This is a genomic window from Klebsiella sp. MISC125 (assembly GCF_051131775.1).
In the GTDB taxonomy this organism is placed as follows: domain Bacteria; phylum Pseudomonadota; class Gammaproteobacteria; order Enterobacterales; family Enterobacteriaceae; genus Klebsiella.
Genome location: NZ_CP180448.1, coordinates 1772595 through 1830265, shown reverse-complemented (window position 1 = coordinate 1830265; position 57671 = coordinate 1772595). Strand labels below are relative to the sequence as shown.

The 57671-nt window shown below is 52.0% G+C and carries 52 protein-coding genes and 3 tRNA genes (2 of these 55 cut by a window edge); 18 read left to right on the top strand and 37 right to left on the bottom strand.

From position 1 onward, the window contains the following. From hisM to ACMYSL_RS08720, 6 genes are all read right to left on the bottom strand, one after another. On the bottom strand, positions 1–330 hold the beginning of the coding sequence (gene hisM, locus ACMYSL_RS08745) for a histidine ABC transporter permease HisM (protein ID WP_112212967.1). It extends 387 nt beyond the left edge of the window; the window shows 330 of its 717 coding nt (coding positions 1–330); the start codon lies at positions 328–330; its stop codon lies beyond the left edge, outside the window. Beyond that, positions 327–1013, bottom strand: a complete 687-nt coding sequence (locus ACMYSL_RS08740; RefSeq protein WP_112212966.1) for a histidine ABC transporter permease HisQ — start codon at positions 1011–1013, stop codon at positions 327–329. The genes hisM and ACMYSL_RS08740 overlap by 4 nt, the downstream gene beginning before the upstream one ends. A gap of 66 nt (positions 1014–1079) precedes the next feature. After that, positions 1080–1862 (bottom strand): histidine ABC transporter substrate-binding protein HisJ, encoded by a 783-nt coding sequence (gene hisJ, locus ACMYSL_RS08735; RefSeq protein ID WP_110272254.1) that lies wholly within the window; start codon positions 1860–1862, stop codon positions 1080–1082. A gap of 258 nt (positions 1863–2120) precedes the next feature. Further along, complete coding sequence (gene argT, locus ACMYSL_RS08730) at positions 2121–2903, bottom strand: lysine/arginine/ornithine ABC transporter substrate-binding protein ArgT (RefSeq protein ID WP_110272253.1); 783 nt, start codon at positions 2901–2903, stop codon at positions 2121–2123. Between the two features lie 304 nt (positions 2904–3207). Then, positions 3208–3777, bottom strand: coding sequence for a UbiX family flavin prenyltransferase (locus ACMYSL_RS08725; RefSeq protein WP_182240135.1), 570 nt, complete (start codon positions 3775–3777; stop codon positions 3208–3210). A gap of 41 nt (positions 3778–3818) precedes the next feature. Continuing rightward, complete coding sequence (locus tag ACMYSL_RS08720) at positions 3819–4814, bottom strand: LacI family DNA-binding transcriptional regulator (protein WP_112212963.1); 996 nt, start codon at positions 4812–4814, stop codon at positions 3819–3821. 686 nt (positions 4815–5500) lie between these two features. Between ACMYSL_RS08720 and ACMYSL_RS08715 the strand changes: the two genes are divergently transcribed. Next, on the top strand, positions 5501–6904 hold the full coding sequence (locus ACMYSL_RS08715; protein WP_142514642.1) for an MFS transporter: 1404 nt from the start codon (positions 5501–5503) through the stop codon (positions 6902–6904). Between the two features lie 59 nt (positions 6905–6963). Here ACMYSL_RS08715 and ACMYSL_RS08710 read toward each other — a convergent pair whose 3' ends face one another. Continuing rightward, complete coding sequence (locus ACMYSL_RS08710) at positions 6964–8094, bottom strand: RNA-guided endonuclease InsQ/TnpB family protein (protein ID WP_434662222.1); 1131 nt, start codon at positions 8092–8094, stop codon at positions 6964–6966. Between the two features lie 119 nt (positions 8095–8213). Between ACMYSL_RS08710 and ACMYSL_RS08705 the strand changes: the two genes are divergently transcribed. Then, the gene (locus tag ACMYSL_RS08705) at positions 8214–10181 is read left to right on the top strand and encodes a glycoside hydrolase family 127 protein (protein ID WP_434662221.1); all 1968 of its coding nucleotides are present in this window, start codon (positions 8214–8216) and stop codon (positions 10179–10181) included. A gap of 50 nt (positions 10182–10231) precedes the next feature. Here the strand turns inward: ACMYSL_RS08705 and purF are convergent, their stop codons facing one another. The 9 genes from purF to pdxB form a co-directional block, all read right to left on the bottom strand. After that, positions 10232–11749, bottom strand: coding sequence for an amidophosphoribosyltransferase (purF, locus tag ACMYSL_RS08700; RefSeq protein WP_110272251.1), 1518 nt, complete (start codon positions 11747–11749; stop codon positions 10232–10234). Positions 11750–11782: 33 nt separating this feature from the next. Continuing rightward, positions 11783–12271, bottom strand: coding sequence for a colicin V production protein (gene cvpA, locus ACMYSL_RS08695; RefSeq protein WP_110272250.1), 489 nt, complete (start codon positions 12269–12271; stop codon positions 11783–11785). Between the two features lie 210 nt (positions 12272–12481). Further along, complete coding sequence (gene dedD, locus ACMYSL_RS08690) at positions 12482–13174, bottom strand: cell division protein DedD (protein ID WP_110272249.1); 693 nt, start codon at positions 13172–13174, stop codon at positions 12482–12484. Next, positions 13164–14432 (bottom strand): bifunctional tetrahydrofolate synthase/dihydrofolate synthase, encoded by a 1269-nt coding sequence (folC, locus tag ACMYSL_RS08685; RefSeq protein ID WP_434662219.1) that lies wholly within the window; start codon positions 14430–14432, stop codon positions 13164–13166. Before folC ends, dedD begins: the two co-directional genes overlap by 11 nt. A gap of 72 nt (positions 14433–14504) precedes the next feature. Continuing rightward, on the bottom strand, positions 14505–15419 hold the full coding sequence (gene accD, locus ACMYSL_RS08680; RefSeq protein ID WP_110272247.1) for an acetyl-CoA carboxylase, carboxyltransferase subunit beta: 915 nt from the start codon (positions 15417–15419) through the stop codon (positions 14505–14507). 194 nt (positions 15420–15613) lie between these two features. Further along, entirely contained in the window at positions 15614–16273 is a 660-nt protein-coding gene (locus tag ACMYSL_RS08675) for a DedA family protein (RefSeq protein ID WP_110272246.1), read from the bottom strand. A 27-nt stretch (positions 16274–16300) separates the two neighbouring features. After that, the gene (gene truA / locus ACMYSL_RS08670) at positions 16301–17113 is read right to left on the bottom strand and encodes a tRNA pseudouridine(38-40) synthase TruA (RefSeq protein WP_110272245.1); all 813 of its coding nucleotides are present in this window, start codon (positions 17111–17113) and stop codon (positions 16301–16303) included. Continuing rightward, a complete protein-coding gene (locus ACMYSL_RS08665) occupies positions 17113–18126 on the bottom strand; it encodes an aspartate-semialdehyde dehydrogenase (protein WP_434662217.1) in 1014 nt (337 codons plus the stop codon). The genes truA and ACMYSL_RS08665 overlap by 1 nt, the downstream gene beginning before the upstream one ends. Before the next feature lie 62 nt (positions 18127–18188). Beyond that, positions 18189–19325, bottom strand: a complete 1137-nt coding sequence (gene pdxB, locus ACMYSL_RS08660; protein ID WP_434662216.1) for a 4-phosphoerythronate dehydrogenase PdxB — start codon at positions 19323–19325, stop codon at positions 18189–18191. Between the two features lie 99 nt (positions 19326–19424). On the opposite strand from pdxB, the gene flk reads away from it, so the two are divergent. Further along, positions 19425–20384 (top strand): flagella biosynthesis regulator Flk, encoded by a 960-nt coding sequence (gene flk / locus ACMYSL_RS08655; RefSeq protein ID WP_434662215.1) that lies wholly within the window; start codon positions 19425–19427, stop codon positions 20382–20384. A 46-nt stretch (positions 20385–20430) separates the two neighbouring features. Here flk and ACMYSL_RS08650 read toward each other — a convergent pair whose 3' ends face one another. Further along, positions 20431–21606 (bottom strand): MFS transporter, encoded by a 1176-nt coding sequence (locus tag ACMYSL_RS08650; RefSeq protein ID WP_434662214.1) that lies wholly within the window; start codon positions 21604–21606, stop codon positions 20431–20433. 206 nt (positions 21607–21812) lie between these two features. Further along, entirely contained in the window at positions 21813–23030 is a 1218-nt protein-coding gene (gene fabB / locus ACMYSL_RS08645) for a beta-ketoacyl-ACP synthase I (RefSeq protein ID WP_434662212.1), read from the bottom strand. Positions 23031–23188: 158 nt separating this feature from the next. Between fabB and mnmC the strand changes: the two genes are divergently transcribed. Further along, on the top strand, positions 23189–25177 hold the full coding sequence (mnmC, locus tag ACMYSL_RS08640; protein ID WP_434662210.1) for a bifunctional tRNA (5-methylaminomethyl-2-thiouridine)(34)-methyltransferase MnmD/FAD-dependent 5-carboxymethylaminomethyl-2-thiouridine(34) oxidoreductase MnmC: 1989 nt from the start codon (positions 23189–23191) through the stop codon (positions 25175–25177). Positions 25178–25231: 54 nt separating this feature from the next. Here mnmC and ACMYSL_RS08635 read toward each other — a convergent pair whose 3' ends face one another. From ACMYSL_RS08635 to prmB, 6 genes are read right to left on the bottom strand one after another with little or no spacing between them, the layout of a single operon-like run. Beyond that, on the bottom strand, positions 25232–25510 hold the full coding sequence (locus tag ACMYSL_RS08635) for a YfcL family protein (protein WP_110272239.1): 279 nt from the start codon (positions 25508–25510) through the stop codon (positions 25232–25234). Positions 25511–25541: 31 nt separating this feature from the next. After that, on the bottom strand, positions 25542–26090 hold the full coding sequence (locus ACMYSL_RS08630; RefSeq protein WP_434662208.1) for an elongation factor P hydroxylase: 549 nt from the start codon (positions 26088–26090) through the stop codon (positions 25542–25544). Further along, positions 26090–26899 carry a sulfite exporter TauE/SafE family protein gene (locus ACMYSL_RS08625; protein WP_182240169.1) on the bottom strand — a complete coding sequence of 270 codons (810 nt, stop codon included), beginning with the start codon at positions 26897–26899 and terminating at the stop codon, positions 26090–26092. The genes ACMYSL_RS08630 and ACMYSL_RS08625 overlap by 1 nt, the downstream gene beginning before the upstream one ends. Beyond that, entirely contained in the window at positions 26899–27723 is an 825-nt protein-coding gene (gene mepA / locus ACMYSL_RS08620) for a penicillin-insensitive murein endopeptidase (RefSeq protein ID WP_434662206.1), read from the bottom strand. Before mepA ends, ACMYSL_RS08625 begins: the two co-directional genes overlap by 1 nt. A 3-nt stretch (positions 27724–27726) precedes the next feature. Beyond that, entirely contained in the window at positions 27727–28812 is a 1086-nt protein-coding gene (gene aroC, locus ACMYSL_RS08615; protein ID WP_112212943.1) for a chorismate synthase, read from the bottom strand. 41 nt (positions 28813–28853) lie between these two features. Beyond that, positions 28854–29786 (bottom strand): 50S ribosomal protein L3 N(5)-glutamine methyltransferase, encoded by a 933-nt coding sequence (prmB, locus tag ACMYSL_RS08610; protein WP_110272429.1) that lies wholly within the window; start codon positions 29784–29786, stop codon positions 28854–28856. 167 nt (positions 29787–29953) lie between these two features. Here prmB and smrB point away from each other — a divergent pair, with 167 nt between their 5' ends. Next, positions 29954–30505 (top strand): endonuclease SmrB, encoded by a 552-nt coding sequence (smrB, locus tag ACMYSL_RS08605; protein WP_112212942.1) that lies wholly within the window; start codon positions 29954–29956, stop codon positions 30503–30505. Between the two features lie 20 nt (positions 30506–30525). On the opposite strand, the gene sixA is transcribed toward smrB, so the two are convergent. The 4 genes from sixA to ACMYSL_RS08585 form a co-directional block, all read right to left on the bottom strand. After that, entirely contained in the window at positions 30526–31011 is a 486-nt protein-coding gene (gene sixA, locus ACMYSL_RS08600; protein WP_110272233.1) for a phosphohistidine phosphatase SixA, read from the bottom strand. A 209-nt stretch (positions 31012–31220) separates the two neighbouring features. Further along, positions 31221–33365, bottom strand: coding sequence for a fatty acid oxidation complex subunit alpha FadJ (gene fadJ, locus ACMYSL_RS08595; protein WP_434662203.1), 2145 nt, complete (start codon positions 33363–33365; stop codon positions 31221–31223). Next, complete coding sequence (gene fadI, locus ACMYSL_RS08590) at positions 33365–34675, bottom strand: acetyl-CoA C-acyltransferase FadI (protein ID WP_434662201.1); 1311 nt, start codon at positions 34673–34675, stop codon at positions 33365–33367. The genes fadJ and fadI overlap by 1 nt, the downstream gene beginning before the upstream one ends. 159 nt (positions 34676–34834) lie before the next feature. Beyond that, positions 34835–35119: a YfcZ/YiiS family protein gene (locus ACMYSL_RS08585; RefSeq protein WP_304252529.1), complete on the bottom strand. Its 285-nt coding sequence runs from the start codon at positions 35117–35119 to the stop codon at positions 34835–34837. A gap of 371 nt (positions 35120–35490) precedes the next feature. On the opposite strand from ACMYSL_RS08585, the gene fadL reads away from it, so the two are divergent. Continuing rightward, positions 35491–36855: a long-chain fatty acid transporter FadL gene (gene fadL, locus ACMYSL_RS08580; protein WP_304252530.1), complete on the top strand. Its 1365-nt coding sequence runs from the start codon at positions 35491–35493 to the stop codon at positions 36853–36855. Positions 36856–36916: 61 nt separating this feature from the next. Here the strand turns inward: fadL and mlaA are convergent, their stop codons facing one another. Beyond that, the gene (mlaA, locus tag ACMYSL_RS08575; RefSeq protein ID WP_110272228.1) at positions 36917–37678 is read right to left on the bottom strand and encodes a phospholipid-binding lipoprotein MlaA; all 762 of its coding nucleotides are present in this window, start codon (positions 37676–37678) and stop codon (positions 36917–36919) included. Positions 37679–37935: 257 nt separating this feature from the next. On the opposite strand from mlaA, the gene ACMYSL_RS08570 reads away from it, so the two are divergent. From ACMYSL_RS08570 to ypdK, 4 genes are all read left to right on the top strand, one after another. After that, positions 37936–38829, top strand: coding sequence for a formate/nitrite transporter family protein (locus tag ACMYSL_RS08570; RefSeq protein WP_434662199.1), 894 nt, complete (start codon positions 37936–37938; stop codon positions 38827–38829). Positions 38830–38903: 74 nt separating this feature from the next. Next, positions 38904–38975, top strand: a tRNA-Arg gene (locus ACMYSL_RS08565). A gap of 462 nt (positions 38976–39437) precedes the next feature. After that, complete coding sequence (locus ACMYSL_RS08560; RefSeq protein ID WP_434662198.1) at positions 39438–40301, top strand: hypothetical protein; 864 nt, start codon at positions 39438–39440, stop codon at positions 40299–40301. A gap of 800 nt (positions 40302–41101) precedes the next feature. Further along, complete coding sequence (ypdK, locus tag ACMYSL_RS08555; protein ID WP_077777854.1) at positions 41102–41173, top strand: membrane protein YpdK; 72 nt, start codon at positions 41102–41104, stop codon at positions 41171–41173. A 45-nt stretch (positions 41174–41218) separates the two neighbouring features. Here ypdK and alaC read toward each other — a convergent pair whose 3' ends face one another. Next, on the bottom strand, positions 41219–42457 hold the full coding sequence (gene alaC / locus ACMYSL_RS08550) for an alanine transaminase (RefSeq protein WP_181485415.1): 1239 nt from the start codon (positions 42455–42457) through the stop codon (positions 41219–41221). Positions 42458–42837: 380 nt separating this feature from the next. Here alaC and ACMYSL_RS08545 point away from each other — a divergent pair, with 380 nt between their 5' ends. Beyond that, the gene (locus ACMYSL_RS08545; RefSeq protein WP_182240191.1) at positions 42838–44535 is read left to right on the top strand and encodes a sensor histidine kinase; all 1698 of its coding nucleotides are present in this window, start codon (positions 42838–42840) and stop codon (positions 44533–44535) included. Positions 44536–44546: 11 nt separating this feature from the next. Next, the gene (locus ACMYSL_RS08540; protein ID WP_110272222.1) at positions 44547–45287 is read left to right on the top strand and encodes a LytR/AlgR family response regulator transcription factor; all 741 of its coding nucleotides are present in this window, start codon (positions 44547–44549) and stop codon (positions 45285–45287) included. Between the two features lie 41 nt (positions 45288–45328). Here the strand turns inward: ACMYSL_RS08540 and glk are convergent, their stop codons facing one another. Further along, entirely contained in the window at positions 45329–46294 is a 966-nt protein-coding gene (gene glk / locus ACMYSL_RS08535; protein WP_112212930.1) for a glucokinase, read from the bottom strand. A 263-nt stretch (positions 46295–46557) separates the two neighbouring features. Between glk and ACMYSL_RS08530 the strand changes: the two genes are divergently transcribed. After that, entirely contained in the window at positions 46558–47793 is a 1236-nt protein-coding gene (locus ACMYSL_RS08530) for an ion channel protein (RefSeq protein ID WP_434662196.1), read from the top strand. Here ACMYSL_RS08530 and ACMYSL_RS08525 read toward each other — a convergent pair. Beyond that, entirely contained in the window at positions 47790–49451 is a 1662-nt protein-coding gene (locus tag ACMYSL_RS08525; RefSeq protein WP_434663982.1) for an alpha-keto acid decarboxylase family protein, read from the bottom strand. The genes ACMYSL_RS08530 and ACMYSL_RS08525 overlap by 4 nt on opposite strands. Positions 49452–49626: 175 nt before the next feature. On the opposite strand from ACMYSL_RS08525, the gene mgrA reads away from it, so the two are divergent. Beyond that, positions 49627–50619: an L-glyceraldehyde 3-phosphate reductase gene (gene mgrA / locus ACMYSL_RS08520; protein ID WP_434662195.1), complete on the top strand. Its 993-nt coding sequence runs from the start codon at positions 49627–49629 to the stop codon at positions 50617–50619. Positions 50620–50749: 130 nt separating this feature from the next. Next, positions 50750–51100 (top strand): DUF2502 domain-containing protein, encoded by a 351-nt coding sequence (locus ACMYSL_RS08515; RefSeq protein ID WP_181485411.1) that lies wholly within the window; start codon positions 50750–50752, stop codon positions 51098–51100. A gap of 40 nt (positions 51101–51140) precedes the next feature. On the opposite strand, the gene ACMYSL_RS08510 is transcribed toward ACMYSL_RS08515, so the two are convergent. Further along, on the bottom strand, positions 51141–52376 hold the full coding sequence (locus ACMYSL_RS08510; protein ID WP_182240201.1) for an Nramp family divalent metal transporter: 1236 nt from the start codon (positions 52374–52376) through the stop codon (positions 51141–51143). A gap of 345 nt (positions 52377–52721) precedes the next feature. On the opposite strand from ACMYSL_RS08510, the gene ACMYSL_RS08505 reads away from it, so the two are divergent. Further along, positions 52722–53924, top strand: coding sequence for a NupC/NupG family nucleoside CNT transporter (locus ACMYSL_RS08505; protein WP_110272215.1), 1203 nt, complete (start codon positions 52722–52724; stop codon positions 53922–53924). 42 nt (positions 53925–53966) lie between these two features. On the opposite strand, the gene ACMYSL_RS08500 is transcribed toward ACMYSL_RS08505, so the two are convergent. The 3 genes from ACMYSL_RS08500 to ACMYSL_RS08490 form a co-directional block, all read right to left on the bottom strand. After that, complete coding sequence (locus ACMYSL_RS08500) at positions 53967–56147, bottom strand: EAL domain-containing protein (RefSeq protein WP_434662193.1); 2181 nt, start codon at positions 56145–56147, stop codon at positions 53967–53969. Between the two features lie 208 nt (positions 56148–56355). After that, positions 56356–56431, bottom strand: a tRNA-Ala gene (locus ACMYSL_RS08495). A gap of 39 nt (positions 56432–56470) precedes the next feature. Next, a tRNA-Ala gene (locus ACMYSL_RS08490) sits at positions 56471–56546 on the bottom strand. Positions 56547–56762: 216 nt separating this feature from the next. Here ACMYSL_RS08490 and ACMYSL_RS08485 point away from each other — a divergent pair. Together ACMYSL_RS08485 and ACMYSL_RS08480 are read left to right on the top strand one after the other, a co-directional pair. After that, positions 56763–57116, top strand: coding sequence for a YfeC-like transcriptional regulator (locus ACMYSL_RS08485; RefSeq protein WP_110272213.1), 354 nt, complete (start codon positions 56763–56765; stop codon positions 57114–57116). A 4-nt stretch (positions 57117–57120) separates the two neighbouring features. Beyond that, positions 57121–57516 carry a YfeC-like transcriptional regulator gene (locus ACMYSL_RS08480; protein ID WP_182207492.1) on the top strand — a complete coding sequence of 132 codons (396 nt, stop codon included), beginning with the start codon at positions 57121–57123 and terminating at the stop codon, positions 57514–57516. 55 nt (positions 57517–57571) lie between these two features. On the opposite strand, the gene gltX is transcribed toward ACMYSL_RS08480, so the two are convergent. After that, on the bottom strand, positions 57572–57671 hold the end of the coding sequence (gltX, locus tag ACMYSL_RS08475) for a glutamate--tRNA ligase (protein WP_112212923.1). Its footprint extends 1319 nt past the window's final position; the window shows 100 of its 1419 coding nt (coding positions 1320–1419); its start codon lies beyond the right edge, outside the window; its stop codon occupies positions 57572–57574.

Sequence of the window (57671 nt, the reverse complement as noted above, 5' to 3'; positions counted from 1 at the left end):
CGTCAGCGCCAGCACCGTACAGTTCAGGCCGCTACGGAAGAAAGCATTTAGCAGTTCGGTACCTTTGACAACTTCCAGCGTATACATCCCGGAATAGAACACCAGCAGTTGGACGTACAGCGGCGTACCGCGAAAAATGTAGGTAAACAGCCAGATGGGGAACTGGATATATTTATTGCTTGAGACGCGACCAATGGCGAGAAAAACCGCCAGAATGCCCCCCATCACCACTGACGAGATCAGCAGCCAGAGCGTAATCGCTACCCCGGTAAAGCGGTAGCCGTCAGTCCACAGCAGGGATTTCCAGTACTCCTGAATAATTTCAATCACAGGTCAGCCCTCTTCACGCCTACAGAATAACGGCGTTCAAGCATCAGCAGTACACCATTGGAAACCGTTGTAAATACGAGATAAATCAGGCCGCAGACGATGGCAAAGTAAAAGGGTTCCCAGGTGCTTTTGCCTGCCAACTGGGTTGCCTTGACCACATCTTCCAGTCCCAGTAGCGAGACCAGCGCGGTCGCTTTGAGGATAACCTGCCAGTTGTTGCCTATTCCAGGCAGCGCATAGCGCATCATCGCCGGGAACAGGATCCGGCGAAAAGTCTGCCCGCTGCTGAATCCGAAAGCGGTGGCCGCTTCGATATGCCCTTTCGGTACGGCCAGAAAAGCGCCGCGAAAGGTTTCGGTGAAATAGGCACCATAGATAAATCCCAGCGTGATAATCCCCGCCACCATTGGGTCGATATCAAACTGCGCCAGACCAAGTGCATCAGTCACGCTATTGAGCGCTATCTGCAATCCATAGAAAATCAGCAGCATAAGCACCAGATCGGGCACACCGCGGATTAAAGTGGTATAGCCTTCAAAAATCAGCGCCAGCGGACGATTGCTGGAAAGCTTGGCTCCGGCTCCGGCCAGACCGATAAGCACCGCCAGAACAACGGAGCTTAATGCCAGCTCGAGGGTGACCAGCGCGCCCTGAAAAATAACCTGTGAAAACCCGTACAGCATGCTGTCTGCCCTGTCTGTCATCAACCATCGCGCGCCAAATTACGCGCGATGGGGTACGCGAAATGGTTAATCGCCGTACACGTTAAAATCAAAATATTTCTTCGCCAGCTTGTCGTAGGTGCCGTCTTTGCGCATCTCGGCAAAGGCTTTATTCAGCGCTTCACGCAGTTCGTTATCATCTTTACGCAGCCCCATGCCGGTGCCGACGCCAAACAGCTTCTCGTCTTTAATCGACGGACCGCCAAACTGATAATCTTTGCCAATAGGCTGTTTGAGGAAACCTTCGCTAGCGGCAACTTCATCCTGGAACGCGGCATCAATACGTCCAGCAGTCAGGTCAGAATAGATATTGTCCTGGCCCTGATAGGAGACAATTTCAATTCCTTTCGGCGCCCAGTGTTCATTACCGTAGGTTTCTTGCGTAGTTCCTTGCAGAACACCGACGCGTTTGCCTTTCAGCTTCGCGAGGTCAGGCGTAACATCGCTGCCTTTTTTCACCACCAGGCGAGAATCGGCGGCATAAAGTTTGTCGGTGAAAGCGATTTCCTGCTGACGTTTTTCGGTGATCGAAAGCGAGGACATAATGGCATCAATCTTCTTCGCTTTTAAAGATGGGATCAGCGCGTCCAGCGGGTTCTCAATGAAGGTACATTGCGTATTGATGCGCTTACACAGCTCTTTTGCCAGATCAATGTCAAAACCAATCAATTCACCCTGTGCATTCTTCGATTCGAACGGGGCATAAGTAGGGTCGGTACCGATACGGACTTTTTGCGGAATTGCTGCGAATACCGTGGAAACGCTGGAAAGGGCCAGCGCTAAAGAAAGAGACAACGCCAGTTTTTTCATAACTATCCTCAACAGACTGTCATTCTAACGGGTTTATTAGAAATACTTACGGCAGTTATCGTGCCATTATTCGCCCCGGTAAGGCAAAACATTCTGCGCCGGAAAGCAAATTTTTTCGCATCAGAAACGCTTAACTATGCACTTCCTATCGCAATGCGGGCGCTTTACTGCACCAGATTGATCCACCAAAAGTGTGATTGCACCAATAAGGGGCAGCAATAGATGTGCATGGCCCGGAGCCCCGGGCCAACAGTGGTCTTAGTCGCCGTATACGTTAAAGTCGAAGTATTTTTTCGCCATCTTATCGTAGGTACCATCTTTACGAACTTCAGCCAGCGCTTTATCAAACGCGGCTTTCAGCTCGCTATCGTCCTTACGCAGGCCGATACCGGTACCATCACCAAAGAATTTTTTGTCTTTAACGGAAGGGCCAGCAAAAGCAAAATCTTTACCGGCAGGTTGTTTGAGGAAGCCTTCGCTGGCGGCCACTTCATCCTGTAATGCGGCGTCCAGACGGCCTGCTGCAAGGTCGGAGTAAATCAAATCCTGGTTCTGATAAGCAACAACATCTACGCCATGGCTGCGCCAGCGCTCATTACCATAGCCTTCCTGAGTGGAGCCCTGTAATACGCCGACATGCTTGCCTTTGAGAGATTCCAGCGTTGGTTGAATCGGTGAACCCTTAGCGGCGATCAAACGGGAATCCGCCGCGTAGAGCTTGTCAGAGAAGGCTATCTCCTGCTGACGTTTTTCGGTAATCGACAAAGAAGAGATAATGGCGTCGATCTTCTTCGCCTTCAGCGAAGGGATCAGAGCGTCGAAATCGCTGCCTACCCAGGTACATTTCACGTTGATACGTGAACAAAGCTCATTGCCCAAATCGATGTCAAAGCCGACGAAATCCCCTTTCGCATCCTTCGATGAGAAAGGCGCGTAGGTGGCATCGGTGCCAATACGAATACTTTGCGGCAGCGCGGCGAATGCGCTGGAAGCGCTGCAAATTCCCATCATTAAAGAGAGAGCCAGGACCGTCTTCTTCATAGGTTACCCTTAAGTGTCGTGATGTTGTTATGCGATGCGTTATCTTGTTATGAATACTGCCAACAGCTCTTGCACGTTTTATAGTGCACGTTTTATGCCATTTTCTCAGTGCGTGCTGGAAATGGCGTTAAATTTGTTAAATAAACGTTGCAAGTTTGTCTTAAAAGCGAAGATACCAGCAATAACGGATAAACCGCAGTGCCGGAGCGCAAAAAAACAAATTAAATGTTGAGGATTTGATCGAGGCGACAAAATTGCACTGCAGGAGCGCAATTGTGAATAAAGCGCACTATGTTAGTGCGAGCTATGCGCCCTGCCAGCGGGTAAAGAGGTCTTCAGGAAGGGTAATATCGAACTGATCAATAACGCGATTGACCGTTTGGTTAATCACATCATCGAGGGTTTGCGGACGATGATAGAACGCCGGCACCGGCGGCATAATCACCGCGCCCATTTCCGCCGCCTGAACCAGTAAACGCAAATGGCCCAGATGGAATGGCGTTTCCCGCACGCACAGCACCAGCGGGCGCCGTTCTTTAAGCACCACGTCCGCGGCTCTGGTCAACAGACCATCGGTATAGCTATGAACAATGCCGGAAAGGGTTTTCATTGAGCACGGCAGAATCACCATCCCGGCGGTTTTAAAAGAGCCGGAAGAGATGCTGGCGGCGATATCACGGGCATCGTGAACCACGTCAGCTAACGCCTGCACCTCGCGCAAAGAGAAGTCCGTCTCCAGCGCCAGCGTCTGGCGCGCGGCCTGACTCAAAATCAGGTGCGTTTCTACATCTGGAACATCACGTAAAATCTGGAGCAGCCGCACGCCGTAAATTGCGCCGCTGGCGCCAGAAATACCAATAATCAGTCGCTTCACGATATTTGCCCCTTCCGCTCAATGGCGCAGACTTTGCCGGATTATAGCTCCGGACGCAACCGCAACGAACTTTCGCGAACCACCAGCCGCACCGGTAACAACAGGTTTCTCTCACCTTCATCGCTCAGCAAAAGACGGAACGCATCGCGGCCAAGCTCGCGCTTATCAATGGCTACCGTGGTTAATGGCGGATATGCCCAGGCCGCGGCGTCGATATCATCAAAACCGACAATCGCCACCTCTTGCGGTACGTTGATGCCTTTGCGCGCGCAGACCCGCATGGCCACCAGCGCCGCCATATCGTTATAAGCAAAGATAGCATCCGGCGGCTGCGGCAACGCCAGCAGGCTCTCCATCCCCTCCACCAACGCCTGCTCAATCTCCTTAACTGGCGGTACCTCGACCTTATAATCAGCAGGCAGTGAAATTCCGGCGTCAAACAGCGCTTGCTGATAGCCTTCAACACGCTGGCGAATACTGTAATGGCGCTGCGAATGACCGAGAAAAGCAATACGTTTTCTTCCCTGCTCAAGCAGGTGGCGGGTGGCGACAAAACCACCATGATAGTTATCCGGATTCACACAAGGAAAATCTGCCGCCCACAGATCGACAAGGGCAACGGGTAACGCGGTTTTACGCAGTTCAGCTAACACCTCAGCTTCCAGATAACCCGCACAAATCAGTGCATCAGGCTGGTGCAGATTAATCAGCTCGCTTACCGAGTCTCCGGGGCCAATGGGCTGGAAACTCATGGCAATTTCATTTTCTCGACAGGCATCAGCGACGCCGAGCATCACGGTCGAATAGAACGGCAGCGCGCTGGCGATATTGTGTTCCCGGTGCAGCAGAAAAAGCAGGCGCTTGATACGCCCGCTGCGCAAGCGGCTAAAATCATAGCCTTCTGCTTCCGCTATCGACAAAATCCGCTGGCGTGTCTCTTCACTGAGCCCCGGCTGCCCTTTCAACGCCCTGGAGACCGCGGCAATAGACACACCGCAGGCGGTCGCAATATCTTTAATTCTGGTTTTTTTTGCCATTCCGTTCGTTTTCACCTGTCATGCGGGATTTATGCTGATTGTCCTTTTATACCCTAAATAATTCGAGTTGCAGGAAGGCGGCGACGCAGTGAATCCCCGGGAACTTACTGAAGTAAGTGACTGGGGTGAGCGAGGAAAGCCAACGCACATGCAACTTGAAGTATGACGGGTATAGCGCCTGCTCTCCAGCTCAGCCTCGTCGTGTACGTACTTTGCCATCTCCATCAACGCCCTTGTATCTCGTCGGGCGAATGTATGAAGCAGTCACTAAGGATATCACGCAGCGGATGACGATTAACAACCTGAATGTTTTTATTTTTTACTAAACAAAAATTCAGGTTTGTCATCCCACCGCACAAGTCATCAGGCGGACATCGCTCTGCCTGCTTATGCGTATCACAGTACTACAAATAAGGTTGGAGCTTCTTACCGGGCGGCATCCTTTCAAGATGTTTCACAGATAAACCACATACTTTGCACTCTTTAAAACGTGATAAAGATCTACATTAAAAATTTATTTCTAGTAAAAATAAAGATCAAAATCACAGGACGAAACGTCAGGAATGTACGCATAACCATGATCAGATCTATGCTCTCCATCGTTTTAAATTTACTAAAAATAACCAGAGATACGTCGTAATGACTTGTTGAATCATCACCATTGCTAAGGCAAATAAGGATTGGTTATGGCTACTGCCGATAATCTGGATACCGATGTGCAGATAGTTGATGCGGGAGAAACGCTCTCAACCCGCGAAAAAATAGGCTATGGACTGGGAGATGCCGGTGGACACTGCATCTCGGATTTGATCAGCGGCTTCCTGCTTTTTTTCTACACCGACGTGTTTGGCCTGAGCCCAGCCATCGTCGGCGCAATGTTTTTTACCTTGAGAATTGTCGATGCGGTATCCGACCCGGTTATGGGCGTTATCGCCGACAGAACCCGCAGCCGCTGGGGTCGTTTTCGTCCGTGGCAGCTATGGACTGCCGTTCCGCTTGCGGTTATCGGGATCCTGACATTCACCGTGCCGGACATGAGCCCGAACATGAAAGTCGCCTGGGCCTTCGGTACCTACTTCCTGCTCTCAGTGGGCTATACCGCCAACAACGTCCCCTACTGCGCGCTGATTAACGCCATGACCAACCGTCACGATCAGGTGATGTCCTGCCAGTCATGGCGCTTTGTCTTAAGCGGTATCGCCGGATTCCTGGTCTCTGTCGGACTACCGTGGATGGTCGAATTCTTTGGTCAGGGCAATCTGGCTAAAGGCTACCAGTATGGCGTGACCGTGCTGTGTGGGATTGGTGCAGTCATGTTTTTACTGTGCTTTTTCTGGGTCAAAGAGCGAGTTCCTCTATCGCTGGCCGGGAAATTCACTTTGCGCCAGCATCTGCAAGGACTGCGCAAGAACGACCAATTACTCATGATGCTGGTGATGTCTTTCTTGTTGGTGAATATTCTGTGTATTCGCGGCGGCGGCTACATGTACTTCATCTCCTATGCGCTACAGGGCAGCACTGGCTTTATGTCGCTGTTTTTTGCCATCGTCACTCTGGCCGCGATCATCGGTGCAGTGATCGTCAATCCGCTTTCCCGCCGTGTCGATATGGTCAAGCTGTACTTCTATACCAACCTGGTGCTGGTTGTTTTCGGCCTGGCGATGTGGTTCCTGCCGACCGGACCGCAGCACCAGACGCTATGGCTGGTCTGTATCCTGATTAACAACATCGTGCTCGGCTTCACCCTACCGTTGCACTTCTCGATCATGGCGTTTGCCGATGATTACGGCGAATGGAAAAACGGCGTGCGCTCTTCAGGGATGAACTTCGCCTTCAACCTCTTTTTTATCAAACTCTCATGGGCCTCATCCGGCGGAATAATCAGCATTCTGCTGATTATGGTGGCCTACCAGCCGGGACTGGAAAACCAGACCGCCGCTTCTATTCAGGGCATCACCCTGCTGCAAAGCGTTGTACCGGCAATCTTCCATCTGGTGCTGGCCTTATGCCTGCTTAAGTGTCGTCTGAACGGCCCAATGATGAACCGTATTTCCACCGATCTTCACCAAAGACATTCCCAAATTTCCTGAGGTAAACTTGACTGCTCCCCACCGTGAACAGCGAGAATTCCCACTTCACAGAGCCGAACCTAAGCCGCGTGACACGATTCAGGATTTACCCGCTCTCCATAGGCTAACACTGCCAGCCCGGCAGCTTTGATATTACGCGCCGCGTTAATGTCGCGATCATGGTCCGCGCCGCATTCCAGGCAGGACCATTTACGAACATCCAGAGGCATCTTTTTCATGGTGAAACCGCAACAGCTACAGCGTTTTGAAGACGGGAAAAACGGGTCGATTGCGACCACCGAACGCCCGGCCCATTCGCCTTTGTACCGGAGCTGGCGCGTAAATTCACCCCAGCCTGCGTCTGCTATCGCTCTGGACAGAGACGGGTTACGGAGCATGTTCTTCACTTTGAGGGATTCGACGCAAACAACCTGGTTCTCGTTTATCAGTTTGCGGGATGCCTTGTGCAGGGCATCCAGACGGCAATCAGCTATTTTCGCGTGGAGTCGGGCCACCTTTAAGCGGGCTTTGGCGCGGTTCTTTGAGCCTTTAGCCTTTTTGCTTAAACGACGCTGGAGCAACGCCAGGCGGGACGCGTATTTGGCGGTATGGCGGGGATTGCCGGATTTAAATCCGGTATCGGTGACGAACAAATCTTTTAAACCCACATCAATGCCGACCATTTTTGCGGTGACCGGCAGTGATACAGGTTCAAACTCGCAGAGACAGGAGACGAAGTATCGTCCGGCTGCGTCTCTGGAAAGGGTGACGGTAGACGGAGTCGACGGCAACGGGCGGTTCCAGCGTACATCTAACGGCGCTTTACTCTTTGCCATATACAGCTTGCCGTCGCGGTATTTGAATGCGCTGGCGGTTAATTCCGCGGCTTGTTTATGGCGCTTACTTTTAAATACCGGGTATGCAGCACGCCCGGCGAAGAAGTTCGCAAAGGCGGCCTGTTGGTGGCGCAGCGACTGCTGGAGCGGCACACAGGAAACGTCATTGAGCCAGGCAAATTCAGGCTCTTTTTTCAGGGCCGTTAATTGGGTACTGGCCTGAACGTAGCCAATTTTCTCCTGGCGTTCGTAATACGCATCAGTGCGCCAGCGAAGGATTGAATTGTAGACGAAACGCACACAACCGAACGTCCGGGCCAGAAGCTCAGCCTGTTCGGCTGTTGGATAGAATCTGTATTTGTAGGCGCGTTTCATATTTCACATCATATACATAAATTAGTGAGGCTGTAAATGTATACAGGTAAACCCAAAATGTGGTTAGTTTCCTCTGTCCTCCCCGCCCGAATTGGGCAAGGTCTCCGGAGGGCTATTTGATGAAGCAGTCCGATGTAATTGAAGCCGACCTGAACCGAATTACCGTTACCGACCCTTTCCTGGGGGAGTACCAGCGTCTGATTCGCGATGTCGTCATTCCTTATCAGTGGGAAGCGCTCAATGACAACATTCCCGATGCGGAACCAAGCCACGCGTTGGCTAACTACCGCATCGCCGCAGGATTAGAGGATGGTCAGTTTTACGGTATGGTTTTTCAGGATAGCGATGTCACCAAATGGCTGGAAGCTGTCGCCTGGTCATTGAGCCAGAAGCCTGACGCAACCCTTGAACAAACCGCTGATGAAGTGATCGAGCTTCTGGCGAAAGCCCAGTGTGCAGACGGCTATCTGAATACCTGGTACACCGTTAAAGAACCGGGGCAGCGCTGGACGAACCTCGCGGAATGCCACGAACTTTACTGTGCGGGACACCTGTTTGAAGCGGCTGTCGCTTTTTACAATGCTACGGGGAAGCGCCGCCTGTTGGAAATCTCCTGCAGATTTGCCGATTACATTGATACCGTTTTCGGCCCAAAACCCGGCCAGCTTCGCGGCTATCCGGGGCATCCTGAAATTGAGCTGGCGCTGATGCGCCTTTACGAAGTCACCCGGGAACCCCGCTATCAGGCGTTGGCCTGTTTCTTTGTCGAAGAACGCGGTAAGCAGCCTTACTATTACGACATTGAGTTCGAAAAACGCGGCGGCACCCGGCACTGGATCGGCTGGGGCGACGCCTGGCCGGGAATGATAAAAGACAAAACTTACACTCATGCGCACAAACCACTCTCCGAACAGAGCGAAGCGGTCGGCCACGCCGTTCGTTCCGTCTACCTGATGACCGGCCTGGCGCATATCGCCCGCATGACTCATGACGAAGAGAAACGCCAGACCTGCCTGCGAATCTGGAACAATACGGTCCAGCGACGGATGTATATTACCGGCGGCATTGGCTCGCAGGGGATCGGCGAAGCCTTTACCAGTGACTACGATCTGCCTAACGATACCGCTTACGGCGAAAGCTGCGCCTCTATCGGCCTGATGATGTTCGCCCGTCGAATGCTGGAAATGGAAGGCGACGCGCATTACGCCGATGTCATGGAGCGTGCGTTCTACAACACGGTGCTCGGCGGAATGGCGCTGGACGGTAAGCACTTCTTTTACGTTAACCCGCTGGAAACGCATCCGAAGAGCATCCCGCATAACCATATTTACGACCATATTAAGCCGGTTCGCCAGCGCTGGTTCGGTTGCGCCTGCTGCCCGCCGAACATCGCGCGCACGCTGGTGGCTATTGGTCACTACCTTTTCACGCCGCGCCAGGATGCGCTGTTTATCAATTTCTATGCCGGAAACGAAGCACAGTTCACCATTAACGGTCGGCCACTGGCGCTAAAAATCAGCGGTAACTATCCGTGGGATGAAGAGGTCAACATCACCTTCACCCATTCACAGCCCGTCGCCCACACTCTGGCGCTGCGCTTGCCGGAATGGTGCGAAGCTCCGCAGGTACTGGTTAATGGCGAAACCGCGCAAGGAGAACGACTCAAAGGCTATCTGCATATCACTCGCCAGTGGCAACAGGGCGACGTCATTACCCTGCATCTGCCGATGACTATCCGTCGCGTCTATGCAAATCCGCTGGTGCGCCATAATGCGGGCAAAGTGGCGATTCAGCGCGGGCCGCTCGTGTATTGTCTGGAAGAGGCGGATAACGGCACAGAGCTGCATAATCTCTCGCTCCCGCGCGATAGTCAGTTTCATGAGATGGCAGGAACTGGCGTTTTGAAAGGAAAAGTCTTGATTACGGCGGAGGGTTTGCGCATGCAGACAGCGCCAGAGGACACTCCGCTGTACAGCTTCGACAGCCCACAGGCGAACGTTGAAAAGCAAACTTTGACGTTTATTCCGTGGTTTAGCTGGGCCAACCGCGGCGAAGGCGAAATGCGGATTTGGGTCGACGAGGCTTAAAAGCAAAAAGCCCGCGATCTCACGATCGCGGGCTTTTCCAGGCGAAGAGATTACCCTTCGTTATGCATCTCTAAATTTTCCACTTCGTTTTGCAGCTGAACCGCTTTCGCATCGTCGTTACGCAGGGAATCGAGATAATCCAGATACTGCTGATCGACGTCTTTGGTAACGTAGATACCGTTGAAAACCGAGCATTCGAACTGCTGAATATCCGGGTTCTCCGCACGGACTGCGTCAATCAGATCGTCCAGATCCTGGAAAATCAAACCGTCTGCACCGATGATCTGACGAATCTCGTCAACTTCACGCCCGTGAGCAATCAGCTCAGTCGCGGTTGGCATATCAATGCCATACACGTTCGGGAAGCGAATTTCCGGCGCTGCTGACGCCAGATACACTTTCTTCGCCCCAGCTTCGCGCGCCATCTCGATAATCTGTTCCGAAGTAGTGCCACGAACGATGGAGTCGTCGACCAGTAGCACGTTCTTATCGCGGAACTCGGCGCGGTTGGCGTTGAGTTTACGACGCACGGACTTACGACGCAGCTGCTGGCCCGGCATGATAAAGGTGCGACCAACATAGCGGTTTTTCACGAAGCCCTGGCGATACGGCTTGTCGAGGATACGGGCAATTTCCAGCGCGATATCGCAGGAGGTTTCCGGAATCGGAATCACTACGTCAATATCAAGATCTTCCCACTCGCGGGCAATTTTCGCCCCCAGCTTAGTCCCCATATTCACACGGGCGCTGTAGACGGAAATTTTGTCGATGAATGAATCCGGACGCGCGAAGTAAACGTATTCGAACAGGCACGGATTGCTGACCGGGTTCTCGGCGCACTGGCGAGTGAACAGCTGGCCTTTTTCGGTGATATACACCGCTTCGCCAGGTGCAACGTCACGTAAGAACTCAAAGCCCAGGGTATCCAGAGCAACGCTTTCCGAGGCCACCATATACTCAGTGCGGCCATCGCCAATATCACGCTTGCCCAGCACCAGCGGACGGATGCCGTTCGGGTCGCGGAAGGCGACCATACCGTGGCCGATAATCATCGCCACGCAGGCATAAGCCCCGCGAATCTGGCGGTTAGTGGCAGCAATCGCCGCAAAAACGTTATCTGCTTCCAGCGGATAATGGCGGAAATTATCCAGCTCGCTGGCAAAAATGTTGAGCAGGATTTCGGAGTCGGAGGTGGTGTTGATGTGGCGGCGTTTTTCTTCAAACAGCTTTTGACGCAGCTCGTGAGCATTAGTCAGATTGCCGTTGTGCGCCAACGTAATGCCATATGGAGAGTTGACGTAGAAAGGCTGAGCCTCGGAGGCGCTGGAGCTGCCAGCCGTCGGGTAACGAACGTGACCGATCCCCATATTGCCTTGCATACGCTGCATATGGCGAGCTTCAAACACATCGCTCACCAGCCCGTTCGCTTTACGCAAACGGAAACAGTTGTTCGCATCGATGGTGATGATGCCTGCGGCATCCTGGCCACGATGCTGAAGCACCGTTAACGCGTCATAAATCGACTGGTTTACCGGCATAACACCGGCGATACCGACAATACCGCACATACGTCTTTTCCTCGTTAAGCTACATCCCAACGCTTATGCTTTGGGCAAGAAACTTGACGAGCTCTGCAGATAGTCAAAGAACCATCTGATAACGAAACTGAACTGTGGGATAAGCTCAGACTTTTGCCAGTCATCGCTTTTCGCCATACTGGTAAAACTATCGAGAAAAAACAGAATCGCAGAGACGATTAGCACACCGCGCAGGGCGCCAAAACAGATCCCCAACACCCTGTCGGTACCCGACAGGCCGGTTTTCTCCACCAGCTGACCTATCACAAAGTTAACGATAGCGCCGACGATAAGCGTCGCGATAAACAGTATCGCGATAGCAATCCCATTTCGGACCAGTTCGTCTTCAAAGCCCGTGAACCAGACAGCCAGGTAAGTGTAGTAATGACTGGCAACAAAGAAAGCGCATCCCCAGGTTACCAGCGATAAAGCTTCACGAACAAAGCCGCGGATCAGGCTGACCAAAGAGGAAAAACCAATCACCGCAATTATGGCGTAATCAATCCAGACCATATACGTCCCACGATTTTACGCCCTGTCGTCCGGTTCGGGGCGCATTCTAACAGAAAAAGAAAACGTTTGCGTAGGGATTTCCGTGCCCTACAGAAATAAAAATGGCGCTGAAAAAACATTCAACGCCATACTGCCTTTCGCCTCTTCAGGGCGCGTCCGACAGGGGTTTCCGTGCTCTGGCCCTGGCTTTCTTTATTAAAAAAGAGAAGGTTAGTTCGGGCTAAAGCCCATGACTACACCGCTAAGTCCGGACAGCTTGTTCAGCTCGCCAAGTTGCCCCTTCAGCTTATCTTTCGAAGCATCCGGGCCGACCAGAATACGGGTGATTTTACCCTGCACCGGCGTCGAAGGCGACGTATAAACTTTGAAGCCAGCGGCGCGCAGCTTACCGACGATCTCGTTGACCTTATCGGCGTTCTTCAGCGCGCCTAACTGCACAACATAGGCTTTACCGGTCGGAGCCGGAATTTCAGCCTGCTGTTGCGGTTTAGGCGCGGGTGTCTGCACCGCGACCTGCTGCGGTGGCTGAGGTTGCGGCTTCTCTACCGGCTTCGGTTGAGGTTTAGGCTGCGGCTGTGGTTTTGGCGCGACAACCGGCTCCTGCACCACATCAAAACTGTTATTGTTCACCGGGATCCGCGAAGGATCGAGCGACGGTGCCGCGGCATCCCCAGCTCTCACCTCTTCGGCGGCCCCTTCCGGAGGCTGCGAAGGCAGCGTCTGAGTCGCTGCTGGCAGCATATCTGGCTCATCACGATCGCCTGGTTTTGGTACCAGTGGGATTGCGGCAAACTCATCCTGATAATGTTTTTTCTGACCATCAAGCAGCCCTGGCAGGATAATAACCCCCAGTGCCACCAGTACGATCGTCCCGACTAAACGGTTCTGAAACTTACTCGCCACCGATTCTCCCCGCGTCTATCTCTTCCATTACATGCGCCACCGTGTGGAATGAACCACACACCAGCACCGTATCCTGTGGTCTGGCATCTGCCGTCGCAGCGTACCAGGCCTGCGCAACGCTGGTATAGACTTTGCCTGCGCGTAAATGTTCCAGCAGTTGCTCTGCCGTCGCGCCGCGCGGCCCTTCCAGCGGCGCACAGTACCAATCGTCAACTTCCGCCTTCAGGTTTTCCAGCGTACCGGCGATGTCCTTATCATGCAGCATACCAATAACCGCCAGCACGCGCCCCGTTTTCGGTAAGGTTTTGAGACGCCCGGCGAGATACGCCGCCGCATGCGGATTATGAGCAACATCAAGGATGACTCGCGGGGTGTCGCTAATTATCTGAAAACGCCCCGGCAGCATCGCCTTTTGAATACCGTCGCGAATCGCCTGCTCGTCAACCTTGAGCTTGCTGGCACGCAGGGCAGCGAGCGCAGTTGCGGCATTCGGCATGGGTACCTGTGGCAGCGGCAGGTCGGTGAGTGCGCCGTTTTCATCACTGAAAGACCAGCTCTGCTCACCGGCCTCATAGCCCCAGTCAACGTCGCGGCGCAGGAGTTGTGCGCCCTTTTCGCTCGCAACCTCGGCGATAGTCTGTGGCATATCGGGTTCACCGACGATAGCCGGTTTACCACCGCGAAAAATACCGGCCTTCTCGCGGCCAATGCTTTCGCGATCCGATCCCAGCCAGTCCGTATGGTCAAGCGCAATACTGGTGACTACCGCCACGTCGGCATCAACAATATTAGTCGCATCCAGGCGACCGCCGAGCCCCACTTCAAGGATAACGACATCCAGTTGCGCCTGCTGAAATAGCCACAGCGCGGACAGCGTACCGAATTCAAAATAGCTCAGAGAAATCTCGCCGCGCGCCGCTTCGATTTCAGCAAAGGAAGTGGTATGCGCAAGTTCCGACAGCTCTTCGCCCTGCACGCGCACCCGCTCGGTATAGCGCACCAGATGCGGCGAACTATAAACACCCACTTTGAAGCCCGCCGCCATCAGTACCGATTCCAGGGTACGGCAGGTCGTTCCTTTGCCGTTGGTTCCCGCCACCGTGAACACAAACGACGCAGGTTTTAATACCGCCATCCGCGCAGCCACCTCGCTGACGCGCGCCAGCCCCAGGTCGATTGTTTTGCTGTGCAGATGTTCCAGATAAGAAAGCCACGTAGCCAGGGGCGACGCGGCCTGAGGAATTGGTTGTTTTTCCATGATGTCCGGCAAGAGTTAAGATAACTACGCGTATAAAAAAGGGCAGCACCGTCAGGCCTGCCCTCTGTATTATCAGGCCTCTGGTTCCTGATCCGGCTCCGGTGGCACCACCTCGCCTTCGTGAACGGGTTCCGGATTTGGCGCCGGAAGATTCATCAGCTTCGCCAGAATACTGGCCAGCTTCAGACGCATTTCCGGGCGACGTACGATCATATCGATCGCCCCTTTTTCAATCAGGAACTCACTGCGCTGGAATCCCGGCGGCAGCTTCTCACGAACAGTCTGTTCAATAACGCGGGGACCGGCAAAACCGATCAACGCTTTGGGCTCAGCGATGTTTAAATCGCCCAACATAGCAAAGCTCGCCGAGACGCCGCCCATGGTTGGGTCGGTCAGCACGGAGATATACGGCAAGCCGCGCTCCTGCATTTTCGCCAGCGCAGCGGAGGTTTTCGCCATCTGCATCAGCGACATCAGCGCTTCTTGCATACGCGCGCCGCCGGATGCGGAGAAACAAATCAGCGGGCAGTTATCTTCCAGTGCCTGTTCAACCGCACGGACAAAGCGCGCGCCGACGACGGAGCCCATCGAACCGCCCATAAAGGAGAATTCGAAAGCGGCGGCAACAACCGGCATTTCATGCAGGGTGCCTTTCATGACCACCAGCGCGTCTTTTTCGCCAGTCTCTTTCTGGGCTGATGCCAGACGGTCTTTATACTTTTTCGAATCGCGGAACTTCAGCACATCTTTTGGCTCGAGCTCGCTTCCCAGCTCCACGAGGGAACCTTCGTCCAGCAGGCTATGCAGGCGGTTACGCGCCGACATACGCATGTGGTGATCGCACTTAGGGCAAACCTCCAGGTTGCGCTCCAGCTCTGCGCGGTACAGTACCTGCCCGCAGCTGTCGCACTTGGTCCATACACCTTCAGGAATACTCGCCTTACGGGTGGGGGTTATATTGCTTTTAATTCGTTCAATCCAGCTCATTGATAACCTTTCTACCTGAACCTGGTCGATGCCAGTTTTGTCGCAAGGGGCGCATAATGCCATTTTTGCCCCTTACAGACCATGAATGTTGCACATTAAATCATAACATCCCGTAACATGGGATAAAAAAGTGGTCGAACCGCTCACACTTCACTCTTCGGACGGCGGCATACCGCCCGAAGATAACTGCAACGTTATTTCGCCTGTTTCGCCGCAGCACGCTTGTGGCGAATGATTTCAATCACCCCAGGCAGTACGGAAAGCACGATAATCGCCACGATCAGCAGCTTAAGATTTTCCTGCACGATCGGCAAATCGCCAAACAGATAACCCGCGTAGGTGAACAGCAGTACCCACAGCAGCGCGCCAACCACGTTATACATCGCAAAATGACGATAGGACATATGTCCCATTCCCGCCACAAACGGCGCAAAGGTTCTGACGATCGGGACAAAACGCGCAAGGATTATGGTCTTGCCGCCGTGGCGAGCGTAGAAGCCATGGGTTTTATCCAGGTAGCTGCGGCGGAAAATTTTTGAATTAGGATTACTGAATAACTTTTCACCAAACAGCCGCCCGATGGTGTAGTTCAGCGCATCGCCGATAATCGCGGCAACCACCATCAGCGCCACCATCAAGTGCACATTGAGATCGTTAGTCGGCAGCGCCGACAAAGCGCCCGCAACAAACAGCAGAGAGTCACCTGGCAGGAACGGCGTGACCACCAGGCCGGTTTCACAGAACAGAATCAAAAACAGAATCGCGTATACCCAGATGCCGTATTGCGCGACCAGCTCAGCCAGGTGCACATCAATGTGTAAAATAAAATCAATTAAAAAACGAATCAGATCCATAATTTGCGTTAGCCCTTAATAACCAGGTTAGTCCGCCAGAAACAGCGGGCCCATCGGCATTACCGGCAGGTCGTAACGGGCCGGATAATCCACCGACACCAGATACAATCCTTCCGCTTTTGCCGTTGCGGCGGCCAGAGTCCTGTCTTTTGCCGCCAGAAGTTCTGCAATCCAGCTCTCTGGCTGGTTACCGGCACCTACTTCCATCAGACTGCCTACAATATTCCTTACCATATGATGTACAAAGGCATTCGCTTTGATATCCACCACCACATATGCACCATAACGGGTGACGTTAATATGCATCACGTTACGCCACGGGGTGCGCGACTGGCACTGTACCGCACGAAACGAGGTGAAATCATTTTCCCCCAGCAGACACTGGGCCGCGCGCTGCATCCGCTCAGCATCCAGGGGATGGTAATAGTGAGTCACGCCCCGACCTAGTACCGCCGGTCGCAGGCGATGATTATAGATGACGTAGCGATAGCGTCGCGCCGTGGCGCTGAACCGGGCATGAAAGTCCGGTGGAACTTGCTTCACCCAACGTACTGCAATATCGCCTGGTAAATTCGCATTAACGCCCAGCGTCCATGCCACGTCTTTACGCAACGCACGGGTTTCAAAATGCACCACCTGACCGGTACCATGAACTCCGGCGTCGGTACGACCAGCACATAAAACGCTCACCGGTTCATTAGCAACCTGCGAAAGCGCCTTTTCCAGTTTTTCCTGCACGCTGCGAACTTCATTCTGCCGCTGCCAACCGTAGTATTTGCTACCGTCATACTCAATGCCCAGCGCAATTCTATAGACCGGCGGCTGCTCCATCTCAGACATTAGTACAAATACTCCTGGACCAGTTTCTCAGCGATTTTCACCGCCATCAGCGCGCCGCCAAAACGGACGTTATCGGCCACTGACCAGAACTGCACCTGCTCCGGCATACCATAATCATTATGCACGCAGCCGATGGAAAGGCGCGCGGTGCCGGAAGCGTCGCCGACCTGAGTCGGGAACTCTCCCTCTTCGGACAGCTCGATATCTTCACCACGGGAAAAGGCATCACGCGCTTCTTCCGCCGACAGCGGGCGCTGCGCTTCAAAGCCGACCATTTGCGCATGACCGTAGAATACCGGGGACTGCACCACGCTTGCGGAGATCATCAGGCCGTCATCTTGTAAAATCTTGCGGACTTCATCGACGATACGACGCTCTTCGCGCACGCTACCTTCACGATCGGGCAATAGCGGCAGCATGTTGAACGCCAGCTGGCGGCCAAAGAAATCGTCCTCATCAACCGGAATGCCGTTAAGCAGTTTGGCGCTCTGCCCCGCCAGCGCATCGACGGCTTTTTTACCGTGAGCGGAAGCAGACAGCAGGTTGGTCACGCTAATACGCGACAGGCCACCCTGATCGATCAGCGGTTTTAACGCCGCAAGCAGCTGGCTGGTCAGGCTATTCGGTACCGCAATAACGTTGCGATTACGGTAATCCGCCAGTACGAACGGGTTCACATCCGGCACCACCAGCGGCACATCCGGTTCAAGCGCAAACAGACCGCTTAAATCAATCACCAGACAACCTGCGTTAGTGGCGTCTTCGATATACGCGGCGCTCGCTTCTGCACCAGCGGCAAAAAAGGCCAGCTGAGCCTGAGTCCAGTCGAATTCAGCAGCATCCTGAACGATAACCGACTTACCCGAAAAACGCAGATGCTCACCGGCGCTTTCATTACGCGCCAGCGCATAAATATCCCCCACCGGGAACTGACGATCGGCAAGGGTTTCGAACAGGGCTTCGCCTACGGCGCCCGTTGCGCCCAGTACGGCAATATTCCAGCCTTCAGACATGGTGGTGTACTCCAGAAAAAAGCGGCCCTGCCGGATTATCCAGCAGGAGCATTAAGAAGATATTAACGGATGGAATGATGCATGGCATTAAAGCCTAACTGACGCAACAGCGTCGCCGCCGGTTCGTCGCTGCACTGAACATACAACGAAGACCATTCACGGCGTTCCTGATAATTTTTGCGCAGCTTGTCGAACTCACCAGCAACCCCTGCGACTTTTCGCAGCGGCGCATCATCGCGGCGCACATCATACACCAAATGCGCCAGTCGTTTTAGCGTTGCCTGATCGAGCGGCCCATGTAAAGTGATGCGACCAAACTCAGGCGCGGGCAACAAAGTGTCGAGTGCCACCTGCTGCGGATGACCGATAAATGCACTGTAAGCCTCAAAAACCTGCGTCGTACCGCGCGCTTTGCCTTCAAGGGTATAGCCCGCAATATGCGCGGTGCCAATATCAACCCGCTTAAGCAATTCGGTATTGAGATCGGGCTCAGGCTCCCAGACATCAAGCACCACGCTTAGCGCCTGATTGTCCTGCAAACGCCCGAGCAGCGCGGCGTTATCAACCACCGGCCCACGGCAGGCGTTAATTAAAATCGCCCCCGGCTTAAGGCGACTAATCAGCGTCTCATCCGCCAGGTGCAGCGTTTTATACGGCCCTTCTTTATAGAGCGGCGTATGGAAAGTCAGAACATCAGCTTCCTGCACCAGTTCATCAAGAGTGCGGAAATCGCCTTCATCACCGCGATCGGCGCGCGGCGGATCGCAGAGCAGGGTTTTGATCCCCAGCGCCTCAAGGCGTTTTTGCAGACGCCCGCCGACGTTGCCTACCCCCACGATCCCAACCGTGCGATCGGTCAGCGCAAAACCATCACGTTCAGCCAGCATTAACAGCGCCGAAAATACATATTCGACTACAGCGATGGCATTGCAGCCTGGTGCTGCGGAAAAACCAATCCCCGCCTGCTGGAGCCACGCCTGATCGACATGATCGGTACCCGCAGTCGCGGTGCCGACAAATTTGATAGCCTTGCCGGAGAGCAGCGTTTCGTTAACTTTGGTGACCGAGCGAACCATCAGCGCATCGGCGTCATTCAGCGCTTGGGTCGGAACAGGACGACCAGCAACGGCCTTCACTTCCCCCAGGCGACTAAAAAGCTCACGCGCATAGGGCATATTTTCATCAACGAGGATTTTCACGATTCAGTACCTGTCTGAGAGCGAGAGTAAACCGGGGAAGTGTGCCATAATCTCGCCGCCAGGAACATCATCCCCCGGCCTTATGTAGAAGGATTAGTCATGACACAACCCGTTTCAGGTATGTCCGATCGCCCTCCGGGGACAGGCGAACCTCCGCTCACCACGCAGCAGCGTACCGTACTTGAGCGGCTGATTACACGTCTGGTGGCGTTAACATCGCAGCAGAATGCCGAGGTGTGGGCCTGCGTCAAACACGATCTGAGCCTGAAAAACGACGCGCCGCTGCTGGCGAGCCATTTTGAGGCCGCCGAGCACAGCCTGAGCGAGCGCTTAATCCTCGCACAACAAAATCATCACCGTCGGCAAATTCTGGCGCAGTTAACCGAGCTTTTGAATCAGGGAAATAATCGCCAGGCGGTCAGCAATTACATCCGCCAGCATGATGGACAGACGGCACTGCAAGCATTGACCCTCCTGCAGTTGGAAAATGTCCTTCAATTACTGCAAAGCGGTCAGTTGTCGATCCCTCAGCCACAGCAGCGTCCGCCAACGCGGCGTCCACTGCTGCCAGCAGAGCACAATACGCTGAATCAACAGGTGACAAAACTTGCCGCTGCCACCGGCGAATCCAGCAAGCTTATCTGGCAATCCATGCTGGAACTTAGCGGCGTGAAAACCGGTGAACTAATCCCGGCCACCCACTTTACCCCGCTCTCATATTGGCTCCATGCGCGGCAAACGCTTAGCTCGCAGGCAGCACCGACGCTCACATCGCTAAAAGCTGCGTTGAAACAACCGCTTGAGGCTCAGGAGTGGCAGAGAGTGATCAATTTTGCGCAAACCAACTGGCACGCGAATGCGCAAACGCCTCTGAGCGCTGCGCAGTTGCTAACGCTGCTCAATAAAATTTTTGTACTGCGGGTCGCCAGAGCCCAGGAGACGCTTGTCATCCCACCGGTTCAGGCTCCCCCCTCTTCACTCAGGCTGGCGTGCAAAAAACCGTGGGTCATCACGCTGACGCTAATTGTGGTGTTTGGCTTGCTGTGGTTGATGATTTAGGAAAGAACAGAATCGACCCTCGCACACCGAGGGCCGAAGCATGAATCTATTTACGCAATGAAATCAGAGTGACCACGATCCCCAGCACTGCGCATATCGCTGCGGCGAGGAAAACAGAAGAGTAGCCCAGAGACGTTGCCAATAGTCCAGTAAGCGGGCCAGTGACGCCGTAAGAGATATCCTGAAATGCGGCATAGCCGCCCAGCGCCGTTCCTCTCACCTGCGGCGGCACGCGTTTCACCACCTCCACACCCAAGGCCGGGAAGATAAGCGAACATCCGCAGCCGGTCAGCGCCGCTCCCGCCAGGGCTACCCAGGCATTTGGCGCCTGCCAAAGCAGAGCCAGGCCTATTGCCTCAATCAATAGCGAGACGATAGCGACCTTCACGCCGCCAAAACGATCCGGCATCCAGCCGAACAAAATGCGCATCAATACGAAAGCGCCGCCGAATGCGGTCAGCGTAAAACCAGCCATTGCCCAGCCGTGGCTGGCGAAATACAAGGAGACGAACGTGCCAATCACCGCGAAGCCGACGCCCTGTAATCCAAGGCCGATACCGGGGCGCCAGATCATCCCTACAACGCTCCATAGCGACGGGCGCTCACCGCCGTGAGCAGGTATTTTACGTACCGTGCCATTAATCGCCCAGGCGACTAACGGCAGCGCCATGGTGACGCAGGCCAGCACCGCTACGCCATAATGACTGTAGATCAGCAGCCCCAGCGGAGCCCCGGCCGCCAGCGAGCCGTATATCGCCATGCCGTTCCATGACATCACTTTTCCTGAACGTGCAGGGCCAACCAGCCCCATCCCCCAGCTCAGATTACCGGTAAGCAGTTGGCTTTCACCAAAGCCGAGGATCAAACGCCCAAGTACTAGCAGGCCAAACTTCGCCAGAACGGATACCGGCAGCAGCGCAGCGCATAGCCAGGCACCGCCTGCCAGCGCGCAGGCCAGCATGCCCTGAAGTACAGAGCGCTTTGCACCATACTGATCCGCCAGGCGACCGGCATAGCCGCGTGTTAACACGGTAGCAAGGAACTGGATACCAACGGCAACGCCAACCATGGTGTTACCAAAACCCAGTTCCTGATGAACGAACAGCGGGATCACCGGCAGCGGCAGACCCACGGTCATGTAGGTAAGAAAAACGGCGAAAGTAATCCGAAACAGCGATCCATTCGCTGAAGAGGTGTTTTTTGTTTCAGTCACTGCGGACATGCTTTACTCCAGTTCGCAGAGTAAGGCGAGGTGATAACCACGCCCTCTCCACCTGATTATCAGGGTTAAGGCGCGTTGGATGACGTTAAACGCTTACGCATTATTGGGGAGAATAATGTTTTCGCCCGCAGTGTGCCTGCTCACGCCGGGCCCTGTCAAGAATACAAAAAGGGAGCCGTCAGGCTCCCCTTTTCAAAGCTCGCACGTTATGCGCTGTATTTGCGCATCACCAGCGTGGCGTTAGTCCCGCCAAAGCCGAAGCTGTTGGACATAACCGTCGTCAGCTCACGTTCTGTCGTCTCAGTCACGATGTTCAGACCCACAGCCTGCTCGTCCATCTCTTCAATATTGATGCTCGGCGCAATAAAGCCATGCTCCAGCATCAGCAGAGAGTAGATAGCTTCCTGCACGCCAGCCGCGCCCAGGGAGTGGCCGGTCATCGCTTTAGTGGCAGAGATAGCCGGGCTGTTATCACCGAAGACTTCGCGGATCGCGCCCAGTTCCTTCACATCGCCAACCGGCGTCGAGGTACCATGGGAGTTCAGGTAGTCAATCGGGGTATCAACGCCGTGCATCGCCATCTTCATGCAGCGCACTGCGCCTTCACCAGATGGAGCAACCATGTCTGCGCCGTCGGACGTTGCGCCGTAACCGACGATTTCTGCATAGATGTGTGCACCACGGGCCAGAGCATGTTCCAGCTCCTCAACCACAACCATGCCGCCGCCGCCAGCAATAACAAAACCGTCACGATGGGCATCATAGGTACGGGATGCTTTTTCTGGCGTTTCGTTGTATTTGGTGGACAGTGCGCCCATCGCGTCGAACTCACAGGACATTTCCCAGCACAGCTCTTCGCCGCCACCAGCAAACACAATGTCTTGTTTACCCAACTGAATTTGTTCAACAGCGTTACCGATGCAGTGCGAAGAAGTCGCACATGCGGAGCTGATGGAGTAGTTTACACCGTGAATTTTGAACGGCGTGGCGAGGCAAGCGGACACCGCAGATGCCATCGCTTTGGTTACCACATAAGGCCCTACGGCTTTCAGACCACGCGGGCTACGCATTGCATCAGCGCCAAAAACCTGAGAACGAGAAGAACCGCCAGAACCGGCAATCAGGCCCACGCGTGGGTTGTTCTGATAAACCTCTTCTTTCAGGCCAGCATCTTCAATCGCCTGCTGCATGGAGAGATAGGAATAGATAGAGGCATCGTTCATGAAACGAACCACTTTACGGTCAATCAAACCGGTTGTGTCCAGTTTGACATTACCCCATACGTGGCTACGCATTCCCGAATCTTTAAACTCTTCAGAGAAAGTGATCCCGGAGCGTCCTTCACGCAGAGATGCCAGGACTTCCTGCTGGTTGTTACCGATGCTGGAAACGATGCCCAAGCCAGTAATCACTGCACGTTTCATTCAATACCTCTGTAAGTCGCACTATTTTAAGTTTCGAGTCGCACAATAGCGTACACTTGTACGCCGAACAAGTCCGATCAGCCAAATTGTGTATAAATTTGCGCCCTCAGGCACACATCGTTAAGATCGTTCTACGCCTTGTGATTCGAGTAACTTACGTGAAACAAAACGCCATACAACCCGCCAACCTGGAATTCAATGCTGAGGGTACACCTGTTTCCCGAGATTTCGACGATGTCTACTTTTCCAATGATAATGGCCTGGAAGAGACTCGCTACGTTTTCCTCGGCGGTAATCAGCTTAACGAACGTTTCCCCATTCATCCGCGCCCATTATTTATTGTTGCTGAAAGTGGGTTCGGCACCGGGCTAAACTTTCTCACGCTATGGCAGGCGTTTGACGTTTTTCACCGCGATAATCCAGAAGCTACCCTGCAAAGATTACATTTCATCAGTTTCGAAAAATTTCCGCTGAAGGCCGACGATCTTTCTCTGGCGCACCAGCAATGGCCGGAGCTTACGCCATGGGCTGAACAGCTACAGGCGCAGTGGCCGCAACCGTTGGCAGGCTGCCATCGTCTGCTACTGGATGACGGACGTGTAACGCTGGATTTGTGGTTTGGCGATATCAATGAACTCACCAACGAGCTTGATGATTCGCTTAATCAGCAGGTGGATGCCTGGTTTCTCGATGGCTTTGCGCCTGCAAAAAACCCGGATATGTGGACGCCAGAACTCTTTTCAGCGATGGCCCGACTGGCAAGACCCGGCGGAACCCTGGCTACCTTCACCTCAGCCGGTTTTGTTCGTCGCGGGCTGCAAGAAGCTGGTTTCAGCATGCAGAAACGCAAAGGTTTTGGCCGCAAACGCGAAATGCTTATCGGCGAAATGAAGCAAACGCTCGACTTCGCCTCGCGCACTCCGTGGTTTGCCCGTAGCGGAACGGAGCAGCGCGATGTGGCGATTATCGGCGGCGGTATCGCCAGCGCCCTGCTCTCTCTGGCGCTGCTGCGCCGTGGCTGGCAGGTGACGTTATATTGCGCCGACAGCGCCCCCGCAGAAGGCGCATCCGGTAATCGTCAGGGAGCTCTTTACCCTCTATTGAGTCAACACGATCCGGCCCTCGCCCGCTTTTTCCCGGCGGCATTTACCTTTGCACGTCGCCTCTACGACACTCTTCCAGTGCAGTTTGACCACGATTGGTGCGGCGTTACGCAGCTAGCCTGGGATGAAAAAAGCGCGCAGAAAATCGCCCAGATGCTTGAACTCAATCTGCCGCCGGAAATCGCTGTTGCCGTTAACGCCCAAACCGTTGCACAAACCTGCGGCGTCGACACCGACTGCGGGGGAATAACCTACCCTGCCGGCGGCTGGCTCTGTCCACAGCAGCTAACTGCCGAACTGTTCGCCCTCGCGGCTACTCGCGGGTTACATGTTCACTACGATTATCCTGTTGAGACTATCAGTACTGATAATGACGGCTGGCAATTAAACCAGCGGCAGTACCATGAGGTCGCGGTACTGGCTAATGGTTATCAGGTCACTGACTTCAGTCAGACCATACATCTTCCCATGTATCCAGTTGCTGGTCAGGTCAGCCATATTCCCACCACGCCAGGACTATCACAGCTACGCCAGGTGCTGTGTTATGACGGTTATTTGACCCCGCAAAACCCAAACAATCAACAGCACTGTATTGGTGCCAGCTATCATCGTGGGCAAACGGATACCGCGTTTAGCGCTGTAGATCAGCAGCAAAATCGCCAACGCCTGATTAACTGCTTGCCGCAGATTAAGTGGGTGCAGGAGGTGGATGTCAGCGCCGATAAAGCGCGCAGCGGCGTGCGCTGTGCAACACGCGATCATTTGCCGATGGCAGGCAATGTGCCCAACTATGATCGCACATTAAGCGAATACGCCTCGCTGGCCGAACGTCAGGAACGGGCCATAGAAGCCCCAATTTATCGCAATCTGTATTTGCTTGGCGCACTCGGTTCGCGCGGATTATGCTCCGCTCCGCTGATGGCCGAAATTCTGGCGGCACAAATGAGCAATGAGCCGTTACCGATGGACAGAGAAACTCTGGCAGCGCTGAATCCGAATCGTTTGTGGGTAAGAAAGTTACTGAAAGGGAAGGCGGTGAAATAGTCGAAGAAACTGGCCCGATAGTGTGAAAACCGGGCCACTAATCAGGCAAAAACGTTATTTCTGCAGCGCCTGCTGATACAAATTATCCCACATGCCCTGCACCAGAATCTGATCGGGTGGCGACAGTTCGCCAGCGCTGATCGCTTTCGTCAGGCTTTGGGTAACCTTATCATTCACCGCTTGCGCGGTATGCTCGTCCTCACCTTCCAGCTCAGCCACCGCCAGCGTCAGATGGCCGCGCAGATAACCGCCGGCAAATAGTTCATCATCACTGGCGTGGTCTACCATACCGTCTATCAACGCCAGAATGCGTGATTCAAACTCCGCGATCATCTTCTTTCCTCATATTATGTAAAATGTGGCCTTAGTGCAGGTCTTCCGGCCACGGGAATTGCTCAGCCGTCAAAGGCGGCGTTTGATAATATTCTTGTAATGCTTTGATAAAACGCGCCGGACGCTTAGGGATCCCCTGCTCCAGATAGACCATCACCTGAGCATGTACTCGCCGTTGAAAAACGATACGATCAGGTTCGAAATCGCCTTCCAGGTTGTCGCAACTGACGTTAAACGGATAGCCTGCCGCCACGCAAAACAGCCAGTCAAACGCCTGCGGTTTCACCTCGACGTCTTCAAATTTAGACTGGGTCATCGCATCACGGCCATCAGGGCAGTACCAGTAACCGAAGTCAACCAGCTCGCGACGCGCTTTACCAGCGATGCACCAGTGCGAAATCTCATGTAATCCGCTGGCGTAAAAGCCGTGGGCAAAAACGATGCGGTTGTACGGCGCGTCGCCATCAGCCGGAAGATAGATCGGTTCGTCATCGCCTTTAATCAGACGGGTATTAAAATCGTCGGCAAAGCAACCGTCGAAGATTTCAATCAGCTGTTCGTAATTATGCGTACTGTTCATTAGTTCATCCCCAACCAGTGGAGGATCTCCTGTCCATGGCTGTCATAAAGAAGTTTTGCACTCATCACCGCCGACACCACAACAATCATCGGTCGAATTAGTGATTGTCCTTTGCTCAGCACCAGTCGCGAACCGGCGCGGGCACCAATAAATTGTCCTACCATCATTACGAAGCCGGTGGCCCAGATAACTTTACCGCCAATGATAAACAGCAACAGGCCGCCAACGTTAGAGGTAGCATTCAGTACTTTGGCATGGGCGGTCGATTTAGCGAGATTGAACCCGGCCAGAGTCACAAAAGCCAGCGCATAAAAAGAACCTGCACCCGGGCCAAAAAAGCCATCATAAAAACCCACGCAGCCGCCAGCCACCAGAGCAAACGGCAGACCGTAAAGACGACGCTGACGGTCCTCTTCGCCGAGCTTTGGCATCAACAGAAAATAGAGGCCAATGCCGATAATCAGTATTGGCAGAATCTGCTTGAGAATATCGGACTGGACGTGCTGCACCAGCAGCGCGCCGCCAGTTGAACCAACAAACGTCATCAGAATATTCAGCTTCTGATCGGCGAGATTCACCACCTTGCGGCGGATGAAATAGAGGGATGCGGAAAGCGAGCCGCCGCAAGCCTGCAGTTTGTTGGTCGCCAGCGCCTGCGCAGGGGGGAGACCAGCAGCCATCAATGCCGGTACGGTTAGCAACCCACCGCCACCCGCCAGGGAATCAATAAATCCCGCCAGAATGGCCACGAAAAACAGCACAACCAGTACCGTCGGTGACACCATAAACAGATCGATAAAACTATCCATTAAAGAACATGCTCATCCAGTAGCGCCTGGCAGGAAGGCGGCAATGGAGGCGGCGTCTTCTTCGCAGGAGAGGTTGATCCTGGTTTCGGTGGTTCAAACCAGCTTTGTAATTCCGCGCCGCAACCATCGCCTGCCGGAGGCGGAGCCTGATCTTCACACTCAAGACTCCCCACAGGACAGCGCAGGCGCACATGCATATGCGCTCGATGTTGGAACCATGGTCGAACTTTACGCAACCAGTCGCGATCGTTACCCGCATCCAGGCACAACTGCTGCTTGATCGCCGGGTTAACGAAAATGCGCGTGACTTCGCTATCTTCCGCCGCCATCTTAATCAGATGACTGATTTGCGGACTCCACAGTGACGGCACTACGCGTTTGCCGTCACGCGCAACCAGATCCAGAGCCTGTGGCTTCATGAGCTGCGCTGAACTCCAGCGCGCCTGCGGGAGCTGGAGAAAAATATCCACATCCAGCCCGGACTGATGACTAGCGTGGCCGCCGTTGAATCGACCACCAGCCGGCATACCCATGTCACCAATCAGCACCGTCCCCATTCCTTTGTTGTGCGCCTGATTGCTCAGGCGCTGAATAAACTGAACGAGATCCGGATGGCCGAAATAGCGGCGCTGATCGGTGCGCATCACCTGATAGCCGGTGGCGCTCAACGGCAGCGGCTGCGCACCAACGATACAGCCATTAGCAAACGCGCCGATGGACTGCGCACTGCCGCTAATGGGTTGCGATATTTTCTGCCACGGCGTTGCCGCCAGGCTGGTACTGCTGGCAAGGAGTGCCAGCAGTGCGATAACGGTTTTTTTCATCTATTACCAGCGTGGGATTGATGTCGTCACGTCGCCGTTCTGCGCGCGCTGACGCATAAAGTGATCCATTAATACGATCGCCAGCATCGCTTCGGCGATCGGAACCGCACGAATGCCGACGCAAGGATCGTGACGCCCTTTGGTGATCATCTCGACTTCTTCGCCAAAGCGGTTAATCGTGTGCCCTGGAACGGTAATGCTGGAGGTTGGCTTAAGGGCGATATTCGCCACAATTTGCTGACCGCTGCTGATACCGCCCAGCACGCCGCCGGCATGATTGCTCTGGAAACCCGCTTTGGTAATCTCATCGCGATTTTCGCTACCGCGAAGTTTCACCACTTCAAAACCATCGCCAATTTCCACACCTTTTACCGCGTTGATGCTCATCAGCGCGTGCGCAATATCCGCATCCAGACGGTCAAATACCGGCTCACCCAGTCCCGGAGGCACGCCATCCGCTACCACGGTCACTTTGGCCCCGATGGAGTCGCCCTCTTTTTTCAGGCCACGCATCAGTTCATCAAGCGCCTCGATTTTATCCGGGTCCGGACAGAAGAACGGGTTTTGTTCAACCTGATCCCAGTCTTTTATCGCTAGTGGAATATCGCCCATCTGGGTCAAACAGCCGCGAATGACAATACCGAATTTAGCGGCGAGAAATTTTTTGGCAATCGCCCCGGCAGCCACGCGCATCGCGGTTTCACGCGCGGAAGAACGACCGCCGCCGCGATAGTCGCGCAGGCCGTATTTCTGCTCGTAGGTGTAATCCGCGTGTCCCGGACGGAACACATCTTTGATAGCGCCGTAGTCCTGGGAACGTTGATCGGTGTTCTCAATCAGCAAACCAATGCTGGTACCAGTGGTCACACCTTCAAAGACGCCGGAAAGAATTTTCACCTGATCCGGTTCACGACGCTGGGTGGTATAACGCGACGTTCCCGGCCGACGACGATCGAGGTCGTGCTGCAGGTCAGCTTCGGTCAGCGGAATACCTGGCGGCACGCCATCAACGATGCAGCCCAGCGCCAGGCCGTGCGACTCGCCGAAGGTAGTAACGCGAAAGAGTTGTCCAATTGTGTTTCCTGCCATCACGGCTCCGTTATTGTCGTTATGTTTGCGTGTTTATTGTTTTAGTCTTTATAGATGCTGAAATGCGCGCGGGCGTCAATCAGTTGCGATTTGGTCAGCATAAAGACGCCATCACCGCCGTTGTCAAACTCCAGCCAGGTAAATGGAACGTCTGGATACTGTTCCATCAGATGTACCATGCTGTTGCCGACTTCACAAATCAGGATACCGTCATCGTTAAGATAATCTGGCGCGCAGGCCAGAATACGGCGGGTCAGCTTCAGACCATCGCTACCTGAAGCCAGTCCCAGAACCGGCTCATGGCGATATTCGCCCGGCAGGTCGGACATATCCTCTTCATCCACATAAGGTGGATTAGTCACGATCAGATCGTATTGCACCTTCAACAGATCGCGGAACAGATCGGAGCGAATCGGCGTTACGTTGTGAATTAAACCGTGATCTTCGATGTTTTGCTCGGTAACAGCCAGCGCATCCGGGGAGATATCTACCGCGTCAACTTCCGCTTCCGGGAAGGCATAAGCACAGGCGATAGCGATGCAGCCGCTACCGGTGCACATGTCGAGGATGTGCTGCGGTTGATGGTCAATCAGGCCAGCAAACTGATTATTGATAAGCTCGCCAATCGGTGAACGCGGCACCAGCACGCGCTCATCAACGTAAAACTCATGGCCGCAGAACCAGGCTTTATTGGTCAAATAAGCCACCGGAATACGCTCATTAATGCGGCGAATCACGCGCTCAACGATGCGATGTTTTTCACTGGAAGTCAGGCGCGCGGTGCGCATATCTTCCGGAATATCCAGCGGCAAATACAGCGACGGCATCACCAGTTGCACCGCTTCATCCCACGGGTTATCAGTACCGTGTCCGTACCAGATATTTGCAGCGCTAAAGCGGCTTACCGCCCAACGCAACATGTCCTGAATGGTATGAAGCTCATTAACAGCCTCATCAACAAAAATTTTATCCACGCTATCCTCCAGGACACGCTCTGCTATAAATTCGGCGGCTAGTTTGCCACGAAGACGGGGATAAATCAGCATTCTTACGTCAGGCTAAGGGGGAAATATACGTTTTCCTTGCCTGGATGTATGACGAGTCGGGTAAACTAGCGACAAAGAAAAAATGAGACCAGGTAATGAAAAAGAAAACATCGCTAAGTGAGGAGGATCAGGCATTGTTCCGGCAACTGATGACCGGCACGCGTCAGATTAAACAGGACACTATCGTTCACCGCCCGCTGCGCAAAAAAATCTCTGAGGTGCCGCCAAAACGGTTACTTCAGGAACAGGCAGACAACAGCCACTTCTTTTCCGATGAATTTCAGCCGCTGCTAAATACCGAAGGCTCGGTTAAGTATGTCCGTTCGGACGTCAGCCATTTTGAGCTAAAAAAATTGCGGCGAGGTGACTATTCGCCAGAGCTATTCCTTGATCTGCACGGCTTAACCCAACAGCAGGCTAAACAGGAACTGGGCGCGTTGATTGCCGCCTGTCGTCGCGAGCATGTGTTCTGCGCCTGCGTGATGCACGGGCATGGGAAACACATTCTTAAGCAGCAAACGCCGCTATGGCTGGCGCAGCATCCGCAGATCATGGCATTTCATCAGGCACCAAAAGAGTACGGCGGTGACGCCGCACTGCTGGTACTGATTGAAGTTGAAGAGTGGCAACCACCGGAGCTTCCGTAGTTCGTCAGCCCCGGAGGAGATTAAATCGCTTTCGCCATCTTCAAATTGCAGGGGCTCATTTGCCAGGTGAATTCACCTTTGCCTTCAGCATCAAGCGTGACGCAGGCAATAGCAGATGTGGTGAACATCGGGGGAGTTTCCCCCGGGCACAGCTCTGAGACGAGGTACCCCACTAAAGGCAGATGCGACACGACCAATGCCGTCGCCACACCTTCATTTGCCAGCGCCTGAAGATAAGCGCTGACCAGACCAACATCGCCACACGGCGTGAGTTCCGGCATCACGTCGACATCTTTCGGCAGATTCATGCACTCCCCAACAATCTCCAGCGTCTGTTCAGCACGCAGGTAGGGACTCACAAGAACCCGCTCAATATCCACTTTTTGACCTTTCAGCCAGGTTGCCATCTGACGAGACTCATCACAACCGCAGACGGTTAGTGGACGAACCGAGTCACTGGCTGCATCGAGGGCAGCGTCGCCGTGACGCATAATAAAAACTTGCATATTGCACCGCTTTTGTTAACCAGAAGCACCGTAGTCTTACCGACGTAAACAATACGCAGGTGACCCGGTGGCCGGGCATTGTGCCTGATCCATTCAACGAATGAAACGCTGTTTTTTACCTCAATGGCGTAAGTATAGTCAACTATTGCTTACAAAACAGCCAATGGTCAGCATCATTCATTGCCGGATTTACCTTCTTTGACCACAACTTAGGTCGTCCGTTCATCAGTGGGCCAAAAGGTCGCCCCCTGCTCAGCCATGTGTAATAAAGTGTCACATGGTGTAAAACGCGGGCCATACTGTGCGGCCAGGCGCTGCAAAATTGCCGCGACTTCCCCCGCACCCAGCTTGTCTATATAGCGGAACGGGCCACCAAGAAACGGCGGGAAACCAATACCAAACACGGCACCGATGTCACCATCGCGCGCACTGCGGATAATTTGCTCATCGAAGCAGCGCGCTGCCTCATTAAGCATCATCATCACACACCTTTCCGCCACCTGCTGCGCGGACAATTGCTCCCGCGCAGAAGAAACGCCCAGTAAAGAGTAAATCGCAGCGTCGGGCCGTTTTTTGCTTTTACGCCCTTTCGCCTCATAAAGATAGAAACCCCGATTATTTTTTCTACCTTTGCGATCGTCATTCAGAATCGCGTTAATGATGTTTGCAGGCGGACTAAAACGTTCTCCCCATGCAGCCTCCAGCACCGGGATAATTTTGGTCCCGGTATCGATACCGACTTCATCAAGTAGCTGAATAGGTCCGACCGGAAAACCGAATTTTACCAATGAGTTATCGATATGTTCTATCGGTTCTCCTTCTATCAACAGGCGCATCGCTTCATTAATGTATGGGGCCAGAATACGGTTAACATAAAAGCCCGCTTTGTCGGCCACCACGATGGGCGTTTTCCCCTGCTGCTTCGCCAGTTTTACCACCGTCGCGATAGTTTGCTGGCTTGTGCTCGCATGCGGAATCACCTCTACCAGCGGCATTTTCTCTACCGGACTGAAGAAGTGCAGGCCGATAACCTGCTGCGGCCTGCTTGCTTGTGCTGCGATCTCACCGATCGGTAATGATGAGGTATTAGAGGCAAAGATCGTCTCAGCGCTACAGTGTTGCTCAACCTCGTTGACCATTTTTTGCTTGAGGGCAAGGTCTTCAAACACCGCTTCGATAACCACATCACGATGCGCGAATCCCTGGTAATCCGTAGAACCCGAGATCAACGCCAGTTGACGATCGCGCTCGCTAGCCCGTAGATAGCGGCGGCGAACCTGTTTGTCGAGCAGATCCCAGCTGTACTTCATGGCGTGGTTGATCCCGCGCGGTTGGATATCCTTAATGCGTACCGGCAATCCTCCTTTACAGGCGGTGACGTAAGCAATTCCCCCTCCCATCAGCCCGCCGCCAAGAATACCTACACTGCGCAACGCGCCGGGTTCAGCATCCGCACCACGATCTTTCTTAAGGTCGATACTGGCGAAGAAAATGGCTCGCAACGCTTGCGATTGCGGCGTCATCGCTAGCTCACCAAAGGCCCGCGCTTCTTCGGCATAACCACTACTGCAACCCTGCGCCAGCCCGGTTTCAATCACCTGTAGAATACGTTTGGTCGCTGGATAATTACCCTGCGTTTTTTGATGTGTCTTTTTCGCCACCAGGCGAAATAGCAGACTACGACCTAATGGTCCGGCGAGGATGCGATCGCGTACCGGAACAGTGCGGCTTACCGGGCGTCCTTTCAACGCCAACTCTACTGCGGTTTGCAACAAAATGGCCTGCGGCACCACTTCATCAACCAGTCCCACTTTCAGGGCCTGACGCGGGCGAAGCTGCTTGCCGGTCAGGATCATATCCAGCGCGCTGCTGACGCCGATTAATCTTGGTAAACGCTGGGTACCACCGGAACCTGGCAGCAGGCCCAATTGAACTTCAGGCAAACCAAGTCGGGTTTTATCATCACCGCTGCACACCCGCCCGTGACAAGCCAGCGCCAGCTCAAGGCCGCCACCCAGACATGCGCCGTGGATAGCAGCAATAACCGGAATCGACAACCCGTGGATCTCCGCCATAATCTGCTGCCCTTGACGGGCCAATGTTTCAGCCTCCAGGGCAGAAACGCAGCGGGCAATCATGTTGATGTCGGCCCCGGCAATAAAATTATCTGGCTTTGCCGAAATGAACACCGCACCGCGCAGGTCTTTATTGTCGCGAAGCTGACGGATGATTGCCCGTACTTCGCTGGCAAACTCGGCTTTCAAAGTATTCATTTTTTCGCCGGGAGCATCAATCGTAATCACGGCAATGTTGTCAGGGCGAATCTCAAGCGTAAATGCCGACAGGGTTTCCATTATTCGGCCTCCAGAATCATAGCTGCACCTAAACCACCCGCTGCGCAGGCAGTGACCAGACCAAACCCGCCTCCACGACGCCGCAGCTCGTGTAACGTTTGGGTGATCATTCTCGCGCCCGTGGCGGCAAAAGGATGACCATAGGCTATGGATCCGCCGAGCACATTGAATTTGCTCTCATCAACCTCTCCTGTTGCCTGTGAACGCCCAAGCACTTCACGAGCAAAGCGGTCACTCGCCAGACATTGCAAATTGGCCAGCGTCTGCGCGGCAAAGGCTTCGTGCATATCAATCAGGGTTAAATCAGCCAGCGTAAGTCCTGCCCTTTCCAGCGCCAGCGGCGTCGACCATGCTGGTCCCAACAGCATATCCTGCTGAACAGCAATGGCGCTGAAAGCGTAGCTGCGCAGATAGCCCAGCGGGACAAGCCCCAGCTCTTTAGCCCGGGATTCTGTCATCATAATCACCGCAGCCGCGCCATCGGTTAACGGCGTGCTGTTAGCGGCGGTCACGGTCCCGTGTTTACGATCAAAAGCCGGGCGTAACTTTTGGTAATCAGCAAGCGTTGAATTTTTACGAATATTATTATCCTGAACCAGCGGTTCACGGAAAGGCGGGGCATATGCCGTCATCACTTCTGCTGATAGTTTGCCCTCTTCCCAGGCCTTCGCAGCAAGCTGGTGCGAGCGAAGCGCTAGCTGATCCTGCTGTTCACGGGTAATACCCCAGGTTTTCGCCATCTGTTCGGCGGTGTCCCCCATCCGCAGGCCGGTGGAATATTCGGCGACCGCTGGCGGCACAGGAAGAAGATCGCGAAAGCGTAGGCGGGAAAAGAGCTTGAGGCGCTGACTCAGGGTACGTGCTTTATTCACGTCAACCAGGACGCGGGCGAGTTTTTTGCTAACACCGATGGGCAACACGGACGAGGAGTCAGCCCCACCCGCGATGCCCGCCCGGATAGTTCCTGCCATCAGGCTTTCTGCGACGTTGGCCACCGCCTGAAAACTGGTCGCACAGGCGCGACTGACGCTATATGCATCGGTATGTACGCTCATGCCGGTTCCCAGAACAATTTCCCGAGCGATATTTGGCGCTTCCGGCATCTGCACTACCTGGCCAAATACCAGCTGCTCGATTATTTCCACAGGGATATCGCTGCGGGCCAGCATTTCGCCAACCACCAGCTTACCGAGATCAACGGCAGGAATGCCGTGAAACGCCGTCGCCTGTCGGGCAAACGGAGTACGTAAACCGCTGATGATAGCAATGCGATCGCCCTGGCGGGTGACTAGCGGTAATGCCTGACTCATAACACTCCCCTGTTAACCGGTAAAACAAAGTGGTCTGACCTGATAACAGTTTTAACTAATATTTTACATTAAGCCAATCGGGGAACAGAAAAAGTGGGAGCCAAAACACATTGGATAGAAAAGATAACGCCCCTGCGGAAAGGGGCGTTTGGGGAAAGACTAACGCAAGCCGAGCTGGAAAATCAGGGTTTCAGCTTCACAGCAGAATATGAAGTCGATATCCAGCTGTACGCCACCATCAACATCAGTAAAGGTCGGGTTGATTTTGCACGGCTCGGATTCAACGTTACGCGCTCTTTCGCTCAATGCGGCGAGCGTTTGCTCTGCTTCGGCACGGTTAGCGAACACGCGGCTGTAAGAGGCGGTGCAATCGGAGTTGTCCATTATGGTGCCAACATCCATACAGCAGCAAACCGGGGTTTCATCAGCACTGCATTTACTCATCGTAGATTTCCTCTGTATATGCACTCAAGGTGCCAGATAAATAATCTGTTTATTTTACGCCCGGCGAATAACTGCCTCCAGCCGTTAATTGTGGCAAATGAGATAAGTGAGCGAAATCACACTTAAAAATGATCCAAAACAAAAATCCCCCATTTCGAACATGAGGTACAACAGCAAATTTGCCAGCTGGATCGCGTTTTTCGTATCACAATTGAAAAAACTTATAAACAAACTTGCAACATATCATCTGGTCAGACCTATACTCAGCGCACTGGTCTGATTTCTCTGTCGTAAAGCAGACCCTACACTTCGCGCTTCTGTTACGGCATGTAACATTGTTTAAATAAAAATAACTCAATGAGGTTATGGGCATGAGCCAGAAAACCCGCTTTACCCAATCTGCCCTTGCAGTGGCTGTAGCAATTGTTTCAACACAGGCCTGGTCAGCAGGCTTTCAGTTAAATGAATTCTCTTCATCCGGCCTTGGTCGCGCCTATTCTGGTGAAGGTGCTATTGCTGATGATGCGGGAAACGCCAGCCGTAACCCGGCGTTAATTATGATGTTTGATCGTCCAACCTTCTCTGGCGGCGCTATTTTTGTCGATCCTGATGTCAACGTGAGCGGTAGTTCAGTTATCGGTAACGATGCCAGCCAGGACAATATTGCACCAACCGCATGGGTGCCCAACCTGCACTTTGTCGCGCCGATTAATGAGCAGTTTGGTTGGGGTGCCTCCCTCACTTCTAACTATGGTTTAGCCACAGAGTTCAACAACGATTTTGCTGCAGGCTCAATGGGCGGTACTACTGACCTTGAAACCTTAAACCTCAATTTGAGCGGTGCATATCGTCTTAACGATCACTGGAGTTTTGGCCTGGGCTTCGACGCCGTATATGCCCGAGCCAAGCTGGAGCGCTATGCAGGTGATTTACCGGAAATTATTGGTGCGCAGCTGCCCGGCATGGTGCAGGAAGGCAAACTCTCCCCGGCGCAGGCAGCCGCGATTGGTCAGCAGGCTGGCGGTATCAGTCGTGATACTCAAATCGCTCGCCTGAAGGGGGATGAATGGGGCTTCGGCTGGAATGCCGGTATTTTATATGAAGTCGATAAAAACAACCGCTACGGCTTTACCTATCGCTCTGAAATCAAAATTGATTTTGACGGCGATTATAAGAGCAGCTTGCCGTCATCACTTAATCCTATCAATTCAGCACTGGGTCTCGGCCTGCCGTACGGCACCGGTGGTTCCACTATTGGCGGCTCTTTGACATTGAACCTGCCAGAAATGTGGGAAATCTCAGGCTATAACCGCGTGGCGCCAAAATGGGCCGTTCACTACAGCCTGGCTTATACAAGTTGGAGCCAGTTCCAGGAGTTGAAAGCAACCAAAACTAGCGGTGGCGAAACGCTGTTCTATAAAGATGAAGGTTTTAAGGATTCCTATCGTATCGCTCTGGGCACCACCTATTACTATGACGATAACTGGACTTTCCGTACCGGTATCGCCTTTGATGATAGCCCGGTCCCGGCTTCCAATCGTTCTATCTCTATTCCGGACCAGGATCGTCTGTGGCTCAGCGCCGGTACGACCTACGCCTTTAATAAAGATGCATCAGTGGATGTAGGCGTTTCCTATATGCACGGTCAGCACGTCGAATTTAAAGAAGGCCCGTATACCTTTAAGTCCGAGGGCAAAGCCTGGCTGTACGGCGCGAACTTCAACTACCGTTTCTGATAATCTGAAGGGACAAAAAAGGGTGAACATCATGTTCACCCTTTTTATTTCCAGAAATAGATTACTGTGAATCGATATCCTTAAGATCGCCCTCAATCGCCTGCGCGTTCGGGTTCTCATTCGGAGTGAGTTTACCGCCGTTGGCGATAAAGTCATGACGCTGGAAATAGGCTTCACGCATTAAGATGTATGGATCGGAAGACTGACGGAGCAGACCGTCGGAATCCAGCAGCTGTGCACGAGTCTCAACCCCTTCAACCATCCATTTACCGATAGACATCGGCCATGTCAGCCAGGAGAGGACCGGATAGAGTCCGTCCGCCATATCACCGCCTTCGTCACGAATCGTAAAGCTGCCATAGAAAGGCAATTGCACATACGGGCCATAGCCAACGCCATAGTGACCAAGGGTGCTGCCGAAGCGACTCGCTTCAACACGCTGCAGTTTCGGGTTCGCCATTCCAGCCACATCAACCAGACCGCCCATCCCGAGGAGGGTGTTCAGGAAGAAACGCGTAAAGTGCACCATTCCTTTATAGGGATCGCCTTTCAAGAAGGAGTTCACCATAATCGCCGGTTCTTCAAGGTTGCTGGTAAAGTTACTCAACCCATTGCGCGCAGGCTGCGGAACATAATCACGCCACGCTACTGCAACAGGACGAAGAACATAAGGATCAACGACATTGAAGTTGAAGTTGAACATCGTGCGGTTAAAACCTTCAAGCGGATCTGAACGCCCCTGCGGTTGATCGCCAGAACTAGAACTGGCACATCCGACCAGCAATGTGGCGCCAAGCGCAAGCGCCGACAGGCGAAAATTCATAGGTGTCTCCCTGTTAATTTTAGCTATCGCTGGGGGTTATCCGGGGACAGCTGCCTCCATTAAGATATCGCCCATAAGCATGTGCCTGCTTTCAGCATAGCCTTCTTTGGCATAATTGTTGCTCCACGATTCTATACATATTTTGCAATGTCCGTATTGCTAATCTTGTCATTGTGAAGAATTTAGGAGGTTATCCAGACACGGATAGCTGAAACATCTCTACGCTTATAATTAAGGTCAATAGCAGGGGAAAATTCATGAATCCGCAAACTCACCATGAAAGTGAAGAGATCGAAGTAGAAAGTGATGAAAAACAACAAGGTGAGAAAATTGAGATTGATGAAGAGAGATTGCCTTCACAAGCGATGGCGACCCATGAAGAGATTCGTCAGGAAGGGGAGAAAGAACTTGAGCGCGATGCCATGGCGCTGCTGTGGTCAGCCATTGCCGCTGGCCTTTCAATGGGAGCTTCGCTGGTAGCGAAAGGCATCTTTCATGTGCATCTTGATGAAATTCCCGGTGGTTTTTTGCTGGAAAATCTGGGCTATACTTTTGGTTTTGTTATTGTCATCCTCGCGCGCCAACAGCTATTTACCGAAAACACCGTTACCGCTGTATTGCCCATAATGCATAGGCCCACGCTGAGCAATGTTGGCCTTCTGTTGCGTCTTTGGGGAGTGGTGCTGATAGGTAATTTAATTGGCACCGCGATTGCGGCATGGGCGTTTGATATCATGCCGGTTTTTGATAAACCCACGCTTGAGGCCTTCCAGAGCATCAGTTTAAAAGTAATGAGCAACACACCCACGGAGATGTTCGCTAATGCGATTATTTCCGGCTGGTTGGTCGCTACCATGGTGTGGATGTTTCCTGCGGCAGGCTCTGCAAAGATTGTGGTCATTATCCTGATGACCTGGCTCATTGCACTCGCGGATACGACTCACATTGTCGTCGGCAGCGTCGAAATCTTCTATCTGGTGTTCAACGGGACGCTACCGTGGCAAGAATTCATCTGGCCCTTTGCTTTACCGACTCTTGCCGGCAACATTTGCGGCGGGACCTTTATTTTTGCCTTACTTAGCCATGCGCAGATCCGTAACGACATGGCCCACGAGAAAAAAGCCCGAGCCAATGCAAAAAAAGGGCATTAAGTGGCGACAGTTTGAGCAGTCAGACCATACCTGCTTAACCTGCAAGGAAAAAAACGCTATAATCCACGCGCTTCGTCCCCTTAGTTAAATGGATATAACGAGCCCCTCCTAAGGGCTAGTTGCAGGTTCGATTCCTGCAGGGGACACTTTCCAGCACCTCCTCCCTTTCGTTTCAATATATTCACTCGTATCGCCTGATTTACCATTGAACGGTTGCTCGTGCTTATCAAGCAAAGTTAGCATTTTACCCGCCCCAATTACTCCATCTTCACGCCTGACAATGCACCATACTGAAATCCTTGCTGCCTATGACGACTGGATTAAATACACGGAGTAGATAATTAAATCCAAATAAATTCACATAACAAATAATAATTTAAACTTATCATATCAGCGAAGTTTTTTATCATAGACATATTTAACCGCTATAAAATAGCTGGTAGAATGCGCGTCTTAAATAACATTCATGTCAGACTCAATGGGAAACAAGATTAACGTTAGCCTTTAATGAATTCGTTAATATGAAGTTAACATCACAAAAGATGAGAAAGGTTCATCAAAACACATTTTAAGTTAATTCAACATTATTCTCACAAAACAATACCATCATGAATAAAAAAGAAAGAAACATATGGAAGTTAAACAATCTTCCGCCGCTGGAATACTGTTCAATTTCGCGCGCACAAAAATTATTAAACTGTGAACTAGAAGATTTGCTTCACTGGCATGATATTGGAGCCATCAATCTTTGTCTTAAGTTAGGTAAAACACATGGGACATTAAAAAGTGCAATTAGACATGACATGGGCGGTAATAAGCCCTATTTTTATAATTCCTCAAATATTGATGAAGTCAGCAGAAGCGAGAGATCCTGGTCGCAGCATTCAAAAATAAATACTATCCTGACGCTCAATGAAAGTGAGCCCAATCTGGAGACCCAATACGGCTCTCCTGTAACACAGTTCAAACTCAAAGTTTCTGTTTCAGGCCTGTGGTACAGCCATTCCAGAAATTTAATGGAAATACTGGAGAATCCAGAAAACACCCTTTTAGAACAAAGAATAAGCATTATCTCTCCAGCAAGGAATGTCGTCTTTTGCCACTTTACTCCTGATGAGGATGAGAAGCCGACAATCTCGTTGAATAAGCTGTACATCACCAATCAGGCCATTGAAAAAATTTACGAGCATACAATCAGTAGTCGCCCCCTGGAATTTTCAGAAAAACCATTAAATATTTTTGAGGATAAGATAATTCACGATAACTCATTTATCCCACAGAACAAGCTTTTACTTGAATTCATCAATTACATCATTCGTTCCAACCCAGCATTCAGTACTAACATTCTGAATGCCACGGAGAACGTCAAAAGTAAAACATTCAGTATGGTAATGGAGAAACTCAGTGCAGAAGGGATGATCTCAAACTACATAGATACTGACAGCCCAACTTCAGGCACTCTTTTTAAATGATAACAAAATCATTTTGTCTGTATATTAAAATAAAAACAGCATCGCAAAACCTGCTCGATGAAGCGATGCTTAAGATAAGCATAAAATAAATCATGTACTCAAACTTCACTTCATAACTGAACCCTAAAAATATTATTAAAATCAGTTATAACTGATTTTACATCAACCTGAGCGACACTCATCAGTGTGATTATGAAATCATCTTTTAATGGACATTAGCATTCGATAATTTGATTCTTTCTTTGTAAAACCTGGCTGCTGTATGAAACGCTGTCGTCACCATGTTGCAAACATCCAACATGGTGACGAGTGCACACCTTCTAATGAGCTTTGCAACATTCAACATGACTACTCAAGCAGGTCACCATAAGTTTCACCAGCTCACCGTTCTTTCACTTTTTGCCATAGGGCAGCAGGTACTTTAACGCCTTAAGCAATCCTTTAAAAAACCCCGTTTATCTAAAACGGGGGGCGAGTCTCCAAAGTTACCTGGAACTGAAAGAATCTCAAAATCAAGCAGCTACGCTGGTACGGAATTGGTCATTAGCAGCCGTCGCCAGAATAGAATTTAATACCAAGTGAAATTAATGTGTCGCCGAATCACGACAGTCGTAAGTAACTAAAAATTAATAAAAAAATGACTCTTGTCTCTCTCTTTTTTTAGGCGTACATTAGCGCCATCTGGAGCAGTTAGAGCACAGAATTGACAACTAACGCCAGCATCTGTTGGCGATAGTTAAAGCAGGCCATGAAAATTAAATTCATTTAGGCGTCTCGCAGAGCGCACGGAGTGATGAGTCGTGAAATACTTTTTGATGGGCATTTCTTTTATGGTCATCGTTTGGGCCGGTACTTTCGCCCTGATGATCTAGCCATAACGGTGTTAAAAAAGCGGGAGCCAGTTGGCTCCCGCTTTTTTACTCATGGTTTTCGCTCGTTAGCTTCGTCGAGGCAGGGAGTAAGCCGTCCGCACGGAACATCGATTTGATGCCGCGTATGGCCTGGCGAATGCGATCGCGGTTTTCAATTAAAGCAAACCGTACATGCGTATCACCATAATCACCAAAGCCAATACCCGGCGAAACGCAGACTTTGGCATCCTGTAGCATTTTTTTGGCGAACTCCAGCGAGCCCATCGCCGCGTACTGCTCTGGGATTTTAGCCCACACATACATCGACGCCTTCGGACACTCCACCATCCAACCCGCCTCATGCAACCCTTTCACCAGCACATCGCGACGGCGCTTATACTGCTCGGCAATATCACGTACACATTGCTGATCGCCCTCCAGTGCAGCAATAGCCGCCACCTGCAGAGGGGTGAACGTCCCGTAATCGTGATAGCTTTTAATACGCGCCAACGCATTGACCAGCGTTTTATTGCCCACCATAAAACCAATGCGCCAGCCTGCCATATTGTAGCTCTTGGACAGCGTAAAGAATTCAACGGCAACATCGCGCGCACCGGGAACCTGCATGATAGATGGCGCTTTCCAGCCATCGTAAACAATGTCGGCGTAGGCCAAATCGTGCACGACCAAAACATCATAGCGCTTCGCCAGCGCGACCACTTTCTCAAAAAACTCCAACTCGACGCACTGCGCAGTCGGATTAGACGGAAAGCCAAGGACCATCATTTTCGGCTTCGGATAGCTTTCCCGAATGGCACGCTCAAGCTCGTTGAAGAAATCCACACCTTCCACTAGCGGCACTGAACGTACCTGGGCTCCGGCAATCACCGCGCCATAAATGTGAATTGGGTAGCTGGGATTCGGTACCAGTACGGTATCGCCATGATCAAGTGTCGCCAGCATCAAATGTGCCAGCCCCTCTTTCGACCCAATAGTGACAATCGCTTCCGATTCAGGATCGATATCAACGTTATAACGCTCCTGATACCAACGTGAAATAGCACGGCGAAGACGAGGAATCCCACGAGAAGTGGAATAACCATGCGTATCAGGGCGCTGGGCAACGGTGCATAATTTCTCAACGATATGCGGCGGGGTCGCACCATCGGGGTTACCCATGCTGAAATCAATAATGTCTTCACCACGGCGGCGCGCAGCCATCTTCAGTTCAGCAGTAATATTAAAAACATACGGGGGGAGACGATCGATACGCGTGAAACGGCGTTCAGGACTGAATTCAGCCATAGATTCCTCAGATTAACGTTAGCGCCCGGACCGTCCGAGCGACGCTGCCGCAGTTGCGGCACGCTTAGAAAATAACCCGAAAAAATTCATGTTGTCGAGAGGGAAGATAAAAAATAATTGCTGGTGAATAAAACGGGCATCAGCGCCACTAAACACGGCACAAATCATGTCTGACTACGTGAGTTCACTAATAAAAATTAACAGACTGATATCTTTTAATTTACTTCATTTATCTACAATGAGTGGAGATGATTGAATCTCCAGGATTCGCCATCAATCCCCTTTTATTTGTGTGACTTTTCCCTATTCTTGCCTTTGGCTAGCCTTCTGCTGCAAGGTTTTCTATCATATTCCTTTCTCGCGATTAACACGGCGTACACATGCACGAAATATTCACGATGCTGCTGGCAGTTTTTGACCGTGCGGCATTAATGTTGATTTGCCTTTTTTTCCTTATCCGTCTGCGCCTGTTTCGCGAACTTCTGCATAAATCCGCGCATACACCAAAAGAACTGCTGGCCGTTACCGCGATTTTTTCCCTGTTTGCCTTGTTCAGTACCTGGTCCGGCGTGCCGGTAGAGGGATCGCTGGTCAACGTGCGTATCATCGCAGTCATGTCCGGCGGTATCTTATTTGGCCCTTGGGTCGGAGCGATCGTGGGCGTGATTGCCGGCGTGCATCGCTATCTCATCGATATCGATGGTGTCACCGCCATCCCCTGTTTCATCACCAGCATTGTCGCCGGCCTGCTGTCCGGTTTTATCAGTCGAAAAATCCCTAAAACGCAACGCTGGAAAGCAGGGATTCTTGCCGGGATGCTGTGCGAAACGCTGACCATGATCCTCGTCGTGGTGTGGGCCCCTTCTCTCTCGCTAGGAATGGACATTGTCTCCAAAATTGGGATCCCGATGATCCTCGGCAGCGTCTGCATCGGTTTTATCGTCCTGTTGGTGCAAAGCGTTGAGGGTGAGAAAGAAGCCAGCGCCGCTCGTCAGGCAAAACTGGCGCTCGATATCGCCAACAAAACGCTACCTCTGTTTCGCCATGTAAACAGTGAATCTCTGCGCCAGGTATGCGATATCATCCGCCGCGATATCAATGCCGATGCCGTCGCGATTACCAATACCCAGCACGTGATGGCTTATGTCGGCGTGGGAGAAATCAACTACCGTGATAACGACGACTTTATTAGCCCAACGACGCAACAGGCGATCCGCTATGGAAAAATCATCATTAAAAATAATGATGAAGCTCATCGAACGCCGGAAATTCACTCCATGCTGGTGATCCCGCTATGGGAGAAAGGTGTGGTTACCGGCACGCTAAAAATCTATTACTGCCACGCGCACCGAATCACCTCTTCGCTGCAGGAAATGGCGATTGGCTTGTCGCAGATTATCTCCACCCAGTTGGAGGTTTCCCGCGCCGAACAGCTTCGCGAGATGGCAAACAAAGCCGAGCTTCGTGCGCTACAAAGCAAAATCAATCCTCACTTTCTCTTTAACGCCCTGAACGCCATTTCATCATCAATTCGCATGAATCCGGACACTGCGCGGCAACTGATTTTTAATTTGTCGCGCTATTTACGCTATAACATTGAATTAAAAGATGACGAGCAGATTGATATCAAAAAAGAGCTCTACCAAATCAAGGATTACATCGCCATTGAACAGGCGCGCTTCGGCGATAAGCTAACGGTGATTTATGATATTGATGATGAAGTGAGCTTCATGATCCCCAGCCTGTTGATCCAACCGCTGGTAGAGAATGCCATCGTCCATGGGATCCAACCGTGCAAAGGAAAAGGCGTGGTCACCATCGGTATTAATGAGTGCGGAAATCGGGTACGAATTAGCGTTCGGGATACAGGTAATGGTATCGACCCTGCGGTAGTCGCCAGAGTGGAAGCCGATGAAATGCCGGGAAATAAAATCGGTTTACTGAATGTTCATCATCGGGTGAAGCTACTGTATGGCGAAGGCCTGCACATTAGACGCCTGACGCCGGGCACCGAAATTGCCTTCTACATACCGACCCAGCATACGCCCCAGGCGGCGACGGAGTCGCTGTTATCATGAGTGGAAATAAGATGAAAGTCATCATTGTTGAAGATGAATTCCTGGCGCAACAAGAGCTCACCTGGCTGATTAACACCCACAGTCAGATGGAGATTGTCGGTACCTTTGATGATGGGCTGGACGTGCTGAAGTTTTTACAACACAACAAAGTTGACGCCATTTTTCTTGATATCAACATCCCCTCTCTGGATGGCGTTCTGCTGGCGCAAAATATCAGCCAGTTTGTGCACAAACCCTTTATTGTCTTTATCACTGCGTGGAAAGAACATGCAGTAGAAGCTTTTGAGCTAGAGGCATTTGATTATATCCTGAAACCGTACCAGGAATCGCGCATTATTAACATGCTGCAAAAGCTGACCAGCGCCTGGCAACAGCAGCAAGTCAGCACCGGTACGGGGGCGGTATCCAACCCAACGCGGGAAAACGACACGATCAATTTAATCAAAGATGAACGCATCATCGTGACCAGCATCCATGATATCTACTACGCCGAAGCGCATGAAAAGATGACGTTCGTTTATACCCGTCGGGAGTCGTTCGTGATGCCGATGAATATCACGGAGTTCTGTAACAAGCTGCCGCCAGCACACTTCTTCCGCTGCCATCGTTCATATTGCGTGAATCTGAATAAAATTCGCGAAATTGAACCCTGGTTCAACAATACCTATATTCTGCGGCTTCGCGACCTGGAGTTTCAGGTCCCGGTAAGCCGCAGCAAGGTCAAAGAGTTTCGCCAGCTAATGCATCTGTAGAGATGACCCGGATAAACGATTTATCCGGGTAAAAGGCGTGTTTAGAGAACCTGACCGAGAGTCTGACGCAGGTGCGCACCGGAACCCAGCAGCCCAGGGTTGTCATGGACAATCAGATATACCGGGATATCCTGCACAAAGGCTTTAAAACGGCCTTTATCTTCAAATCCACCGCGAAAACCGGAGGCTTTAAAGAAGTCGAGGAAGCGCGGAACAATGCCACCGGCGATATACACGCCGCCAAAAGTCCCCAAAGTTAGCGCCAGGTTACCGCCAAAGCGGCCCATGATGACGCAAAATAGCGACAGCGCGCGGCGACAATCAATGCAAGTATCGGCCAACGCACGTTCAGTTACGTCTTTAGGCTGTAGGTTTTCCGGCAGACGCCCATCGGACTTCACAATCGCCCGGTAAAGATTCACCAGCCCCGGCCCTGACAGCACACGCTCGGCGGAGACATGCCCCAGCTCGGTACGCAGTTCTTCCAGAATAATGCCCTCTTCTTCGCTGTTCGGTGCGAAGTCAACATGGCCGCCCTCGCCTGGTAGGCTCACCCAACGCTTATCAACATGCACCAGGTGAGCAACGCCCAGACCGGTACCTGCGCCATAGACGGCAATGGGTTTGCCTTCCACCGGTTGCGCACCGCCGAACTGAATCAGATGCTCAGCTTTCAGCATCGGAATCGCCATCGATACGGCTGTGAAATCATTAATGATTTCCAGATGAGAGAAGCCCAGATTCTTTTTCATCTCGGCAATAGAAAAAGCCCAGGTATGGTTAGTCATCGCCACCCAGTCGCCGGTAATTGGGCAAGCAATGGCAATACAGCCGTCTTCCACCTTGACGTCATGCTCCTCCAGATAGACCTGAACAACGGCCTCAAGACTTGGATAATCGAGCCCGGAATAGGTCTTGGCACGGGAGATTTCCCCGCTTGCAATATCACATAACGCCAGACGAGCATTCGTTCCGCCAACGTCCCCTACTAAAGCAAATTTTGTCATTCCGTTACGGCTCCGCTAAAGTCAAAATGATTCTTTTGGCACACTGTAAATTCATGGCGCCTTAACAACAACGACCAACGCATAAGCACCCCTGGTTTAGCGATCTGCGTCACAGTTGCACTGTAATTCATGAAAAATTGTGAATCGAATATCTTACAATTGTCAGGCTGCATCTTTACTTGATCGTTTCAGCATCATTTGCATCGACGCCCATAAAACGCCAAGGCAATGAGCGCTCCAGGATACTTAAAAGGATACTATTCATGCTGCACCCACGCGCCAGAACGATGCTGTTATTATCGATACCCGCGATCATCATTGGTATCGCATCCAGCCTCGTATTGATTGTGGCGATGAAAGTTGCAGCTATTTTGCAAAATATCCTTTGGACTCGCCTGCCAGCGAGTTTTGGCATTAATGCCAGCGGCCCGGTCTGGACTATCGCTCTTCTTACCTGCACCGGTATCGCCGTCGGACTGGTGGTACGCTTTAGCCCGGGTCACGCCGGGCCAGATCCTGCGACAGAGTCATTAATTGGCGCACCTGTCAGCATCAGCGCGCTGCCGGGCCTGCTCACCGCACTGATCTTAGGTCTGGCTGGCGGCGTTAGTCTTGGGCCTGAGTATCCCATTATGGTAATGAACATTGCCCTGGCAGCCGCGCTTGGTACCCGATTATTCCCGCGAGTCAGTGCCCTGGACTGGACGATTCTTGCCGCCTCAGGCACCATTGGCGCGCTATTCGGTACTCCGGTTGCGGCTGCGCTCATCTTTTCGCAAACGCTCAATAGCAGCAACGATGTCCCATTGTGGGATCGGCTATTCGCACCGCTGCTTGCGGCAGCTGCCGGTTCACTGACCACCAGCCTGTTTTTTCATCCCCAATTTTCGCTACCGCTTCCGTATCTTCCTGAATTGCGCTTTGTGGATATTATTAGCGGTGCCATCGTGTCACTTATCGCGATTGCCGTCGGTATGGTTGCCGTTTGGTGCCTGCCGCGCCTGCATACGCTGATGCAAAGCCTGAAAAGCCCGGTATTAACCCTGGGGATTGGCGGCTTTTTATTAGGGGTGCTGGGCATCATCGGCGGGCATGTTACGCTGTTTAAAGGTCTGGATGAGATGCAACAACTGGCGCTTAGCCTCACCCTCACCGCTAATGATTACATGCTTATTGCACTGGTGAAGCTGGCGGCGCTGGTGCTGGCCGCCGCCAGCGGCTTTCGCGGCGGGAGAATTTTCCCGGCAGTATTCGTCGGCGTAGCGCTTGGGCTGATGCTGCATGCACACGTTCCCGCCGTCCCGGCAGCCATAACCATCTCCTGCGCCATTCTCGGGCTAACGCTGGTCGTAACACGGGATGGCTGGCTGAGCCTGTTTATGGCCGCGGTTGTGGTCCCGGACTCTACCTTGTTGCCGCTGCTGTGTATCGTTATGCTACCGGCCTGGCTAATGTTAGCCGGAAAACCGCTAATGATCGCCAGGAAGCGCGGCGATTAAACGCGGCTGTTTCGCTCCTCCAGAGCTTGAGTAACCGCACGCAGAAAATCAGGGATATCCATTTTTGGCAGCATCACCTCCACCAGCGTCAGCCGGTCTGAGGTAACGCTGCTGGCCATCGCCTCCTCCAGTTCCTGCATACGCGCGACTCGCCAACAGCGGGAAGGAACATCAGGGGCGAAAGCTTCCGGCAGGCGATTCCAGTCCCAAAGCGCAATATCGTTATACCGTTGCTCGGGGCCGTGAATCGCACGCTCAACCGTATATCCCTCATTATTAAGCAGTAAAATCAGCGGACGTTGCTTATCACGCAGCATCGATCCCATCTCCTGAATAGTAAGCTGCGCGGCGCCATCGCCAATAATCAGCACCACTCTTCTGTCCGCCGCCGCTATTTGCGCCCCGTAGGCCGCCGGGAGGGTAAAGCCAATCGATCCCCATAGCGGCTGGACAATCAGCGTTGTGTTGGCGGGAAGCTTGAGTGCGGCGGCACCAAAAGCTGCGGTCCCCTGATCGGCAAGAATAATATCTCCAGTACGTAGTTGTTTCTGTACCGCGCTCCAGAAGTTTTTTTGCGTCAGACTATCGCCCGCTGCATTATCCACACCGAAAGCCGAAACCTGTGGGGGCAGCCACTCTGCAGCCAGGTTTGCGGCAAGATTAATAAGGATATCAAGCGCCTTAACCATCGGAACCCGGCTAAACCAATGGTCGCCGACTCGGACGGCAAACGGCTGGATTTCAATTGTTTTTTCCTGAGGAAGATGCTGAGTGAAACCAGAGGTGATGGTATCGGTAAATCGCGTCCCCACGCAGATTATCGTATCGGCATTTTCAATCGCTTCACGAGTTTTATCAGCGCTGGCGATCCCGCTGTAGGTTCCGACAAAACCCGGCTGCTGTTCATCAAAAAGCCCTTTCCCCATCAGCATCGTGGCATAAGAAATCGGCGTTTTCGCCACCCACTCTCTGAGCGTGTTTTGCAACCCATAACGCTGGGCGAGGAAATCAGCCAGCAGCGATACGCGACGGCTGCTTCTTAGCATCAACTCCGCATGCTCACGAAAGCCGATCAGTTGGTTCTCATCAGCGGGCAAGCTTTCTATAAGCAAACGGCTGGCTGGCGGCGTAGCCTTTGCTCTTGCAACATCGGCGGGTAGCATCAGATAGCCAGGACGATGGTGAGTTAGCATCTCGCTCAATACGCGATCGATCTCATGGCAGGCATTTCCCGTCGCCAGCACAGCTTGAGAGCAGGTAATGTGCTCACTCATACGCGAGAAATGGCTAAAGTCACCATCACCGAGCGTATGGTGCAGCAATTCACCTCGCTGCTGCGCGCCGGTACAGGGGGCTCCCACGATATGCAGGACTGGAATATGCTCTGCATAGCTCCCGGCAATACCGTTAAGTGCGCTCAGTTCACCGACGCCAAAAGTAGTCAGTAGCGCGCCGGCGCCTTTGATACGCGCATAGCCATCGGCGGCATAGGCCGCGTTTAACTCATTAGCACAACCTACCCACCCTAAGTCCTGATGCGCAATCACGCTGTCGAGGAACTGTAAATTGTAATCTCCAGGGACGCCAAACAAGCGGTCAATGCCGCAATCTACGAGACGATCCAGTAGGTAATCGCCAATAGTGTAAGTCGGTTGCATATCCATACTCTCCTCTCGTGCAGGTAAGTTGAGTATTGAATACGCTGATGCGCTGTCCAGATTCCGCACCACAAATGTGGTGGAAAGCAAAATTTACGTGTTTGGGGAGTGTACTCAGCGGCAAACATTCTTTAGTGTAAACGTATACACACCCTGTTTTATCTGCGGAGGAAGTATGGTTTACCAGGCAAATGCGACGCGATATCAGACGATGGAATACCGCCGTTGCGGCCATAGCGGATTGAAGCTACCGGCTATATCTCTTGGACTTTGGCACAATTTTGGCGATGAAACTTTGGTGGAAAACAGCCGTCAGCTTCTGCGCCATGCATTCGATCTCGGCATTACTCATTTCGATTTAGCGAACAACTACGGGCCGCCTCCGGGTTCGGCGGAGAGCAATTTCGGTCGGATCCTGAGGGAAGATTTCTTGCCTTATCGTGACGAACTGATCATCTCCAGTAAAGCCGGCTACACCATGTGGGACGGGCCCTATGGCGATTGGGGCTCACGCAAGTATCTGGTTGCCAGCCTCGATCAAAGTCTGAAGCGAATGGGGCTGGAATATGTCGATATTTTCTACCATCATCGCCCGGATCCCGAGACACCACTTCAGGAAACGATGCGCGCGCTGGATCATATCGTTCGCCAGGGTAAAGCCCTGTACATCGGGTTATCTAACTACCCGCTCGAACAAGCCCGGGAAGCCGTCAGCATCCTCAACGATCTCGGCACGCCGTGTCTGATTCATCAACCCAAATATTCGATGTTTGAACGCTGGGTTGAAGATGGGCTTCTGGATTTCCTGCAAACCTCGGGGGTGGGAAGCATAGCGTTTTCACCGCTGGCGGGCGGTCAGTTGACCAACCGTTATCTACATGGGATCCCAGCGGACTCGCGCGCCGCCAGCGGCAGCCGTTTTCTACAACCGGATCAGCTCACTGATGACAAACTGGAGAAAGTTCGTCAACTGAATGCGCTGGCCGAATCTCGTGGGCAGAAGCTCTCGCAGATGGCGCTGGCTTGGGTACTGCGTGAGGAGAAAGTGACCTCAGTGCTGATTGGCGCAAGCAAAACCTCCCAATTGGATGACGCGGTTGGCATGCTGGGAAATCGCCATTTCAGCACCGAAGAAAATGCAGCCATTAACGCGATCCTTGCGGTGTAAACTCATTTTTACTTTAGCAAAAAGTGCTCTCCCTTGCGATTTAGGAGTTCAGCCGATGCGATGGGGCTTTACCGCCCCGTAATATCAGGTTAACAGGCCGACAACGGCCCCGATCGTGAAGGAGAAGAGTATGTTCAGGTCACTGATTCTGGCTGCAGTACTACTGGCTACAGCGCCATTGGTCGCTAATGCTGGTGAAATCACCCTGTTGCCATCAATAAAATTACAAATTGGCGATCGCGACAATTACGGTAACTACTGGGACGGTGGCGGCTGGCGCAACCGTGACTACTGGCGCAAAAACTATGAATGGCGCGATAACCGCTGGCATCGTCACGATAACGGCTGGCATCGCGGCTGGGATAAACGTAAGGCTTACGAGCGCGGCTATCGCGAAGGCTGGAACGATCGCGATGACCGACACGGCGGCCGGGGACGTGGGCCAGGCGGTGGCCGCGGGCATGGCCACGGGCATCACTAACAGCATGGGGAGCCAGATGGCTCCCCATTTTATTTAAGGATTAGCCAAATATCGTCCCGACGATCAGCCAACCGTTCAGAACTACCACAATCGCGACTATCGCCCATCCCAGCAATTTCACCCATCGGGCATTAACTAAATCACCCATCAGCTGCGGATTACTGGTGAAGATCAGCAGCGGCACCAGCGCCAGTGCAATACCAAAGCTCAGCAAGACCTGACTCATGACCAAAATGCGAGTGGGATCCAGCCCCATCAAAATAACAATGAATGACGGTAACATGGTAATCGTCCGGCGAACCCAAAGTGGAATATGAAAGCGGATAAAACCTTGCATTACCACCTGCCCCGCCAGCGTACCCACAACCGTAGATGACAATCCCGCAGCCACCAGACTAAGGCCAAAAATAGTCGCCGCCGCATGGCTCAACAACGGTTCCAACGTCAGGTAAGCCTGATCCAGGTCAGCAATCCCCGTATGACCATTAAAATGAAAAGCTGCGGCGGCGGTCGCCATCATCGCCAGGTTCACAAAGCCTGCAATAGTCATGGCAATCGCCACATCCCAGCGCGTCGCGTTATAGCGCTCTTTACGTGTCCCACCGTGTAGATGCTGAGTTAGTGAAGAATGTAAGTAGATGACGTGGGGCATAATGGTCGCCCCCAGCACACCGGCGGCAAGAAATACCGCTTCGCTGGTGGGTAACGATGGAATGAGCATCCCTTTTGCCAGCGGTGCCAACGCCGGCTGGGAGAATATCAACTCAACAACGTACGCCACGGCGACAAACAGCAGCAAGCCACCAATCACTTTCTCCAGCGGTTTTTGTCCACGACTCTGAAGCATCAAAATCAAGAAGGTTGCCACACCGGTCAGTACCGCCCCTTGCAGTAAGGAGACGCCAAGAATCAACTTAAAGCCGATGGCCGCGCCGATGAATTCAGCAAGATCGGTCGCCATAGCGATGATCTCAGCCTGTACCCAATAAAACCACACCACCGGACGCGGATAATGGTCGCGAATCTGTTCCGCCAAATTTTTGCCAGTAGCAATGCCCAGCTTCGCCGACATCACCTGAATCAGCATCGCCATCAGGTTCGCCCAGACCACAACCCACAGCAATTGGTAGCCAAAGCTGGCCCCGGCCTGAATGTTGGTGGCGAAATTACCCGGGTCGATATAGCCAATGGCAGCAATGAACGCAGGCCCCATCAAAGCGAGCTTAATCTTGCGCGCTGCGCGACCGCTGCTATTCTCAACGCGACTGCTTGTCATTTTCTGCCTCTGGAAATATAGCCTTTGCTATGTTTTATGCTATCAAAATGCGAATGATTATCAAGCTCATTTAAAAAGGTGATGATAATTGCTGTGATAGAAGGGAACGATAGCGGGTCGGCAACTGAAAACTGCAGCTGATAAATTGCATTTATACGACCTTCAGAATAGTACAACGATGCAACTTTTAAAACCTTTACGCAACATAACAAAAATGCATGGTTGATCACTATTTTTGCCATTAGTCACATATGCTTGCAATAGTGTGTGCTAGCTCTCGTTTTCTTTGCTCTCGTTACATAGAATGTGCAAAGAAATTTAACCTGCCTCATATTTGGAGCAAATATGGACCGCGTCTTGCACTTTATTCTCGCGATCGTAGTGGTTGCTATTCTGGCCCTGTTGGCTAGCCACAACCGTAAGCAGATTCGTATTCGTTATGTCATTCAACTGCTTGTCATTGAAGTTCTGCTGGCCTGGTTCTTCCTGAACTCTGACATTGGTCTGGGTTTTGTGAAAGGATTCTCCGAGATGTTCGAAAAACTCCTCGGGTTCGCCAATGAAGGGACAGACTTCGTCTTCGGCAGCATGAACGACAAAGGCCTGGCTTTCTTCTTCCTGAAAGTGTTGTGCCCAATCGTCTTCATCTCTGCGCTGATCGGTATTTTGCAGCATATCCGTATTCTGCCTATCGTCATTCGCGCCATCGGTACCGTGCTGTCCAAAATTAACGGCATGGGCAAGCTGGAATCCTTTAACGCAGTCAGCTCGCTGATTCTGGGCCAGTCCGAAAACTTCATCGCCTATAAAGATATCCTCGGCAAAATGTCCCGCAACCGCATGTACACTATGGCGGCAACGGCGATGTCTACCGTATCCATGTCTATCGTGGGCGCATACATGACCATGCTGCAGCCGAAATACGTTGTTGCGGCACTGGTACTTAACATGTTCAGCACCTTTATTGTGCTGTCATTAATTAACCCGTATCGCGTTGATGAAAGTGAAGAAAATCTGCAGATGTCTAACCTGCATGAAGGACAAAGCTTCTTCGAAATGCTGGGGGAATACATCCTTGCGGGCTTTAAGGTAGCGATTATCGTTGCCGCGATGCTGATCGGTTTTATCGCACTGATTTCTGCGCTGAATGCCCTGTTTGCCACCGTTACCGGCTGGTTCGGCTATAGCATTTCCTTCCAGGGGATCCTCGGCTACATCTTCTATCCGGTCGCATGGATAATGGGCGTACCGGCGGGCGAAGCGTTGCAAGTGGGAAGCATTATGGCCACCAAACTGGTTTCTAACGAATTCGTCGCCATGATGGATCTGCAGAAAGTGGCCTCAACCCTATCTCCACGTGCGGAAGGCATCATCTCCATCTTCCTGGTATCCTTTGCCAACTTCTCCTCAATCGGTATCATCGCCGGCGCGATTAAAGGGCTGAATGAAGAGCAAGGTAACGTGGTTTCCCGCTTCGGCCTGAAGCTGCTTTACGGTTCTACTCTGGTGAGTGTGCTTTCTGCATCTATCGCTGCACTGGTATTGTAATCTGTAACTTGTATTGCAAAAGCCGGGCGCGTCCCGGCTTTTTCATGCCTGCAGCTCGCTCAGTGGCTGCGGCTTGCCAATCAAATAGCCCTGTAAATAGTCGACCCCTAGCTGTAGAAGCTTTTCCCTCTGTTCCTGAGTTTCAACATACTCTGCAACTACCTTCATATTCTTTACCTTCGCCATTTCAATAATCGATTTGATCATGATGGTATCTAGCGGATCGGTCTCAATATCGCGCACAAAGCAACCGTCTATTTTAACGATATCAGCCTGTAAACTTTTCAGGCGTTCATAGTTAGCGTAGCCGGTACCAAAGTCATCAATGGCGATACTACACCCAAAATTTCGTAGCAGGTGAATATTATGCAGACTGGTTTCAACATCAGAAAATGCCTGCTCTTCAGTCACTTCGATGGTTATGACCTCTGGTGACAAGTTATAGCGCTTAAACAGTGAGATAATTTGTGCTGCGCTATCGTTTTGCATCAACGTGTAAGGCATTAAATTGACGGAGAAATGCATCCCTGGATATTGATGCGCCGTACTGAATAGCGTTTCCAGAACCTGCATATCAAAACGCTGACTCAGGTTGAACTTCGCAATCAGAGGAATAAACCGATCGGGGGTAATGATGCTGTTACCACAACGCATACGGCTAAGTATTTCGTAATAACCGTTTCCTGAAGCATCCTGAATAGGCTGGGCATACAATACAATCTCGCGATTGTTAAGCGCCTGTTTAACCTGGGCTAACAACCGTACCTGGTCAGTAGTTTGATCGGACATTTGCTCTTGAGCTATATCTAACGCCAATACTCGACGAGCCGCTCCCGCTTGCTCCGACAGCCAGCTTAGCTGACCCAACATTGGATGAAGTTCCGATTCTATGCCGTTATAGCGACCCCAGGACGCGCCAAATTCAAGATCCAACGTCTGATTATGCCAGCTGTATTTTTTGTGATTAAGTGTTGAGACAATATGACTGAGGCGTGCCGCAGGCTCCGGACCATTCAGTACGAGTAACAGCTCGCTGCCGGGTAGCTGAAAAATCTTCTCACCCTGACTGAGTAACGGCTGCATTTTACGGACAATTTGTCGTTTGCTATCGACTCTCATCATCATGCCGTAATGACGACTGAGGAAATCCAGATTTTGAATCCGTAAGCTGCTGATAACGACCGTCGGATTACGGTGCAGATAGCTCTCCAGGGCTCGCAAATTCGGTAAACCGGTTAGCGGGTCTTCCTCAGCCTGGTCTCGCCATCTTAGCTTTATCCTCTCGCTACGAGCATAAATATCTACCATATAAAACAAACAGATGGTGAAAGAGATCAGCACGGAGAGAACAAACGAGAGTGAATATTCAGTCTGCACACCATGTAAAAAATTCTGGTTGTACGCCACGAGTAAAAATGCCGAAACAGACCATGAGATGCGAATTAGCATATGATCCAGGCGGCTAATCCCAATGAAATGCAGGATGAATATAAGGGGGACTAAATAACCTGCAATGAAATCAGAATCATAAGGTGAACAGAGTATAAGTAATATAGCCGCCAACGCTACAAGCCAATATAGCGTAAATATTCGCTGCTCGCGCGAGCGCCAGGATTGAGAAAGATTACGCCAGAATGCACGCGCATACTGCGGACTGATAATCATCCGCAACGGATAATAAAAGAATGTTGTAAAAATTAATGCTGCACTAATTAGGCTTTGGATATCAATAATCGTGTAGATAACCGACATAGTGCCGAAATAGCTGGAGATGGCCAACGGAAATGAAAAAAAATGTCCTGCCATGTACATGGAGATCTTCAGCAGAATGGGAGCAAAAAAACCGCCCCAAAACACCCTCACCCCCATATGCTTTGCCGTCAACCCTGCACGCCAGCGTTTTCCAAGCTGAAGGCGGACAATAGCACACGCAGCAAAGACCGAGAAAAGCTGACAAAACAGCAGGATTGCCGCCTGCGGTAGCGTCAGGTCGATAATCCAGGTATTAGTCACCGCAAACGTAATAATCAATGGCGCAACGGCATATCGGCCAAAAATAAAAAGTACCGAATACATTACACTCATCGGCAACCACGCCAGATAAATTTGATTTCCATCAATGAGCGTTTGCGGAGAAATAAATCTGGATAGAGGAATCGCGATAAAACAGATCAATATAGCCAGCAGAGTTTTTTTGATCTTAATGTTAAGATGATCAATCATTATTGTTAATTAAAACTCCCACCGCGCTAAATACATTTAAGGCGTAAATGTTATGTCGCTTAATAATGACAGGCAAGATTTTAAATCGTGAAAAATTCTGAAATTACTCTTCGCTAAGATTGCTGGATACTTACTGACTTATTCAGAAGCTACTTTACGTTAGCGCGATGAAAAACAAAAACCCCCGCCGTAGCGAGGGTTCTGAATTTGGTGGAGCTAAGCGGGATCGAACCGCTGACCTCTTGCATGCCATGCAAGCGCTCTCCCAGCTGAGCTATAGCCCCACAGTGTTTTACGTTCCAAAACCTGATGGGAACAGGATTTGGTGGAGCTAAGCGGGATCGAACCGCTGACCTCCTGCATGCCATGCAGGCGCTCTCCCAGCTGAGCTATAGCCCCAACGTAAAGCTGTCGTGTTGACGGGCGGCATAATATGAATTCCTTCGTCAGGTGTCAACGGCAAAATGAATCCCCTCCATTTGATCGCTGAAAAAGCAGACAAACGGCTGACATTGCGAGCCTTATCGCAGCGAGAAGCTAAACATGTCACCCTTTCGCTTAAAAGGATGCTATAACATGGACAACTAATTCCCCCATATTTACTCAGGAAATAGTATGCTCAAGGAACGAATGACACCTGAAGAAATAGCACATCTGACTGGCTTCAGTCGGCAAACGATCAACAAATGGGTACGTAAAGAAGGATGGCAGACGTCCCCGCGTCCTGGTGTACAGGGCGGTAAAGCGCGTCTCGTACATGTTAACGAGCAAGTTCGCGAGTTTATTCGCAGCGCACAGCGTGTGGCTGAAAATCCAGTCCCCTATTCCGCAACCGATAACGATCTGGAATCTCTACTGCTCACGCTGAGCAAAGAGATGACAACGGGCGAACAAAAGCAGTTTATGTCACTGCTGTTACGTGAAGGGATCATCGGACTACTCAATCGTCTGGGCATCCGCGACCAGTAAAATCATGATGAAACTCAAAGACAAAATGACCCCAGCGGAGCTCGCTGAGTGCCTAAACCTCGCCAGACAGACGATTAATCGCTGGGCCCGAGAACAAAAGTGGCGGACAGAAGTTATACCCGGCGTCAAAGGTGGGCGTGCTCGCCTTATCGTTATCGACAAACCGGTTATCGATTTCCTGGTGAATATCCCCGCGCTGCGGCATCTGACCATGGAATATCAGCTAGCGGAACAACCAGGCAACTACTTCGTTAATGACGCTGACGCTATCTGGCGTCAAATCGTCGAAACGCTCCATCTTATGACTCCGGCGGAGCAGTTACATCTGAGGGATCTTCTCGCACGTGAAGGGATTAGTGGATTTTTATCCCGGTTAGGCATCACTGACGCTGAGAAATAAGCAAAAAAAACGGCAGAGTTAATCACCTGCCGTTTTACTCATCCTGCAATCAAAATCAGGATTGTTGGCTTTCACGCTCGGCAATAAAGGCCAGCGCTTTATTAATGCGTTCTACACTGCGTAATTTACCGATTGCATGTACGGTGACATCCAGT

Coding starts and splice junctions, on each gene's coding strand:
- ACMYSL_RS08740 (WP_112212966.1), bottom strand. CDS start 1,013: ATGCTGTACGGGTTTTCACAGGTTATTTTTCAGGGCGCGCTGGTCACC.
- hisJ (WP_110272254.1), bottom strand. CDS start 1,862: ATGAAAAAACTGGCGTTGTCTCTTTCTTTAGCGCTGGCCCTTTCCAGC.
- argT (WP_110272253.1), bottom strand. CDS start 2,903: ATGAAGAAGACGGTCCTGGCTCTCTCTTTAATGATGGGAATTTGCAGC.
- ACMYSL_RS08720 (WP_112212963.1), bottom strand. CDS start 4,814: ATGGCAAAAAAAACCAGAATTAAAGATATTGCGACCGCCTGCGGTGTG.
- ACMYSL_RS08715 (WP_142514642.1), top strand. CDS start 5,501: ATGGCTACTGCCGATAATCTGGATACCGATGTGCAGATAGTTGATGCG.
- ACMYSL_RS08710 (WP_434662222.1), bottom strand. CDS start 8,094: ATGAAACGCGCCTACAAATACAGATTCTATCCAACAGCCGAACAGGCT.
- ACMYSL_RS08705 (WP_434662221.1), top strand. CDS start 8,214: ATGAAGCAGTCCGATGTAATTGAAGCCGACCTGAACCGAATTACCGTT.
- purF (WP_110272251.1), bottom strand. CDS start 11,749: ATGTGCGGTATTGTCGGTATCGCCGGTGTTATGCCGGTAAACCAGTCG.
- cvpA (WP_110272250.1), bottom strand. CDS start 12,271: ATGGTCTGGATTGATTACGCCATAATTGCGGTGATTGGTTTTTCCTCT.
- folC (WP_434662219.1), bottom strand. CDS start 14,432: ATGGAAAAACAACCAATTCCTCAGGCCGCGTCGCCCCTGGCTACGTGG.
- accD (WP_110272247.1), bottom strand. CDS start 15,419: ATGAGCTGGATTGAACGAATTAAAAGCAATATAACCCCCACCCGTAAG.
- ACMYSL_RS08675 (WP_110272246.1), bottom strand. CDS start 16,273: ATGGATCTGATTCGTTTTTTAATTGATTTTATTTTACACATTGATGTG.
- truA (WP_110272245.1), bottom strand. CDS start 17,113: ATGTCTGAGATGGAGCAGCCGCCGGTCTATAGAATTGCGCTGGGCATT.
- ACMYSL_RS08665 (WP_434662217.1), bottom strand. CDS start 18,126: ATGTCTGAAGGCTGGAATATTGCCGTACTGGGCGCAACGGGCGCCGTA.
- flk (WP_434662215.1), top strand. CDS start 19,425: ATGACACAACCCGTTTCAGGTATGTCCGATCGCCCTCCGGGGACAGGC.
- ACMYSL_RS08650 (WP_434662214.1), bottom strand. CDS start 21,606: ATGTCCGCAGTGACTGAAACAAAAAACACCTCTTCAGCGAATGGATCG.
- fabB (WP_434662212.1), bottom strand. CDS start 23,030: ATGAAACGTGCAGTGATTACTGGCTTGGGCATCGTTTCCAGCATCGGT.
- ACMYSL_RS08635 (WP_110272239.1), bottom strand. CDS start 25,510: ATGATCGCGGAGTTTGAATCACGCATTCTGGCGTTGATAGACGGTATG.
- ACMYSL_RS08630 (WP_434662208.1), bottom strand. CDS start 26,090: ATGAACAGTACGCATAATTACGAACAGCTGATTGAAATCTTCGACGGT.
- ACMYSL_RS08625 (WP_182240169.1), bottom strand. CDS start 26,899: ATGGATAGTTTTATCGATCTGTTTATGGTGTCACCGACGGTACTGGTT.
- mepA (WP_434662206.1), bottom strand. CDS start 27,723: ATGAAAAAAACCGTTATCGCACTGCTGGCACTCCTTGCCAGCAGTACC.
- aroC (WP_112212943.1), bottom strand. CDS start 28,812: ATGGCAGGAAACACAATTGGACAACTCTTTCGCGTTACTACCTTCGGC.
- smrB (WP_112212942.1), top strand. CDS start 29,954: ATGAAAAAGAAAACATCGCTAAGTGAGGAGGATCAGGCATTGTTCCGG.
- sixA (WP_110272233.1), bottom strand. CDS start 31,011: ATGCAAGTTTTTATTATGCGTCACGGCGACGCTGCCCTCGATGCAGCC.
- fadJ (WP_434662203.1), bottom strand. CDS start 33,365: ATGGAAACCCTGTCGGCATTTACGCTTGAGATTCGCCCTGACAACATT.
- fadI (WP_434662201.1), bottom strand. CDS start 34,675: ATGAGTCAGGCATTACCGCTAGTCACCCGCCAGGGCGATCGCATTGCT.
- ACMYSL_RS08585 (WP_304252529.1), bottom strand. CDS start 35,119: ATGAGTAAATGCAGTGCTGATGAAACCCCGGTTTGCTGCTGTATGGAT.
- fadL (WP_304252530.1), top strand. CDS start 35,491: ATGAGCCAGAAAACCCGCTTTACCCAATCTGCCCTTGCAGTGGCTGTA.
- mlaA (WP_110272228.1), bottom strand. CDS start 37,678: ATGAATTTTCGCCTGTCGGCGCTTGCGCTTGGCGCCACATTGCTGGTC.
- ACMYSL_RS08570 (WP_434662199.1), top strand. CDS start 37,936: ATGAATCCGCAAACTCACCATGAAAGTGAAGAGATCGAAGTAGAAAGT.
- ACMYSL_RS08560 (WP_434662198.1), top strand. CDS start 39,438: ATGAATAAAAAAGAAAGAAACATATGGAAGTTAAACAATCTTCCGCCG.
- alaC (WP_181485415.1), bottom strand. CDS start 42,457: ATGGCTGAATTCAGTCCTGAACGCCGTTTCACGCGTATCGATCGTCTC.
- ACMYSL_RS08545 (WP_182240191.1), top strand. CDS start 42,838: ATGCACGAAATATTCACGATGCTGCTGGCAGTTTTTGACCGTGCGGCA.
- ACMYSL_RS08540 (WP_110272222.1), top strand. CDS start 44,547: ATGAAAGTCATCATTGTTGAAGATGAATTCCTGGCGCAACAAGAGCTC.
- glk (WP_112212930.1), bottom strand. CDS start 46,294: ATGACAAAATTTGCTTTAGTAGGGGACGTTGGCGGAACGAATGCTCGT.
- ACMYSL_RS08530 (WP_434662196.1), top strand. CDS start 46,558: ATGCTGCACCCACGCGCCAGAACGATGCTGTTATTATCGATACCCGCG.
- ACMYSL_RS08525 (WP_434663982.1), bottom strand. CDS start 49,451: ATGCAACCGACTTACACTATTGGCGATTACCTACTGGATCGTCTCGTA.
- mgrA (WP_434662195.1), top strand. CDS start 49,627: ATGGTTTACCAGGCAAATGCGACGCGATATCAGACGATGGAATACCGC.
- ACMYSL_RS08515 (WP_181485411.1), top strand. CDS start 50,750: ATGTTCAGGTCACTGATTCTGGCTGCAGTACTACTGGCTACAGCGCCA.
- ACMYSL_RS08510 (WP_182240201.1), bottom strand. CDS start 52,376: ATGACAAGCAGTCGCGTTGAGAATAGCAGCGGTCGCGCAGCGCGCAAG.
- ACMYSL_RS08505 (WP_110272215.1), top strand. CDS start 52,722: ATGGACCGCGTCTTGCACTTTATTCTCGCGATCGTAGTGGTTGCTATT.
- ACMYSL_RS08500 (WP_434662193.1), bottom strand. CDS start 56,147: ATGATTGATCATCTTAACATTAAGATCAAAAAAACTCTGCTGGCTATA.
- ACMYSL_RS08485 (WP_110272213.1), top strand. CDS start 56,763: ATGCTCAAGGAACGAATGACACCTGAAGAAATAGCACATCTGACTGGC.
- ACMYSL_RS08480 (WP_182207492.1), top strand. CDS start 57,121: ATGATGAAACTCAAAGACAAAATGACCCCAGCGGAGCTCGCTGAGTGC.